Here is a 56,961-nt window from a genome sequence, read left to right on the forward strand (position 1 = left end):
ACCTCGGCCACCGTCAGCGGCGAGAAGAACTCGGACGGCGCGTACATCGCGCGGGCCGAGGTGAGGCTGTCGGCGACGGACGCCGGCTCGGGTGTGGAGCGGATCGAGTACTCGCTCGACAGCGGCCCCTACCTCGCGTACACCGCCCCCCTCGTCGTCGACCGGGTCGGCTACCACACGGTGCTGTACCGGGCGACGGACAAGGCGGGCAACACCTCCGAGGCCAAGAGCGTCGCGTTCTCGGTGGCCGAGGGCGGCGGTGTGCCGGCGCCCACCTGTCCCGAGCACGACGAGCGGCCGACAGTGATCGTCGGCACGGTGGACACCGGCATCCCCAACCGGATGACGGGCAGCCGCTGCACGATCAACGAGCTGATCGAGGACGAGAAGGACTGGTCCTCGCACGTCCTGTTCCTCAAGCACGTGGACGGAGTGATCGACCGGCTGCTCGCCGACGGCGTCATCGACGAGCGCGAACACCGGACGATCTACCGCGCGGCCAAGGAGTCGGGCATCGGCAGGCCGGGCCAGACCGCCGGCTACCGCGACCTCTTCGACGGCACCGAGGAGACGTTCTCGAAGTGGGAGCACGTCGGTGGCGGCAGGTTCGGGCTGAGCGACGACGGCGCCATGACCAGCAGCACCACCGTGCCGGGCATGGGCATGCTGTGGTTCCCGCAGCGGCAGTACGGCGACTTCTCGCTGAAGCTCCAGTGGCGGGACGACGCCCCGGGCCCGGGCAACGCCAACGCCGGTGTCTTCGTCCGCTTCCCGTACGTCCACGACAACCCGGAGGAGTCGCGTCCGGAGTGGGTCGCCATCAAGTACGGCCATGAGGTGCAGATCCTGGACCGGCCGGACGGCGACATGTACAAGTCGGGTTCGATCTACGGATTCGACCGCGTGGGCCTCGGCGGCGCCGGGGTCACCCCGAAGGGCACCTGGAACGACTACGAGATCAGGGTGGAGGGCCAGCACTACTCGGTGTTCCGCAACGGCAAGCTGATCAACGAGTTCGACAACACCGGCGGCCAGGTCTTCGAGCCGCCGCGCTCCGACGACCCGGGCACCGACGGCCGGCGCTACGCCTCCGGGTACGTCGGGCTCCAGGTCCACGGCACGACGGACGTCATCTCCTACCGCAACATCAGGATCAAGGAGCTGTAGTCCTCCTCGAGCGGTGAGCCGCGGCCCTCCTCCCGGCCGGGAGGAGGGCCGCGGTCGCCGGTGCGGCGGGGCGTGTCAGTCGGCCGGCTTCTTCGCCCGGCTCGGCTGGACGCGCTTCGGCTCCCCCGGCATCTTCGGGTACTCCGGCGGATAGGGCAGATCGCCGAGCCCGTGGTCGGCCTCGTCCTTGCGGGCGAGTTCCAGCAGGGTCTCCAGGCTGAACCGGTGGTCGTCCATGTCCGCGTGGACGTCACCGACCTCGGCGTAGCGGCCGGGCATCGTCTTGATGTCGAAGTCCTCGGGGCGCGCGACGTCGAGCTCCTCCCAGCGCAGCGGGGCGGAGACGGGGGCGTGGGGGCGGGGACGCACCGAGTAGGCGGAGGCGATGGTGCGGTCCCGGGCCGTCTGGTTGTAGTCGACGAAGATGCGCCGGCCGCGTTCCTCCTTCCACCACTTGATCGTCACCCGGTCCGGCATGCGGCGCTCCAGCTGCCGGCCGCAGGCGATCGCGGCGCGCCGCACCTGCGTGAAGGTCCAGCGGGGCTCGATCGGCACGAAGACGTGCACGCCGCGGCCTCCCGACGTCTTGGGCCAGCCCCGCAGACCGGCCTCGTCGAGGACGGCGCGCAGCTCGTGGGCGGCGCGTACGGCGTCGTCGTAGTCGGTGCCGGGCTGCGGGTCGAGGTCGATGCGCAGTTCGTCGGGGTGGTCGGTGTCGTCGCGGCGCACGGGCCACGGGTGGAAGGTGACGGCGCCCAGGTTGGCGGCCCAGATGACGGCGGCCGGTTCGTCCGGGCACATCTCGTCCGCGGAGCGCCCGGACGGGAAGGTGATGTGGGCGGTGGGGATCCAGTCGGGCAGGTACTTGGGCACACGCTTCTGGAAGAACGATTCGCCCGTCACCCCGTCGGGATAGCGCTCCAGCGTCGTGGGACGGCTGCGCAGGGCCCGGGTGATGCCCTCGCCGACGGCCAGGTAGTAGGTGACCATGTCCAGCTTGGTCCAGCCGCGCTCGGGGAAGTACACCTTGTCGGGATTGGACACCCGGACGGTGCGCTCCCCCACTTCGAGTTCCACCGCTCCAGCCATGCCCGCCAGCGTAGGCCGTGCCGAGTGGGGCTGCATGCCGGAGAATCGGGCCATGGACCTGCCCGTGATGCCGCCCGTGAAGCCGATGCTGGCCAAGTCCGTGAAGAAGATCCCGCCCGGAATGCACTACGAGGCGAAGTGGGACGGCTTCCGGGCGATCGTCCACCGTGACGGCGACGAGGTCGTCATCGGCTCGCGCACCGGAAAACCGCTGACGCGGTACTTCCCCGAGCTGGCCGCCCGGTTCCTCGACCTGCTGCCGGAGCGCTGCGTCGTCGACGGCGAGATTGTCATCGCCCACGAGGGCCGCCTCGACTTCGACCGTCTCACCGAGCGCATCCATCCGGCCGACTCCCGGGTCCGGATGCTCGCCGAGCGCACCCCCGCGAGCTTCGTCGCCTTCGACGTGCTCGCCCTCGGCGACGAGTCGCTGCTGGACGCACCGCTCAAGGCGCGCCGCGAGAAGCTGGAGGAGGCCCTCGCGGGGGTTCGGCCGCCCGTGCACCTGGCGCCGTCCACGACGGACGTGGCGCTGGCGCAGGAGTGGTTCGAGCAGTACGAGGGCGCCGGGCTCGACGGGATCGTCGCCAAGCCGCTGGATCTGCCGTACCGGCCGGACACCCGGCTGATGTACAAGATCAAGCACGAGCGGACCGCGGACGTGGTGGTGGCCGGCTACCGCTTCCACAAGAGCGGCCCGGTCGTCGGCTCGCTCCTGCTCGGGCTGTACGACGGCTCGGGGGCGCTCCAGCACGTCGGCGTGTGCGCCGCGTTCTCCATGAAGAAGCGCGAGGAGCTGGTCGAGGAGCTGGAGCCGCTGCGGATGGAGGACGTCTCGGAGCATCCGTGGGCACGCTGGGCGGAGGAGGCGGCGCACGAGAGCGCGCGGCTGCCCGGCGCGCCGAGCCGCTGGTCGGGCAAGAAGGACCTGTCCTGGGTGGCGCTGCGGCCCGAGCGGGTGGTGGAGGTGGCGTACGACCACATGGAGGGCGACCGTTTCCGCCACACGGCGCAGTTCCGGCGGTGGCGGCCCGACCGGGAGCCCTCCGGTTGCACGTACGAGCAGCTGGAGGAACCGGTGCGGTACGACCTGGACGAGGTGCTGTCAGCCCCCGGGCGGTGAGCAGGGTCCGCGCGCGGCAGGCAGCATCGGGCGGCGCCTCGCAGGACGTGTCGGCGGGCGTGGGCGCAGGACCACGATGCGTACGGCCCGCGCCCACGGCTCCGTGCCGTCAGGCGTAGAGCGAATCGATCTCGGCCGCGTACGCCGCCGCGACCGCGTGGCGCTTGATCTTCAGGGAGGGGGTCAGCAGGCCGTTCTCCTCCGTGAAGTCGCCCGGCACGAGGCGGAAGCGGCGGATCGACTCGGCGCGGGAGACCGCCGCGTTGGCGTGGTCGACGGCGCGCTGGACGTCCGCGATCAGCTCGGGGTCCTCGCACAGCCGCGCGAGCGGCGTGTCCTTCGGGCGTCCGCGTACGGCGAGCCAGTGCTCCACCGCCTCCGGCTCCAGGGTGATCAGGGCCGCGACGTAGGGCCGGTTGTCGCCGACCACGATGCACTGGCCGACGGGCGGGCGGCTGCGCAACCGGTCCTCGAGGACGGAGGGCGAGACGTTCTTGCCGCCGGAGGTGACGAGGATGTCCTTCTTGCGGCCGGTGATCGTCAGGTAGCCGTCCTCGTCCAGTGAGCCGAGGTCTCCGGTGGCGAACCAGCCGTCGTCGAGGGCCTCGTCGGTCGCCGCCGCGTTGTTCCAGTACGCGCCGAAGACGATGCCGCCCTTGATCAGTACCTCGCCGTCCTCGGCGATGCGGATCGCCGTGCCGGGCACGGGCTGCCCCACGGTCCCCGGGCGCGGTGCCAGCGGCGGGGTGATCGTCGCGGCGGCCGTGGTCTCGGTGAGGCCGTATCCCTCGTAGATCACGATGCCGGCCGCGCAGAAGAAGAGGTTCAGCTCGCGCTCGAGCGGGGAGCCGCCGCTGATCGCGTACCGCAGCCTGCCGCCGAGCTCCTTGCGGATGCGCCGGTAGACCAGCAGGTCGTACAGCGCCCAGGCCAGGGTGAGGCCGGCTCCCGGTCCCTTGCCGGTGCCGAGGAACGCGGCGAGATACGCCTCTGCGAACCGCACGCCGATGCGGTGCGCGCGGTCGAAGGAGGCGCCGCGGCCGATCTTCTCGGCCGTGGCCCGGCCGGTGTCGTGGATCTTCTCGAAGAGGTAGGGGACGCCGACGAGGAAGGTGGGCCGGAAACTCCGCAGCTCCGGCCGGAGCTCGTCGGGCTTGATGCCCGGGCAGTGGCCGAGCTCGATACGGGCCGTCAGACAGGCGATCTGGAGAGTCCGGCCCAGGATGTGGGCGAGTGGCAGGAAGAGGAGCGTGGAGGCCGTCTGCCCGGTCACCGCCCGAAAGACCGGGTGCAGCAGTTCCACGGTGTTGGTGACCTCGGCGTGCAGGTTCGCGTGGGTCAGGACGCAGCCCTTGGGCTTGCCGGTGGTGCCGGAGGTGTAGCAGAGGGTGGCGATGCTGTCCGGTGTCAGGGCGGCCCGCCTCTTGGTGATCTCCTCGTCGGGGACGTCCCGCCCAAGTGTGACGAGTGTCTCCATCGCGCCCTCGTCGATCGTCCACACCCGGGGTTCGACGCCGAGCCCGCGCGCCGCGTCGGCCACCGTCCCGGCGTGCTCGGCGGACTCGGTGACCACGTGCAGCGCGCCGCTGTCGCGGAGGATCCAGGCGACCTGTTCGGCCGAGGAGGTGGCGTAGACAGGCACGCTCTGGCCACCGGCGGCCCAGATCGCGAAGTCGATCACGGTCCACTCGTAGCGGGTGCGGGACATCACGGCCACCCGTCCGCCCGGCTCGAGCCCGGCGGCGATCAATCCCCTGGCCGCTTCGGTGACTTGGCGGGCGAAGTCGGCGGCGGTCACGGGACGCCATCGGCCGTCGTCGTCCTTGCGTCGCAGGACCACCGATGCGGGTGCTTCCGCCGCGTTCGCGTAAGGTATGTCGGCGGTGCTGCCGGAGACGGACGGCCGGGCGAGCGGTGCGGTGCGCGCCTCTCGTACGACGCCGTCCTCCCTGACCAGTTCGACCGGGACGCGACCGGCGAGATCGCTTCGCTTTTTCGCCCTCTTCAGATCCTTGTGTACGCCCATGGTCGGCTCCTGTTCGCGGTTCGCGCGTGACGCGGGCGGGGAGTTGACGGGACCTCGGCACTGACTCGGGGGTCAACTTACTCCCGCGTATCCAGAAAGCAACGGGTGTGATCGACAACCGTTGCCGCACAAAGACACCCCCGCCACGGAACCCGGAAACCGCTCCGGTAGTCATGGAGGGGTGGGAGGCCGACCGACCGACGGCTTCCCGACGGAAAAGCAGACAAGGACTTGACGTGACCGCCTCCAACATCGTCCCGGTACCGATCCCCGACCGCGTGGCAGTGATGATCGGCTCCTGCATGCCGGCCCATGTCCTGCACGCCGAGATCGAGGCCGAGTGCGCCGCGCGCGAGGTGTACCGCTTCCGCGGCCCGCTGTGCGCCGACGACCGGGCCGACCGCGAGCACGCGCTGTCCGCGCTGGCACGGGCGAACAAGGTGCTGGCCGCGTACGATCCGAGGCTCACCGTCAGGCCGTCCCGCGCCCACTGACGCTCCCCGCTCCGAGCAGAGGCCGTCCCCCTTCCCGGGGACGGCCTCTGCTTCTCCCCGGGAGCACGCCACTCGGGAGGAGAAACAGCGGCCGCACGGAAGGTCTCGGGCCGGTTCGTCCTCGGCCTCGGGCCACGTCCCCCGACGGGCCAGGGGCGGCTCACTCGATGAAGGTGCCGTCCACGTACACCCACGCGCCGTTCTGCCGGGCGAAGTTGCTGCGCTCGTGCAGTTCGCCGCGCTTGCCGTGATGGCGGTAGCGGGCCCGGAAGGTGACCGTTCCCTCGGTGTGGAAGGCGCTGCCGTCGGTGACGTCGGTGATCTCCAGACTGGACCACTGCATGCCGGGATCGAGTTCCAGGTGCCGGGGCCTGGTCGAGGAGTGCCAGGTGCGCAGCAGGTACTGCGCGTCGTGTGCGGCGAAGGCGCTGTAGCGGGAGCGCATCAGCAGCTCGGCGGTGGGCGCCGTCTCCTCACCGCTGTGGAAGCGGCCGCAGCACTCCGCGTACGTGGCCGGCAGGCCGCAGGGGCAGGGTGATGCGCCGGTGAGGGCAGGCTGTGCGGTGCGCCCGGGGCGTTTGATGCGTCGTGCCATGGCTCCATTTTCCAGCCATTGCGGGAATGGGCCCGCGGGTGGCTTCCGGGTCACGTGCGTACTCCGTATGCTCCTGCGCCGGACGCCGTAGTTACCGTCGGTAAAGGGGGATCGGATGGACCGGTCGGGCACCTCACGAGGCACCTCACGGCGCACGTTCATGGCGGGGGCCGCCGCCGTCGGCGGCACCGCGGCACTCGCCTCGGCCGCCGGCATCACCTCCGCCGCCGCGGCCCCGGCGCCCGGATCGGTCGCCGTGCTCGGCGGCGGGGTCGCGGGGCTGACCGCCGCGCACGAACTCGCCGAGCGCGGCTTCGCGGTCACCGTCTACGAGCGCCGGGCGCTCGGCGGCAAGGCCCGCAGCATGGACGTGCCCGGCAGTGGCCGGGGCGGGCGCAGACCGTTACCGGCGGAGCACGGCTTCCGCTTCATCCCCGGCATCTACCACAACCTCCCCGACACCATGCGGCGCATCCCCTTCCCCGGGAACGCGAACGGGGTGTGGGACAACCTGGTCGCACCGCCCGAGATGTCCTTCGCCCGTACCGGCCGCGAGGACCTGCGCATCCCGCTCCCCTGGCCGGGCCACCGGCCCGCCGAGCTCACGCTCGACGAGATCCGCCGCGCGCTCACGGCCATGCTGGACACCGCGCTCGGCATCCCCGCCCATGAGACGGCCTACTTCCAGAACCGCGTGCTCGTCTTCCTCACCAGCTGCGACGAGCGGCGCGACGAGGTCTGGGAGCGCACGCCCTGGTGGGACTTCATTCGGGCGGAGCGGATGAGCTACGACTACCAGCGCATGCTCGCCATCGGGCTCACCCGCAACATCGTGGCCACCAAGGCCGAGGAGGCGAGTACCCGCACGGTCGCCACACTGCTGGAGGCGTTCGTCTTCAACGCGCTGGGCCGCGGCGCCGACGGCCCGCTCGACCGCATCCTCGACGCGCCCACCAACGAGGCGTGGATCGACCCCTGGGTGGCGCACCTGACGTCGCTCGGCGTCCGGTTCCGCGTCGGCTGGAGCGTACGGGAGATGGCGTACGGCGACGGAAGGATCACGGCCGCCGTCGTCGAGGACCCGCAGGGGGCGCGCCGGGCGGTGACCGCCGACCACTACGTCTCCGCGATGCCCGTCGAGCATGCGCGGCGCACCTGGGGACCGGCCCTGCGGGCCGCCGACCCTCAGCTCGCCCGCTGCGACAGGCTGCACACCGACTGGATGACGGGCATCCAGTTCTATCTGACCGAGCGGGCGCCCCTGCTGCACGGCCATCTCAACTGCGTCGATTCCCCCTGGGCGCTGACGGCCATTCAGCAAGCGGGGCACTGGCCGGACCGCGACTTCCCCGCCGACTACGGCGACGGGACGGTGGTCGACTGCCTGTCCGTCGACGTCTCCGAGTGGGACCGGCCGGGAATCCTGTACGGCAGGACCGCCAAGCAGTGCACCCGGGCCGAGGTGGCCAAGGAGGTCTGGGCGCAGCTGAAGGCCGCGCTCAACGACACGGGACGGACGGTCCTCAAGGACAGCGCCCTGCACTCCTGGTTCCTCGACCCGGGCGTCGACGGCCTCGGCACCCCGAACCCCACCAACGAGGACGAGCTCCTCATCCACCCCGTCGGCACCTTCCACCTCCGCCCCACGGCCGCCACCGCGATCCCCAACTTCTACCTCGCCGGCGACTACGTCAGCGTCGACATCGACCTGGCGACGATGGAGGGCGCCAACGCCTCGGCCCGCCAGGCCGTCAACGCCCTGCTGAACCGGACCGGTTCGGCCGCGCCCCGGTGCACGGTGACACCGCTGTTCCGGGCCCCCGAGTTCGAGGCGCTCAAACGGCACGACCGCGCCCGTTTACGGTGGGGCCTGCCGAACGCCTTCGACCTGGGGTAGAGCTCAGACCGCCAGGCCCGCCAAGGTGCGCAGGTGCTGGGGTGCGATGAGCCGGTTGTTGGGGTTGTCGCCGAGCGGTTCGCCGTTGACGACGGTCCGCCGGCGGGCGTCCAGCAGCACCTCGTGCAGCTCCTCCGGGGACGCGGCCGTCACGACGAACATGACGACGGTGTCCAGCTGGTCCGAGCGTCCGGTGAGCCGCTGCCCCAGTTCCTTGGTCGGGCGCACGAACCTCGCGGTCTCGGGGACGGACAGGTCGCGCAGTTCGGTGGTGCCGGGTCGCGGCAGCGTCAGGCACTCCGCGGCCCATCCCCGGGTGGGGCTCAGGGCGTCGAGGTCGGGGGCCGCTCCGCAGCCGAGGTCCGTCAGCAGCTCCTCGTACGGCGTCCCGAGGACCAGCCCGAAGAGCAGTACGGCGCCCGCGCCCGCCACCCGCAGGTTGAAGTCGATCAGCTCCACCGGACCGTCGTCCGGGACCATCACCTCCAGGTGCGTGGGCCCGTGCGTGATGCCGAGGCACCGGTGGAAGGCCACCGCCGCTTCGGCGATCTCGGCGTGGCGCGGGTGCTGGTACGGGAAGACGGCGGCCTGCTCGACCACCGGGTCGCCGGCCAGCAGATACCGGCCCAGCAGCCCGACGACCTTCACCTCGCCGTCGTGCACGAGCGATTCGACGGACAGCAGCTCGCCCTGGGCCTTCTGCTCCAGCACGAACCCGCCGCTCAGGACGTAGTCGCGGGTCATCCCCGCGGCCAGCGGTGTGCGCTCGATCTCGTCGGCCGCCGCGCGGAGTTCGTCCAGGGAGCCGACGGTGAAGCACATGGCGCTGCCCGTGCCGTGCGCCGGCTTGAGGATCGCCGGGCCGTCGAATCCCCAGGTGTCCCAGCGCAGCGCGCCGGCCAGGGTCGTCGAACGCAGACGGGACAGGCCCTCGGCCCGCAGCCGGTCGCGCACCTCGCCCTTGTCGAGCGCCGCCCGCAGGGCGTCCGCGCCGCTGGTGGGCAGGCCCGCGCGGGCGCGCAGCTCCGCGTCGTACGGCAGGGCCGCCTCGAACGCCGCGTACGTGCCGGCTATCTCGTACCGCTCGTACAGGTCGTCGAGCACGGCCCGTACGGCGTCCGCGTCCGACCAGGAGGCGAGGGGGATCAGCTCGTCGACCACGCCGTCAGGAACGGCGAACGGGCCCTGCCGCGGCAGCGGGTTCTGCCCCACGACCACGACCGTCAGGCCGCGGGCCTTCGCCGCCTTGGCCACCAGTGCCACGTGGTTGACGAGTTCGAGCAGGACGAATGCTTTTCGCATGGCGACTCCCAAGTCGGTGTGCGCGCGCTTCCCAGCCGGTGACCAGCAGGGCGATGAGGACGAGATCGAGGGTGACGGCCCACTCGGCGCCGAGGGTGTCCATCACCCAGGAGAAGACGAACCCGAAGACGGCCATCAGGCTGTAGCCCAGGGCCGACAGCAGACCCACCACGGCCGAGACCTTCGCCTCGGGGGTGTGGGCGATCAGCCGCTTGTACTGGTGGGCCCAGACCATCTCCACCGCGAGGACCATCGCGACGAACGCGGCCAGCGCCAGGACCAGGCTGGAGCGCGCCGCGGGCAGCGCCGCGTACATGCAGACGGCGAAGCCGGTCACGGCGGCGTTCAGGCGCCGCTGGCGCGTCTCGGGCACCAGCTCCCGGCGGCTGAGGTACTGGTACAGGAACAGACCGGCGATCACGGCCAGGGATTCGGCGGTGAAGAACATCGCGGTGCCCGGCTCGCCGAGCGAGAACCAGAGGTCGGGAACGGCCGTGATCAGCACCAGGTACGTCGCCTGGAAGGCCGTCACCGTCAGCACGATGTAGAACACGGCGGTGGAGACCACCGGGGTGCGCACGATGATCCGGGCCGCCGAACGGACGTGCGCCGCGACGCCCTCCCGCACGTCGCCCGCCGCTCGGCGCGCCTCCTCGATCCGGGCCCTGTTGGGCCGCACGAGCGCGAACAGCGCGGCGGACACCAGGAAGGTCGCGACGTCGATGAGGACGACCGTGCTCATCCCGACGAACCGGAGGATGACCGTGCCGGCCGCACCGGCGACGGCTATCGCGATGAAGAGGCTGGAGTTGAGCACGGCGGAGTACAGGTCGGTCTGCCGCTTGTCGAAGAACTGCACCAGCGCCTTGACCCGGGCCGCGTTCACCGCGCTGTTGAGCAGGGCGCGGACGAAGATCACCGCCACGGCCACGGGGAACTGGTCCGGTGACAGGCAGGCCAGGAACAGCAGCGTGACGGCGGCGGCCGCCAGGTTGAGCCGCAGCAGCAGCCTCCTGGCGTCCGCGCGGTCGATGTAGTGCGTGGTGAACAGTCCCACGAAGAGATTGGCCACCCAGTCCGCGGCGAACACGGCGGAGGCCAGGGTGGCACTGCCGGTCTCGCCGTAGACGAAGGCCACGTAGGAGATCATCAGCAGCTTCGAGCCGAACAGCGAGATGAACGACGCCGCGTACGTCAGCAGGAAGTTGCGGTCGAGGTAGACGCGCATAGGGGCGCTCCTTGATGGGGGCCTCGTGACGGGGCCGGGGACGCGCACGACCGTAAGCAGCGCCCGGCGGGCCGGAGAACGGGCGGCGCGGGACTTCATCAGTTCCCGCGCGCGGATCCGTCAGGTCGCGCGCGCCCGCACCGGGCGGCCCCGCGCCCCTGCGGTGGCTTCGCCGCGGCGGGCGGCGCGCGACGTACCGTACGGGCATGAAGCTCACGATTCTCGGCGGCGGCGGATTCCGGGTGCCTCTCGTGTACGGGGCGCTCCTCGGCGATCACGCCGAGGGTCGGGTCACCGCCGTCACGTTGTACGACGTGGACGGCGACCGGCTGGACGCCGTCGCGCGGGTGCTCGCGGAGCAGGCGGCCGGGCAGCCGGACGCCCCTCGCGTCTCGGTGACCCGCGACCTCGACGAGGCCGTGCGCGGGGCGGACTTCGTCTTCTCCGCGATCCGCGTCGGCGGCCTCGAAGGGCGCGCGGCCGACGAGCGGATCGCGCTGGCCGAAGGGGTGCTCGGGCAGGAGACGGTGGGCGCGGGCGGGATCGCGTACGGGCTGCGCACGGTACCGGTGGCGACCGGCATCGCCCGGCGGATCGCGGAGCTGGCCCCCGACGCCTGGGTCATCAACTTCACCAACCCGGCCGGTCTGGTCACGGAGGCGATGAGCCGGATCCTCGGCGACCGGGTCATCGGCATCTGCGACTCACCGGTCGGACTCGGCCGCCGGGTCGCGAAGGTCCTCGGCGCCGACCCCGCGACCGCGTGGACCGACTACGTCGGGCTCAACCACCTCGGCTGGCTGCGCGGGCTGCGCGTCGGCGGGCGCGACCGGCTGCCGGAACTCCTCGCCGACAGCGAGGCCTTGGGCTCCTTCGAGGAGGGCAGGCTCTTCGGCCCCGACTGGCTCCGCTCGCTCGGCGCGATCCCGAACGAGTACCTGCACTACTACTACTTCAACCGGGAGACCGTGCGCGCCTACCGGGAGGCGAAGCAGACGCGGGGCGCGTTCCTGCGGGCTCAGCAGGCCGGTTTCTACGAGGAGATGAAGCGGCCCGGCACGCCGGCGCTCGCCACCTGGCGGCGCACCCTCGCCGAGCGCGAGGCGACCTACATGGCGGCCAACCGGGAGGCGGCCGGGGCGGGCGAGCGGGACGCAAAGGACGCTGAGGACACGGAGCCCGGCGGCTACGAGCAGGTCGCCCTCGCGCTGATGCGGGCCGTCGCGCGCGACGAGCGGACCACACTGATCCTCAACGTCCGCAATCGGGGCACCCTCTCCGTCCTCGACGCGGACGCCGTCGTCGAGGTCCCCTGCTTCGTGGACGCGAACGGGGCGCATCCGGTCGCCGTCGACCCGCTGCCCCACCACGCGACCGGTCTGGTGACCGCCGTGAAAGCGGTCGAGCGCGAGGTGCTGGCCGCGGCCGGCAGCGGATCGCGGTCGCATGCGGTCACGGCGTTCGCCCTGCATCCGCTCGTCGACTCGGTGGGCGTCGCGCGCCGCCTCGTCGAAGGCTACCGCGCCGAACACGCCGGGCTCGCGTATCTGCGCCTGCCGTGACGGCCCCGCCCGAGCAGCCCGTCCCACAAGGAGCGTCCCGGCGGTCGGCGGCACCGGCCCCTGCCCGGGGCGGCGCCCCACAGGTGCCCCCGCACCGCGGCCTTACGCGCCGGTGGGGAGTGCTCGCAGGGCGCCCGGGCGGCGGCCCGTCAGGGTGTCGAGGGCGCGCGCCGTCGCCTCGTCCGCCGGCAGGTGGACCAGCAGGCGCTGGTCGTCGTCCGCGGGCAGTTCCAGCGTCTCGTAGGACAGCCGCAGCGCACCTGCCCCGGGATGCGTCATACGTGTGATGCCGTTGGCGCGTGGCAGACCCGGCACCGTCCCGAGCCGGTCCGCGAAACCGGGCCCCGCCGTCACCGTCAACTCGTCCACCATCGCCGCCACATGGCGGTCCGCCCGGAACGGCCCCTGCTTCAGCGCCGCCACCTGCTCGTCGGCCACCCGGTCCCAGTCCGGGTACGCCTCCTTCGCCCGCGGATCGGTGAACACCCACTGCGCCAGGTTCGGCGGGGAGCCGTCCAGCAGGCCGAGCGGGCGGACGAGCCGCTCGTAGCCCTCGGTCCAGGCGAGCAGTTCGCTCAGGCGGTTGAGCACGACGGCCGGGGCCGGTTCGAGGCGGTCGAGCAGGGCGCGGACCGGTGGGCGCACCTCCCGGTCGGGCAGGGCGCCCCCCATGCAGGTGAAGTTCCCGTCCGCGCCCTTGGAGAGCCGGTGCAGATGGATCCGCTCGACGGGGGTGAGGCGCAGTGCGTCGGCCAGTGCGGACAGCACCGCCGGGGACGGCCTGCGGTCGCGCCCCTGCTCCAGGCGGGTCACGTACTCGACGCTGACCCCGGCGAGGGTCGCCAGCTCCGAGCGGCGCAGGCCCGGGGTGCGGCGGCGGGGGCCCGCGGGGAGCCCGGCGTCGGCCGGTGCCAGGGCCTCTCGGCGGTTGCGCAGGAACAGTCCCAGCTCGTTGTCGCTCACCTCTCGAACGTAACAGCCGGGCGGCCGCGGATCGTGGCCCTGCCACTACCAGTCTCGGCCCGGCCTTCCTGCTCCCCCGCCGGCCCGGCAGCGTGGTGTCCGCGCCGATTCCGGCGCCGATTCCGATCCCGTGAGGAGCATCACCATGTCCGAGAACACCCTGCGTCTCGCCGTGCTCGTCGGCAGCGTCCGGGAGGGCCGCTTCGGCCCGGTGGTCGCCAAGTGGTTCGCCGAACAGGCCGAACAGCACGGCCGGTTCACCGTGGACGTCGTCGACCTGGCGGACACCCCGCTGCCGTTGGAGCTGCCGCCCGTGCCGCCCGCCCTGGATCCCGGGATGGACCGGCCGGCCGGGATGGCGGAGCTGACGAGGCGGCTGGAGGCGGCCGACGCGGTCGTCGTCGTGACGCCGGACTACAACCGCAGCTTCCCCGCGTCGCTGAAGGCGGCCATCGACTGGCACTACACGGAGTGGCAGGCCAAGGCGATCGGCTTCGTCGGGTACAGCGGCGCGAGCGGCGGGCTGTTGGCCATCGAGCAGCTGCGACAGGTGTTCAACGAGCTGCACGCACACACGGTCCGCGACTACGTCAGCTTCCCGCGCTACTACGAGCTCTTCGCCCCCGACGGCACGCTGCGCGAGCCCGAGGGCCCGGGCGTAGCGGCGAAGGTGCTGCTGGACCAGCTGGAGTGGTGGGCGACTGCCCTGAACGAGGCGCGGCGGGTGCGGCCGCTGGTCACCGCCTGAGACGGGCGGTCGCCCGTCGGCGGTCCGGCGCGCACGTCGTCCCGGCTCGACGATCGGGCCGGGTCGACGGACCGGGCCAGGGCGGCGGCGCGTTCGGGCGGGTCGCGGCGGGCAGAGAAAGGGAATGACAACCTCCGCCGAACAGACCGTCCCGCCCGTCCGTTCCCGCCGCGCGCTGCTGGCCGGTTCGGTCGGCAACTTCGTCGAGTGGTACGAGTTCGGGGTCTACGGCTACTTCGCGACGATCATCGCCGCGAACTTCTTCACGCCCGAGGGCGGCAGCGACGTCGAGGCCCTCGTGAAGACCTACGCGTCGTTCGCCCTGGCCTTCTTCTTCCGTCCGGTCGGCGCCGCGCTGTTCGGCCGGATCGGCGACCGGATCGGCCGTCGCCCGACGCTGATCCTCGTCATCACGCTCATGACGCTGGCGACGACGGCGATCGGGCTGCTGCCGACGTACGCGACGGCCGGGGCGGCCGCACCGTGGCTGCTGACCCTGCTGCGGATCCTGCAAGGGCTGTCCGCCGGCGGGGAGTTCGGCGGAGCGGTGTCGCTGATGACCGAGTTCGCACCCGCGGGCAGGCGCGGCCTGTACGGGTCGTGGCAGTCGTTCACGGTGGCGCTGGGGCTGCTGGGCGGCGCCGGCGCCGCGGCGCTGCTGGCGACGGTGCTGTCCGAGGGGGCGCTGAACGACTGGGGCTGGCGGCTTCCGTTCCTGCTGACGCTGCCGCTCGGGGCGGTCGCGCTGTGGCTGCGGCTGCGGCTGGAGGAGACGCCGAGTTTCCGGCGTGTGGACGCGGAACCGGTGGCCGCACCTCCCGCCGCGGAGGTGGTGCGCGCGATCCTGCTGGGCGCGGGGCGGATCATGGGGTGGGCCGCCGCCGGTTACACGTTCCTGGTGGTGCTGCCCGCCTATCTGCAGTCCGCGCTGAACGCCTCGTTCCAGGAGGCGCTGGTCGCGACCGTGCTCGCCAATCTCGGGTTCGCCGCCTCCATCGTCCCGGCGGGCGCGCTCAGCGACCGGATCGGGCGCAGGGCGGTGATGCTGACCGGCGCCGTGCTCGTCGTGGTGCTGGCACTGCCGCTGATCAACCTGCTGCAGGACCTGGTCACGGCGACGCCGCTGAAGGGCCTCGCGGTGTTCGCGGCGGGCGCGGTGGTCGGGCTGCTGGCGGGCCCGGGGCCCGCGATGCTCGCCGAGATGTTCCCGACCCGGGTCCGCTGCACGGGCCTCGGTCTCGCGTACGCGCTGTCCAACGCCGTGTTCTCGGGTTGCGCGGGGCTCGTCATCACCGAATTGATCAAGAGGACGGGCAACGTGGACATCCCCGCCTACTACGCGGCCGCCACGTGTGCGGTCAGTGTGTTCGCGCTGCTGAGCCTGCGCGGCGACGACCACCGCGGACCGCTGCGGTGAGGGTCGTCGGTCTGATGTCGGGCACGTCCCACGACGCCGTCGACGCCGCCGCGGCCGACATCGGCTTCGACGGGGACGCCCTGACCGTGACGCCGCTCGGCATGGTGAGCGGCGGCTACGACGACGGCCTGCGGGCGTCGCTCGCGGGTGCGCTGCCTCCGGCGACGACGACGCTCGGGGACGTCTGCCGCCTCGACACCCGCATCGGGCAGGTCTTCGCGGCGGTCGCCGAGCGGGCGGACCGCGAACTGTGCGGCGGGGGCGCCGAGCTGTTCGCCTCGCACGGCCAGACCGTGCACCACTGGGTGGAGAACGGCCGGGCCCTGGGCACGCTGCAGCTGGGACAGCCCGCCTGGATCGCGGAGGCGACGGGCCGTCCGGTCGTCTCCGACCTCCGGCCCCGGGACATCGCGGCCGGAGGGCAGGGCGCCCCACTTGTGAGCCTGGTGGACGTGCTGTGGCTGCGGGGACGGCCGGGGGTCCCCGTCGCGCTCAACCTGGGCGGGATCGCCAACGCGACCGTGGTTCCGCGTTCGGGCGATCCGGTCGCTTTCGACACCGGTCCGGCGAACGCCCTCCTGGACGCGGCCGTCGCCGAACTGACCGGCGGCCGGGAGGCGTACGACGCGGGCGGTGCGCTCGCGGCGGCGGGCCGGGTCCACCGCCCGCTGCTGGAGCGGCTGCTGGCGGAGCCGTACTACCGGCTGCCGGCACCGAAGACCACTGGCAAGGAGCTGTTCCACCCCGGTCATCTGCGGGCCGCGCTGGCCGGGCTGGGCGCACTCGCGCCCGAGGACGTCCTCGCGACGCTCACCCTCCTCACCGCGCGCACGGTCGCGGACGCGGTCCGCCCGCTGGGCGCGACCGAGGTGATCGCCTCGGGCGGCGGCACCCGCAATCCCGCGCTGATGGGGATGCTCCGCGCCGAACTGGCGGGTATCCGCCTGTGCACCTCCGACGACCTCGGGCTGCCGTCGGCGGCGAAGGAGGCGTACGCCTTCGCCGTACTGGGGTTCCTGACGGCGCACGGGCTGCCCGGAAGCCTGCCCTCGTGCACCGGAGCGCGGGCGGCCCGGGTGCTCGGCTCGATCACACCGGGGATCGGGCCGCTGCGTCTCCCGCCGCCCGCGAAGGAATTCGTCAACTCCCTCGTATTTACTGTCCGTTGATCCCGCGCGTACGCTGCATCACCATGACCACATCCGCCACACGGGTGCGCGGGGCGGCGCTGTTCGCGACCGCGGGCGCCGTCCTCGCCGCGTTGTTGTTCGGTACGGGTGCCCCCTCGGCCGCGGCGGACACCGCGGCGACGGATGAGGTGACGGACGCGGCGAAGGTCGTGCCGGTGCAGACGACGGGCCCCGCCGACAAGCGCTTCAATCTCGTGGTGCTCGGCGACGGCTACACGGCGGCGCAGCTGCCGGAGTTCCGCGCGCACGTCGAGACCCACCTCAACGTGCTGTGGTCGACGGAACCGTTCGCCTCCTACCGTTCGTACATCAACGTGTGGGCCGTGGAGAGCGCATCCGCCGAGTCCGGCGTCGACTGCGACCCCGGCCTCGACGCCGCTCGCCGGGACACGGCGCTCGGCATGGGCTTCTGGGGCGGCTGCAACCCGAACAGCGTGCAGCGGCTGCTCACCGTGGACACCGGCGCCGCGACGGCGCTGGCCGATCTCGTACCGGGCACGTCGGGCGCCAACCGGCAGATCGTGGCCCTGGCCAACAGCGACACCTACGGCGGCGCGGGCGGTGCCTACGCCACCGCGTCCGGCGGCAACGCCCTGTCCTCGCTGATCACCCCGCATGAGCTCGGCCACTCGCTCGGCAAGCTCCAGGACGAGTACGACTACTACGCGCGCGGGGTGCCGGGCGGCGCCTACAGCGGCGGCGAACCGGCGTCGGCGCACCACACCTTGCTGACCGAGGACCAGATGCGCGAACAGCGCGCGAAGTGGTGGCGCTGGCTCGGCGAGGAGAGCGAGTCGGGCGGGGTCATCGGACGCCACGAAGGCGGGATGTACAGCACGAAGGGCGTGTGGCGGCCCAGCAAGCACTCGATCATGAAGACCCTCGGGTACGCCTTCGACCAGGTCGAGCGCGAGGTGATGGTGCAGAAGATCTCGGCCAAGGTGAACCTCGTGCAGGGCCACACGCCCGACACGGCCCCGATCGGCGACGACCGGACTGTGTGGGTGGACACCCTGCACCCGGTCGGCGGTGAACTCGATGTCGTATGGCGGCTGGACGGCGACCGGCTGCGGGCGGTGGGCGACGCACGCACGGTCGATCTGCGCCGTCTGCGCCTCACGCCCGGCACGCATACGCTCACGGCGACCGTCACGGATCCCACACCGTTCGTACGGGACCCGGCCGTGCGCGCGTCGACGGCGCTGACGCGCACGGTGACCTGGACGGTGGACACGTCGGTGGGCACCGCGCCGGACGAGGTGGCGGCGGCGTTCACCGACCACACCTCGACCGGGGCGCCCGTCGGTGCCGCTTCGGTGGTGTACGCCGAGACCACGCACCCCGCCGGCCGCCCGCTCGCGGTCCGCTGGACGCTCGACGGCCGTCCCGTGGCCAACCCGGGCAACGACCGCGACCTGGACCTGGGCGCCCTGCGGCTGCGGCCGGGCGCCCACGAGCTGACGGCCCGCATCGCGGGCACCGACGAGGAACTGACCTGGGCCGTGGACGCGTCGCCGGCCACGGCCGCCTACGAACTGTCCGAGCCGCTGCGGACGGTCCACCGGCCCGGCAAGCCGGTGGAGTACGTCTACGACGGCCCGTTCACGATGGGGCTGACCGCCCGGGACGACCAGGACGGGTATGTGGTGCGGCAGTTCAGGGTCGACGGCGACGGCTGGCAGACGTACTACGGCTGGCCCACCGACGCCGGCGCCCCTTACCGGTTCACCCCGCAGGGCACCGTGATCGACGATCTCGTGTACGGGAAGCTGGGCACGCCGCGCGTGGTGCCCTGGGACGACGCCACACCCGACTACGGCACCCACACCATCGAGTACCGCACGGTCGACGCGGCCGGGAACGTCTCGTCCGCGAGGCGGTTCCTGGTGACGCTGCTGCCCCCGCGGCAGCAGGTCAGCTGACCAGGAAGTCGGCCTTGCCGGACTTCGCGCCCTGGATGAAGGCGGCGATCTCGTTGGTGGTGTAGATGAGTGCGGGACCGTCGGGATCGGCGGACTGGCGGATCGCGACCCGGCCGTCGGACAGCTTCATGGTCTCGACGCAGTTGCCGCCGTTCCCCCCGCTCCAGGGTTTGTGCCAGCCGTCCTCGCCCAGCTCGGCGGCGGGCATGCCGTTGTATATGCGCTTCATTCACAGCTCCTTGCGCAGAGCATTCAGAATCTCCTTCGTGCGTTGTGCCGTCGCGGCCTGCGCCGCCATGCGGTCCATGACCTCCAGATGCGTGGCGACCTCGGGGCGCGCGTCGAGATAGACGGCACCGGTCAGGTATTCGCTGTAGACCATGTCCGGGAGCTCGGGCATGGCGAACCGGAAGAGGACGAAGGGCCCGTAGGTGCCCGGGTGGTGGCCGCTCGCGAACTCGGCGATCTGCAGCGTCACATGGGGCAGCCGGGTGCTGTCGAGCAGCTTGTCGATCTGCTCCTTCATCACGCCGGGGCCGCCGACGGGCCTGCGCAGCACCGTCTCGTCCATGATCACCCACAGTCGGGGCGCGTCGGGACGGGTGAGCAGCGCCTGACGCTCCATCCGCAGCGCCACGTGCCTCTCGATGTCCTCCGGATCGGTGTGCCCGATGGCTCCGCCGAGCATGATCGCCCGTGCGTAGTCCTCCGTTTGCAGCAGTCCGGGCACGAACTGCGGTTCATACGCACGGATGAGACTCGCGGCGCCCTCCAGGCTGACGTACATGCTGAACCAGCCCGGCAGGACGTCGTGGAAACGCTGCCACCAGCCCGGTTTGTTGGCCTCCTCGGCCAACTCCACGAATCCGCGGGCCTCCTCGTCGCCGATCCCGTACGCGCCGAGGAGCAGCTGCACATAAGGAATCTTCAGCGCCACCTCGGCGGTCTCCATCCTGCGGATGGTGCCGGCGGCGACGCGGAGGATCTTCGCCGCTTCCTCGCGTTTGAGACCGGCGCGCTCCCGCAGGTCCTGCAGGCGCTTGCCGAGGACGACCTGGCCCACGGTGGGGGCGGACCGCGGTTCACTCACTTCGAGACCTCCCCACGTGCTGTGTTGCGAGCAGTGTGCCATGGCGGTTCAGCGATGAACACGCCCAGTCTGCATTTTTCAGAGTGACTCTTGCCAACGTGACGGTTGCAGCGGGAGACTGGCCGTGTGAACCGTGACGCGCTCACCACCCCCTTTCCGGACGCGAGTTCGGACACCGCCACCTCCCGCTACGGCTTCGAGGTGCCGGCGCGCGTCGAATCCGTCTCCCGTACAAGACGGCTGGTGAGCGAGCGGCTCGACCTCTGGGGCATCGGCGGCGACACGCGCGACACAGCCCTGCTGATCGTCTCCGAACTGGTCACCAACGCGGTGGTGCACACCGGCGGCCACCTCGTCTCCTGTCAACTGCACTGCGGCGAGGGCCGGTTGCGCGTCACCGTGCAGGACCAGGGCTCGACGGCGACCGGCCCCCGGGTCTGCCACGGCCTCGAGGAGGAACGCGGCCGCGGCCTGCTGCTCGTCGAAGCGGTCAGCACCGCGTGGGGGACGCACGACTGCGAGCGCGGCACGGGTCGTGCCGTATGGGCCGAACTGCCCTGCGCGGCAACGCCGTTCGCGTCCGGCTGGCAGTGCTGAGGAGCCTGGCTGCGCTCCTCGCCCGGGGCGTACGCCACGAACAGGCCCCGCCGACGCCGCAGCGGGTCCTGCCACCGCGGCTCGTGGACCGCTGCCGTCACCAGGAGGCCGGGCTGACCCGCCTCGTCCTGCCCGATTCGCTGCCGGCCGAGCTCGGCTGCGACGCCGTGGGCGTCCCCGCCCGCTTCGGGTTCCGCCTCCTCGGCCGCATGCCGCGCAGCGGGTGTGTCTTCGCCGACAGCCAGTGGTGGTGGTGGATCGTTCCGGCGGGATCAGATCTCGACCTGCTGTGGCCGCTGCCCGCGCACTACGCCAGGGGCGCCCGGGTGCCGGGCGACAGACCCCGGCTGATCCGCGGCCCGAACGGCCCAAGTCCCTACACACCGCCCATCCCCCTGTACCTGACGGCCTGCCAGCTGACCGGCGCCGCACCGAAGTGGCCGACCGCTGTCGGCAGCGCACGAGGTGCGTGATCCGGCGGACGGCGCCCGTGCCACTGCGGATAGGCTTTCCGGCATGTCAGAAGCCAATACGAGCCCGGAACGGCAGGGGCTCACACCGCGCCAGGCCCGCCATGTCCGCATAGCCCTCTCCGCGGGCATTATGATCGCTGTCGGCGCCGTCCTGGTCCTGCGGCTCGGCAGTACGCACTCGGTGCTGACGCTCGGCTTCTACGGCATGGCGCTGATCCTCTCCGGCAGCGCGCTCGTCCTCAGCCGCGCGGGACGCACCCGCTGGGCCACACTGGTCCTGGGCATCGGAGTGGCGGTGGCGGTCGTCGCGGAGTGGGCCGTGGCCGCGATGCGCTGAGGCCCGCCGGAGAGCGGCGACAGGCCCCGTGCGCACGAGGCCGTTCGCCGCTCAGCCCCCGGAGACCGCGCGCAGGTGCGCCCTGCCGCGGGGCACTCCCGGTGCCGCCGAGCGGCTCTCGCGGAGCACAAGCGTGAGGCGGGTGTACCCCTTGTCCTGCAGGGAGGCGGGGGTCTCGTCCACGACCCGGCAGTCGGTGCGCCCCCACCGGGGATCGGGGTGGTTCACCGGCCGCACCGCTCCGTCGTGGTGGACCGCCGCCGCGCCCACCGCCCTCATCCAGTGCGGCAGTCCGCACCGGTAGGCCGCGTCCATGATCGGGTCGAGCGCGATGTCGTCACGAATGGCCGAAAGGCCGTCGTCCTCGCCGTCGCCCTCCAACGCGTCCGCGAGCTGGGCCATCAGCGGCAGGCACCAGCTGGTCTCGTGCTCGGCGAGCACCGTGGGCGCGTCGGGGTGGAAGAGCGCGAAGCGCAGGAAGTTCTGGTGGGGCATGGCCGTGGGGTGCGGGCCCATGTTGCGGAACAGGGCGTCGAAGGCGGGGTTCGTGTGGACCACGTCCCAGCGCCGGTCGAACAGCAGGGAGGGCAGCGGCACCGCGTCCATCAGGGACGCGTAGTCGCGCAGGTACGCCTGGGTGGCCCGGTCTGCCGGGTCTGCCGGCTCCGCGGGCCGTATGGGCGACGAGGGCACCGGAGCGTGTACGGGGACGGGCGGGTGGAGCGGCCCGGAGGGGCGTGCGGGGACGGGCCTGCGGACCGGTCCGGAGGGCGGAACGGGACCGGACGGCCGCAGCGGGGCGCCCGACTCGCGGAAGCTGTCGCGGTCGCCGCCGATCCGGCGCAGCCGGCCGCGCTGCGTGGTGTCCATGTCCGGGGTGTCATCGATGCGCTTCGTACGGGCGCTGCCGCGGGCGGCCTTGACGCGGCCGGGTCGCCCCTGAGCTCCGGGGCGACCGACGCCCGCCTCGTACGTCATCGAGAACGCCGCCCTTCCGAAGCTTCTCGAAGTCCTGCCAAGTCCAGCTGTGGCAGCCCCCTTTGGATCTTCATCCTGCCTGCGATCCTCTTACCGCCGAGGCGACTATGTCAACTATCGTGGCATTCAGCGCCGTTGAACGCACGATTTCCGCCACAGCTGTGGCAAGACCTGGTTGCATTCACTCGAAGCGGTTAATCTCCCGGCAGCCCCTTGAGTGCGGGGCTGCCTCGCGTGATCTAGGAGACCTACTGGTGACGGACGGCTTCTCGGTTCCGGGTCCGGCCGCGGACGACCCTCTGGCGGCATCTGTCGCCCGGGTGGCCGACCTCGCGGACAAACTCGGAATCAGCCACGACGAGGTCTTCGACGTCGACACGCTCTCCGAAGCCTCGGGCGTGCCGGCGGACGTGGTCGGCGCCCTGCTCGACGGGCGCCCGGCCGGCGAGACGGACCTCCAGGCGCGCTTCCTGCAGCGCTTCGACCTGCTGCGCAGGACCCGGCTCAAGCCCAACGGCCGCCGGTACACGCAGCAGGAGATCGCCGACGGCGCGGGGATGTCGCGCCAGCAGGCCGGGGCGCTGATCAACGGCGACCGCCGGCCCACCATGGAACACTGTGACGCGATCCAGCGGTTCTTCAAGGTCCACGCGGGCTTCCTGACCGCTGACGACCCCGACGCTCTCGTCGGCGCCCTGCACCGCACCGAGCAGAGTCTGCTTCAGGACTTCGTGGGCGAAAGCGACCCGCTGGAGCGGCTGTTGCAGGACCATGGTGTGCGGGGCATCGCCTGGCGGGCTGCCCAGCTGCCCACCGACAAGCACCGGGACAAGGTCACTGAGTGGCTCGACATGCTCCTCGAGAGCGTCAAGCCGACGGACCACCCCTGATTTCCGGACAGGCTGGAAGTCAGGACGTGTCCCGACGGGTGCGCGCGGGGAGAGGAGAGCGGTGAGCATAGGCAAGGACATGCGCCGGCTGTGCGGCGAGCTGATCGCCGGAATCGACCTGCCGGCGCCCGCCGCCCCCGCCGATCTCTACCGTGCGCTGTGCGACGGAATGAGCAGACACCGCGGCAGGCCGGTCCGTTACCGCATGGCCTCGTTCCCGCCCGGCACCGCGAGCGGTCTGTGGCTCGACATGGCGGAGCAGGACCTGATCGTCATCGAGGAACGCACCGCACCCGACCACCAACTGGTCATCCTCGGCCATGAGCTGTGGCACATGAAGGCCGGGCACTGCAGCCACCACGTCGAGGGCGCCGCCGTGGCGGCGCGCCTGCTCACCGACGAGGCCGATCTGCAGGCGACCGTGCTGAAGGTCGCCGCACGGTCCCGGTCCGACCAGGCCGAGGAGCGCGAGGCGGAGAGCTTCGGCCTGCTGCTCGGCAGCAAGTGCCGTGCGTGGCTCACCGGTTCGGCTGGGCGCGGCCCGGTGCAGCGGGAATGTGTCGCCGGACGTATCGAGGCCTCGCTGGGATACCGCGGGCCCCAGGGCTGATGCGTGGACGGACCCGACTACTACATACCCGCCGCCGCCCTGGGCGTCGCACTGGCGTTCAAGCTGCCCGGGACGCTGCGCGACTGGCGTGATCCGCTGCTCCGCTCGGTGTGCGCGCTGCTGGTCCTCGCGGCCTGCACCTTCTTCTTCGCCGCGCCGCCCACCATCGCGGCGGTCAACCGCCTCACCGGCGTCGCCAACTTCTCGGCCCCGCTGGTCTACTGCATCCTGACCGCGTTCAGCGCCTCCTGCCTGGTCCTGCTGGTCAACTGGCGCGGCGGCCCGCCGCAGGAGACACGGCGCGTCTCCGTCCGCTGGGTCGTCGGCTACGGCGTCGTCGTCGTGCTCCTGATCGTCCTGTTCCTGCTCGGGGAGGCGCCCGAGGAGCGGCTGCGGGACCTCGACACGCACTACGCCACGACTCCGTACATCCGCGAGATGATCGTCCTGTACCTGATCGCGCACAGTGTGGCGGCCGTCGGTATGACGGCGCTGTGCTGGCGGTGGTCGCTCCAGGTGCGCGGCTGGCTGCGCGGCGGCCTGGTGGTCATCGTGTTCGGGTCGTTGTTCAACCTGGCGTACGGCGTGAGCAAGTTCACCGCCGTCTTCGCCCGCTGGGCCGGTCACGACTGGGACGCGCTGAGCACCCTGGCCGCGCCGCCCCTCGCCTCCGTCGGGGCCCTGCTCAGCGCGATCGGCTTCGTCCTGCCGCTCGTCGGGCAGCGGCTGTCCGACACCTGGCACGACTGGGCGGCCTACCGGCAGCTCGGGACGCTGTGGCGGGAGCTGCGCGCCGCGTCGGCGCCCGGCACGCCCACGGTACGCATCTCCTTCTTCTCGCCCGTCGAACTGCGGGTCACCCAGCGCGAGTCCGACATCCACGACGGCCTGCTGCAGCTCGACCCGTACTTCGACCACGGGCTGCGGGCGAGCGCGTACGAGGAGGCGGTCGCGGACGGCGCCGAGCCGCGCGAGGCGCAGGCCGTCGCCGACGCCGCGATGGTCGCCGCCGCGCTGCGCTCCCGCGCCGCCGACCCGGAGGGCGAGATCATCAGCTCGGCCCAGGCCTACACGTCCGAGGCCGCGCAGGGACCGCGCGATCTGGTGCGCATGTCCCTGGCGCTGCGTCATTCACCCGTCGTCGCGGCAGTGCGCGTGCGCGCGGCCCGGTCAGAGAGCGGCATCCGATGAGCGATCCCTTGAGAACCGTCCGGAGCACGCCGCGTACAGCGGTCGTGATCGGCGGCGGCCTGGCCGGCATGCTGGCGGCCGGCGTCCTGCGTCCCCACGTCGACGAGGTCACCGTCGTCGACCGGGACGCCCTGCCCGACGGGCCGCACGCCCGCAGGAGCCTGCCGCAGGCCCACCACGCCCATCTGCTGTGGTCGGGCGGCGCCCGGGCCGTCGAGACCCTGATGCCGGGGACCACCGAGCGCTGGCTCGCGGCGGGGGCCCGGCGCATCCCGCTGCCGACGGGACTGGTGTCCATGTCGGCGCTGGGCTGGTTCCGCCGCTGGCCGGAGATGCAGTTCCTCATCGCCTGCAGCCGTGACCTGCTCGACTGGGTGGTCCGCGAACAGGTCACCGCCGGTCCGGGGGTCACCGTGCTGCAACGCACCGAGATGCTGGGCCTGGAGGGCGGTGCGACGCGCGTCACGGGCGTACGGGTGCGCGGAGCCGACGGGAACGAGCGGGTGCTCCGGGCCGACCTGGTCGTGGACACGAGCGGCCGCGGCTCGCGGGCGCCCGACTGGCTGAGGGCGCTCGGCGCCGGCGAGGTGCGGGAGGAGAAGGTCGACTCGGGCCTCGCCTACGCCAGCCGCCTATTCCGCGCGCCCGCGGGCTCCGGCGACTTCCCCGTCGTCAACGTGCAGGCGGACGCGCGGGAGCCGCGGCCGGGGCAGACAGCAACCGTCGTGCCCATCGAGGGCGGGCGCTGGATGGTGACCCTGTCCGGTACCCGCGGGGGTCAACCCACCAGCGCCGCCGACGAGTTCGAGAACTTCGCCCGCTCGGTTCGCCACCCCGTCGTCGGCGAACTGATCGCCGACGCCGAGCCGCTCACCGACGTCTTCGTCAACCGCAGCACCGTCAACCGGCGCCGGTACTACGAGAAGGTCGCCGACCTGCCGGAGGGCTTCGTCGCGATCGGCGACGCGGTCGCCACGTACAACCCGGTCTACGGGCACGGCATGTCGGTGGCCGCACAGGGCGTGCTGGCCCTGCGCGAGGCGGTCGCGGCCCGGGGCGTGACCGCTCCGGGGCTCTCCCGCTCCGTGCAGCGTGCGGTGGCCGGCCCGGTCTCCATGGCCTGGGACCTGGCCACCGGGCAGGACATCCTCTATCCGGGCGCGATCGGAAGGGAGCCGGGCGCGAGCTCGAGGGTGCTGCGGCACTACGTCGACCGCCTGATGCTGACCGCGACCGGGCGGCCTCTCGTCGCCAAGGCCCTGTTCGACGTCATGACCCTGTCCTCGCCGATCACCTCGCTGCTGCGACCGGAGATCGCGCTGGCCGTGCTCCGCGGTCCCAAGCTGCCCCGGCTGCCGGGCCCGCCGCTGACGGCCGAGGAACTGCGGATCGCGAAGGAGCCCCGGGGCGAACGGGAGCCGGACGCGGCGGACGCGTGACACCCGCGGGCGGGCGTTCAGCAGGCCCGGCAGGCACGCGGGACGCGGGCGCCGGCCGGTGGAAGGTCCACCTGACGGCGACGGTGCCATGCGCCCCAGCGGACCGGGCGCCGACTCCGGGTACGCGCTCGGGGCAAGGGCGGGTCGCGGCCGGGTCCTCACCCCACTGCGGCAGCGCGGCATCGCCTAGGCTCGGCCGCACGATGAACGCCAATCACACAGACGCGGCACCGGCCCCGGGCGGAGGCACGCGTGGCCGGCCGGGGCGTCACGCCCCCACGCCGCTGGAACCGAAGGCCGACAGGGAGACGGTCAGGCGGCACAACCTGAGCCTCGTCCTGCGTGCCGTGCGCGACGCGGGCGAGACGACCCGCGCCGGTGTCGCGGCACGGGTCGGGCTCACGCGCGCCGCGGTGTCGTCCCTGGTCGAACAGCTGCTGGAGAGCGGCTTCCTGTCCGAGTCCGGCAAGACGTTCAGCGGACAGGCGGGCCGGCCGGGCACCGTGCTGAAGCTCGCCCGCACAGGGGTCGCGGGACTCGGCGTCGAGATCAACGTCGACTACGTGTCCGTCTGCGTGGTCGACCTCGCGGGCACCGACCGCGTACGGCTCGTGGAACACCTCGACAACCGGGGCACCCCGCCCGAGCGCGTCTTCGGCCGCGCGGCGGGGATCGCGGCGCGGGCGCTGGCCTTTGCCGCCGAGCAGGACCTCAGGCCCGTGGGCGCGGCGCTGGCGTTGCCGGGCCTCGTGGCGGCCGGGTCCGTCCGCCAGGCCCCCAACCTGGGCTGGACGTCGGTCCCGGCCGAGACGCCGTTCGCCGAGGCGCTCGCCGCACTGCGGCCCGGTCCGGCCGCGCTGCCGGTGCGTTCGGAGAACGAGGCGAACCTCGCGGCGCTGGCCGAGCTGTGGTTCGGCGGCCTCGGTGACGTGCGCAGCTTCCTCTACCTCACGGGCGAGATCGGAGTGGGCGGCGCACTGGTCCTGAACGGCGAACTGCTGCGGGGCGCGCACGGTTTCGCGGGCGAGATCGGGCATGTGTCGGTCGCGGACGACGGGCCCTTGTGCCGCTGCGGCTCACGCGGCTGCCTGGAGCAGTACGCGGGCCAGTCCGCGCTGCTGAGGGCGGCGGGCATCGACGAACGCGCCGGCGCGTCGGGCGTGGCCGAACTGGAGCGGCGCGCCCGCGCGGAGGAGCCGCGTGCGGTGGCGGCGCTGACGCAGGCGGGCGTGATGCTGGGGCGGGTGCTGTCCGCAGCGGTGAACCTCTTCGACCCGGACGCGGTGGTCCTGGGCGGGATCTACCGCCCGCTGCTGCGGTGGCTCGGGCCGCCGGCGGGCACGGAGCTGTCGACGCGGGTGGTGTCGGGCCTCTGGCCCCCGGGCAGCACACGCCTGCGCGCCTCCTCCCCGGCGGCGGACGCGGCGCGGGGTGCGGCGGCGCTGACGGTCGACGACGCGCTGGCGGATCCGATGGGATACGGGGGGCGGGGGAGCTGATGCCGCCGATCCTGCCTTCCCGGAACCGTGGCAGGACCCGGCCCCCGCACCGCGCTCCGCGCGGTGTCGTCGATCAAGCACCCCCTACGGCCTGGCCGTAGGGGGTGCTTGGTCGAGACACGCAGCGCCGCGGCGCCGGCCGGGCTGCCGGTCACGGCTCCGGGTCGAGCACGACCGGCAGTTCCGCGAGGCCGCGGAAGGCGGGGAAGGGAACCTCCATCCACTTCGCCTCGGCAGCGGGGTCGGCCAGAGCGACCTGCGGGAACCGGCCGAACAGGCTGGTGAGGGCCAGCTGCGTCTCCAGCCGCGCCAGCGGTGCGCCCAGGCAGTAGTGGCTGCCGTGGCCGAACCCCAGATGGCCGCTCTGCTCGTTTCTCGGCCGCCTCACGTCGAGCTCGTCCGGGGAGTCGAACTTCAGCGGATCGCGATTCGCCGACATGAGCGAGATCTGCACCAGGGCACCCTTGGGGACGCGCGTTCCGCCGATCTCCACGTCCTCGGTCGCGAACCGGAACGTCGCGCTCTCCACCGAGCCGTCGTAGCGCAGCAGCTCTTCCACGGCGGCGCCGACCAGTTCCGGGTCCTTCTGCACGGCACGCAGCTGTGCGGGGTTGGCCAGGAGGTGGTACACGGCATTTCCGATGAGGTACGCGGTCGTCTTGTGGCCCGCGAACATCAGCAGGAACGCCGTCGAGACCAGCTCGTTCTGTGTGAGGCCGCCGTCGTTGTCCTGGGCCTCGGTGAGCGCGCTGAGCAGGTCCTCACCGGGGTGCCGGCGCTTGCGCGCGATGAGATCGGTGAAGTAGGCGTGGAGGTCCTCCTCCGCCTTCTGCTGGGCCAGCTTGGACTCCTTGCTGAAGCCCGTCTGCGCCACCGTGGCGGACAGCCGGTGCATGTCGGCCCGCTCCTCGAGCGGCACGCCGAGCAGTTCGCAGATCACGGTGATCGGCAGCGGGAACGCGAACGCGGGCAGCAGATCCACCGGCTCACGGGTGGGACATGCGTCGAGCAGCTGGTCGACGATGCCCTGGATCTTCGGCCGCATCGCCTCGACGCGGCGCGGGGTGAACTCGGAGTTGACGAGTCTGCGCAGCCGCGTGTGCTTGGGCGCGTCGGCGTTGAGCATGTTGTCGTCGAGCGAGACCGACGAGTCTCCGAAGATCCTCCGGTACGCGTCCATGGCCCCGTACATGTCCTTGCTCAGCCGAGGGTCGGACAGGGCGGCCCGGGCGTCCTCGTACCGTGTGATCAGGTACGTTTCGATGCCGTGCGGGGGAGTCATCGGGCAGACGGGCGCCGTGTCCCGGAGGGCGGCGTACACCGGGTGCGGGTTGCGCCGGAAGTCGGCGGTGCACTGTTCGGCACTGGTGACGGGGTCGCGCGTAGTGGTCACGGACGGCTCCTGAGGTCGAAGAGGGCCTCGGCGTTGCCGCCGAGGATGAGCTGCTGGGACGCCTTGTCCAGGGGCAGCTTCTCGATCATGCGGATGAGGTCCTCCAGCGGCGCGGACAACGGCGGCGAGTCGCTGCCGAACAGCATCCGTTCGGGCCCGAGCACCTCCGCGTTGAGGCTCAGGTGTGCTGGGCTGAACGGGCTGGTGTCTACGTACATGCGCCGCAGGGCCGCGGCCGGGTCGGCCGACACCGCCTCGGGTGCCGGCCGGCCCGATGCCTGCTGGTCGGACGCGGGGGCGGGGGACGGCGCGCCCCCGCCCCAGTGCCGGGGGCGCGCCGCCGTCTGCAGGCGCTCCGGCAGCAGCGCCATCGCGCCGCCGCCGGTCGCGCCGATCAGCCGCAGACCGGGGTACTTGTCCAGCCATCCCGCGAACGCGATCATGGCCATGCCCGCCGTGACATCGCCGAACCGGCCGACCTGCTCGACGAAGCCCATGTTGTCCACGTGCTCCGTGCCGATGGGTTCGGCCGGGGCGTGCACCAGGACCGGGACTCCCGCCTCCGCGGCCAGCGCGAAGAAGGAGTCCGCCCGCGGCGAGCCGAGCAGCTCGCCGCGGACGCTGGAGGTGGTGATCAGGCCGACGAAGGCGGGGTCCGCCAGCGTCTCCCGCACCCCTTCCAGGTGATCGTCGTCACCGAACGGGTTGGCGTAGACGTACCCGCGGAGCTGGTCCGGGAAGGAGGAGACCAGACCCGACATCCAGGCGTGGAAGCCACGCAGCCGGTCGCGCGGCTGCTTGTAGTTGTCCACGCCCGGGACCCGAGCCATCGCGCCGGCGCCCACCGGGCTGCCGATGATGGTGAGGTCGATCCCGGCCTCGGCGCGCGCCGCGAGCATTCCGTCGACGTCGGTCAGGCTGGGGGGCATCGGGAAGCGTCTGGCCGCCTCCGGTGGGGACAGATGTCCGTGGATGTCGATGATCATGTGTGGGTTCCCGGTTCCGGTGTGACTGCGCGGGTGACCGCGGCACAGTCCTCGTCGCCGAGCCCTTGCTCGGTGGCGCGGACGTGGGTCTCCGCGGCTGCGGCGGTGAGCGGAAGGCTCAGGCCCTCCGCGGCCGCCTGCTCCACAGCGAGCATGAGGTCCTTCGCCATGAGGCGCAGCCGGAAGTCCGGTTCGTCGAAGCGCCCGGTTGCAAGGCGCCGCGACTTGAACGTCATGACCGGCGAGGCGAAGCCGCTGCCCGCGATCGTCTTGAGGACCAGCTGCTTGTCGAGGCCGGTGGCGGCCGCCAGTTCGGCGGCCTCGGCCATCGCCTGCACCTCTATTCCCATGAGGAGATTGAGGAGCAGCTTCATCCGCATGCCGGAACCGAGTGCGCCCAGATGGACGACCTCCTTGCCCAGCATGTCCAGCAGGGGCCGGCCGGCGGTGAAGACCCGCTCCTCGCCGCCGACGAACAGGCGCAGTTCGCCGTCGCGGGCGTGGTCGCGATTGCCGAGCATGCCGACGTCCATGACGGACGGCACGTCACCGGCGAGCCGGACGACCTCCTCGGGTGCGACGGTGCTGGCGCATATCAGGGAGCCGGGGTAGGCCCCCCTGGCCAGGACGCCGTCCGGGCCGTGCAGCACGGTTTTGAGGGCGTCGCCGTCGGCGACCGTGCAGATGGCGGCGGTCGTCCCCTCGACGGCTTCGCTGGGGCGGCCGGCGGCGAAGGCGCCGGCCCGGGTGAGCGGCTGTGTCCGCTCCGGGGTGCGGTTCCACACCCGCACCTCTACTCCTTGCGCGAGCAGGCGTGTGGCCAGGCCCGTGCCCATCGTGCCGAGACCGAGGACGGCGACGGGACCGGCGCCGGCGTCGGGGGTGCTGACGTTGCGCGTCATGACTTCTCCTCCACGGTCTCCTTGACGACCCGGAACCGCAGCGACTGCGTCGAGTCGACCCACTGGCGCAGCGGAGCCACCAGAGCGCGGTGCTCGTCGCTCTGCTGCCAGGCGAAGAAGTGTTCGGGAGTCTCCCACTCGCTGGTGATCACCCACTGACGGGAGTCGTCCACCGGTCGTCCGAGTCTTTCGACGATGTGGCCGGGGGTACGAGCAACGGATCGACGCATCTGCTCGTACATCTCCAGGAATCCCTGTTCGCCGCCCTCGATCACACGGACCGCGAAGACCACGGAAAGCCGTTCGGCCGTTTGGCCGTTCTGCACAGTGCCCATGTCTCCTCCTGATGGTGAGATCCGCCAGGACACGCTTCCCAAGGACTCATGGGCTCCGTGGCGACGCAACTCCAAATGGGGGACTCCCCAGGCGGGACAAGGGCTTTCCCGTCTCGGCTAGCCCGACCGGGTGATCCCGAAAGAGCTCGCCGAGGCGGGTTCGACCACCCCGCCGGACGGCCGCGAACAGGTGACTCCTGGAGGGCCTCGACAAGCGCGTCGCGCGCTCCGCCTCAGACGTCGCGGCGCAGCAGGTCCTCGTACGTCTCGCGGCGGACCACCTCCCGCGACGTGCCGTCCGCGCAGAAGACCACCGGCGGGCGGCGCGCGCCGTTGTAGTTGTTCGCGAGCGAGAGGCAGTACGCGCCCGTGACCGGCACCGCGATGACGTCGCCCACGCGCGGGTCCCGCAACGGCACGTCGCGGATCAGGGTGTCCCCCGACTCGCAGTGCCGCCCCATCAGGTCGCAGCCGACGCCTCCGCCGACCCGCGTGCCGACCGTCGCCTCGAACCGCTGTCCGTACAGCATCGGTTCCAGGTTGTCGCCCATGCCCCCGTCCACGGCCACGAGCGTGCGCGGCCCGTGTTTGACGGTCACCGCGCGGTAGAGCGTGGTGGCCGCCCCGGCGACCAGGGAGCGGCCGGGCTCGATGAGCAGGCGGGCCGTCGCCGGGAGGTGCTTGCGGGCGGCGTCGGTGAGGGTGCGGACGTACTCCTCGATCGTCGGCGGACGGTCGGCGTACGTGTAGCGGACGCCGAGACCGCCCCCGAGGTCGTACACCGCGTGCTCGCCGAGTTCACCGATCGCCGCGATCGCCTCGACGGCGCGGGCGAACGGCGCCGTGTCCAGCAGCTGGGAGCCCACGTGCACGTGGAGTCCCTCCAGCAGCAGCCGCTCGTCGCCCCGCAGCCGGGCGGCCGCGCGGACGGCGTCGGGCACCGCGAGGCCGAACTTGGAGTGGCGGTGCCCGGTCGCCATCGCCTCGTGGGTGTCGGCGTCGACGTCGGGGATGACCCGTATCAGCACGCGCTGCGGGGCCCTCGCACGGGCCTCGCGGTCGTGCTCCAAGAGGTGTTCGAGGCGGTCGATGTCGTCGAAGTTGTCCACGACGACGGTCCCCGCGCCCGCGCGCAGGGCCATCGCGAGCTCCTCGTCGGTCTTGGCGTTGCCGTGCACGACGATGCGCCGCGGCCGGCGGCGCTGCGCGCGGAGGCGGACGACGTCCTGCGCGCCGTGTCCCGCCGCGAGGACGCCGACGGCGGCGGGTACCTCGGCCGGCTTCCGGCCGGCTGCCGGGGCCGACGCCTGGCCGCGCGACGGCCAAGGACGTACGCCATCTCGTCCTGCTCGACCGGCTGGGCGGTGAGTTGCGGCGTGAGCCCTGGCTGCGGCTGCCCGCCGTGGCCCTGTTGCTGGCGCACGACGCCGAGCACGGGACGGACTACGCGGCCTCCCTCAGGGCCTGGCTGGCGGCGGTCGGCGACATCGGGAAGGCGGCGGCCGCCCTGACGGTGCATCCCAACACCCTGCGCTATCGGCTGCGCCGGGCCCGCGAGCTGTTCGGTCTCGACCTCGACGACCCGGACGTGGTGCTGGCCGCCTGGCTGGAACTGGCGTCGGCAGCCGGCGAACCGGGCCCGAGCGGCCGGACCGGACAGACGCCGCGGGCGCCCCGCCGGGGGTGACCGGCAGGGCGCCCGCGGCACCGGGCGGGACGGTTCAGACGCGCGGCCGGTCGGCGGCCGCCGTCTCCAGGCCGGTCTCGGCGTGCCGCGCCGGAGCGGCGCCCTTGCGCCCTTCGTCGGCCCGCAGGGCCGAGTGCCGCCGTCCGAAGCCGAGGTAGAGCGCGGCGGCGAGGAGCAGCCAGGCGCCGAACAGGGTCCAGGTGATGCCCGGCAGGAGGTACGCCAGGTACAGACAGGACCCCGCCGCGAGTACGGGGACGACGGGGTACAGCGGCACCCAGTAGGAGCGCGGGGCGTCGGGGGCGATGCGCCGCAGGACGACGACCGCGGCCGCGACGGCGACGAACGCGACGAGGGTGCCCATGGACGTGAGGTCCGCCAGGTACTGCAGCGGCACGAGCGCGGCGAGCCCGCCGACGAGCACGCCGACGATCCAGGTGTTGTGCACGGGCGTGTGGCGCTTGCGGTCGACGCGGCGGAAGACCTGCGGCACCAGACCGTCGCGGGCCATCGAGAACAGGATGCGGGTCTGTCCGAAGAGGGTGACCAGCACGACGCTGAAGATGGACACGACCGCGCCGGCGGACAGCAGCACGGCGGGCCAGCCGGCCCCGGTGACGTCCCGCAGGATCTGCGCGAGGACGGCCTCGCCGGCGTCGGCCTGCTCGCCGAACCGGCCGGTGGGCTGGGCGCCGACGGCCGCGACGGAGACCAGGATGTACAGCAGCGTGACCGCGCCCAGGGTGAGGAGCAGGGCCAGCGGGATCGTGCGGCGCGGGTTGCGGACCTCCTCGCCCGCGGTGGCGACGGTGTCGAATCCGACGTACGAGAAGAACACGCCGGAGGCGGCGACGCCGATGCCCGCGATGCCGTGCGGCGCGAAGTCGCTGAAATTCTCGGCGCGGAAGGCGGTGAGGGCGACGAAGACGACGAGGACGCCGATCTTGACGGCGACCATGACCGCGTTGACGGCGGCGGACTCGCGGGTGCCGCGGGCGAGGAGCAGCGAGCAGAGCAGGACGACGACGAGGGCGGGGACGTTCACGTAGCCGCCGGCCCCGGGCGGCTGGCTGATCGCGTCGGGGAGGGTGAACCCGAAGAGCGCGTCGGTGAGTTCGTTGAGGTACTGGGCCCAGCTGACGGCGACGGTCGAGACCGCCACCCCGTACTCGAGGATCAGGCACCAGGCGACGAGATAGGCGGCGCCCTCGCCGAGGGAGGCGTACGCGTAGGAGTAGGTGCTGCCCGCCACCGGCAGCACACCGGCCAGCTCCACGTAGCACAGCGCGGCGAGGCCGGCGACGACGGCGGCGACGACGAAGGACAGGACGACACCGGGGCCGGCCTTGTTCGTCCTCGGGTGTCAGCGGGCCCCCAGCAGATGGTCCATCGCCAACTGGTCCAGGCGCTCGAACGCCATCCCCCGCCCGGCGGCCGCGTCGACGTCGAACTCCTCGTAGGCGCCCCGGTCCGCCAGCAGTCCCGCGAGGCCGTCGTCCGCCGTGGGACGGGCCAGCTCGTCCAGGCGCGCCGCGCGCAGCGCCTCCACGACCTCCGGATCGGCGCGGAAGGCAGCGGCACGCTCCTTGAGGATCAGGTAGTTGCGCATGCAGCCGGCCGCCGACGCCCACACCCCGTCGCCGTCCTCGGTCCTCGGCGGCTTGAAGTCGAAGTGGCGCGGGCCGTCGTAGCCGGCCGTCTCCAGCAGGTCGACCAGCCAGAACGCCGACCGCAGGTCACCGGCGCCGAAGCGCAGGTCCTGGTCGTACTTGATGCCGTTCTGGCCGTTCAGGTCGATGTGGAAGAGCTTGCCCGCCCACAGGGCCTGCGCGATGGAGTGCGGGAAGTTCAGACCCGCCATCTGCTCGTGGCCGACCTCCGGGTTCACGCCGTACAGCTCGGGCCGCTCCAGGCGTTCGATGAACGCGAGCGCGTGACCGACCGTCGGCAGCAGGATGTCGCCGCGGGGCTCGTTGGGCTTGGGCTCGATGGCGAAGCGCAGGTCGTAGCCCTGCTCGGTGACGTACTGGCCGAGCAGGTCGAAGGCTTCCTTCATCCGGTCCAGAGCGACGCGCACGTCCTTGGCCGCACCCGACTCCGCGCCCTCGCGACCGCCCCAAGCCACGTACGTCCGCGCGCCGAGCTCGGCCGCGAGGTCGATGTTGCGGAGGGTCTTGCGCAGCGCGTACCGGCGCACGTCGCGGTCGTTCGCCGTGAAGCCGCCGTCCTTGAAGACGGGGTGTGTGAACAGGTTCGTCGTGGCCATCGGCACGACCATGCCCGTCTCGTCCAGGGCCTGCCGGAAGCGCTTGACGTGCTCGGCGCGCTCGCTGTCACTCGCGCCGAAGGGGATCAGGTCGTCGTCGTGGAAGGTCACACCGTAGGCGCCGAGTCCGGCGAGACTGCGGACCGACTCGGCGGGGTCGAGCGGGGGCCGCGTCGCGTCGCCGAAGGGGTCCCGGCCCTGCCAGCCGACGGTCCACAGTCCGAAGCTGAACCTGTCGCCGGGGGTGGGTGTGAAGCGTTCCGTCATGGCCGTGCCCGCCTTCGCGTCGAGGTTTGTTTTCTTGCCTTACTAATAATGCACACCTGGCCCCGAGCAATGAAGACCCGCGACATCTGGTGCACCCGACCGGCCGTGGCGTAATTTGTTCGGAGCTCGGCCAAATACGCGGCCGCGACAGAACGAGAGGTGGATGCCATGCCGGCGAACGCGGTCGTCATCGGGGTGGACAGCTCGACCCAGTCCACCAAGGCGGTGTTCACCGACGCCGCCACGGGCCGGCCGCTCGCCATCGGGCGCGCGCCCCATCGCGTCGACGGAGAGGGCGGCGCACGCGAGACCGATCCGGAGGTCTGGTGGCGGGCGCTGCGCGAGGCGGTCGCGACCGGCCTCAAGGAGCTGGCGGCCGTGGGCGTCGACGCCTCCGCCGTCACCGGCATCGCCGTCGCCGGACAGCAGCACGGCCTCGTCGTCCTCGACCGGACCGGAGCCCCGCTGCGCCCCGCGCTGCTGTGGAACGACACCCGTTCGGCACCCCAGGCGGCCGCCCTGACCGAGGCCCTCGGCGGCCCGGACGCCTGGACGGCGCGCACCGGATCGGTGCCGGTCGCGTCCATGACCGCGGCGAAGTGGCAGTGGCTGCGGGAGAACGAGCCCGCCTGCGCCGAGGCCGCGGCGGCCGTACGACTCCCCCACGACTTCCTGACCGAGCGCCTGGCGGGCGTCGCGGCCACCGACCCGGGCGACGCGTCGGGCACCTGCTGGTACTCCACGGCCACGGGCGCCTACGACCCCGGACTGCTCGGCCTCGTCGGCCTCGACGCCGCCCTGCTGCCGCAGGTGGCGGCGACGGGCGGCACCCGCGTCGGCGCGCTCACCACCGCGTCCGCGTCCGCGCTCGGCCTCCAGGCCGGTACCGCCGTGGCCGCCGGCACCGGCGACAACATGGCCGCGGCGGTCGGTCTCGGACTCGGCGGGGAGGGGCTGTTGAACCACCCGGTGCTGAGTCTGGGGACGTCGGGCACGGTGTTCGCCGCGAGCCGCACCCGCCCCGCGTCGCCCCTGCTGGCGGGGTTCGCCGCGGCCGACGGCACGTACCTCCCGCTCGCCTGCACGCTCAACTGCACACTGGCGGTGGACAAGGTCGCGGCCCTGCTCGGCCTGGACCGCGACGCGGCCGAGGCAGGCGGCGAACTGGTGGTCCTGCCCTATCTGGACGGGGAACGCACCCCGGACCTGCCCGCCGCCGCCGGCCTGCTCACCGGCCTGCGCCACACCACCACCCGTCAGCAGATCCTCGGCGCGGCCTACGAGGGAGCGGTGGTCACGGTGCTGCGCGCCCTCGACGAAGTGCTGCGCGCCTGCGGCGAGGACCCGGCCGCGCCGGAGGCGGCGTCCCGCCCGCTGCGTCTGGTCGGCGGCGGCGCGCAGGGCCGCCACTGGGTCGAGACGGTCCGCCGCCTGTCGGGCCGCCCCCTGCTGATCCCGGACAACACCGAACTGGTGGCTCTGGGGGCCGCTGCGCTGGCGGCGTCGGCGGCGACCGGCGAGGACGCGGTGTCGGTCGCGACGACCTGGGGAACGGAGGGCAGGGAACTGCCGCCGCTGGAACGCGACATGGAGACGTGGGAGCGGGTCACCTCGGTCCTGGACCGTGCGACGCCCTCACTGCTGACCTGACCGCGCGGGCCGCCCGGCCCGACGCCACGGTCACGGCCGCAGATCGAGGTCCCTGTCCAGGTCCTCCAGCTCCAGCTCCGCGTCGACGTCCAGGTCGAGGTCCTCGTCCCCCAGCCCGAGGTCCTGGTCCAGACCCAGGCCCTCGTCCAGGTCGAGCTCGTCGACCGGGTCGAGGTCCAGTGCGGGCTCGGTGCCGGCCGGGGGGCGGGGGCCGCCGCTCAGGGCGATCTCCGCCCGGACCATGCTGCCCGTCTCGGTGCGGTGCGCGACTGTGCGGGTCGCGTACGCGTCGACGAGGCGCAGGCCGCGCCCGCAGGGCACATCGGCGTCCAGCGGCTCCTGGCGCGGGTTGGGGCGGTGCTTCCAGCAGCCGGCGTCCATCACCTCGACCAACAGCAGCTCACCGCGGACACTGATCGCCGTGGACACCCACGGACTGCCGCTGTGCATCACCACATTCGTGACGAGCTCGGTGACGATCACCGACAGCGCCTCGTCGAAGTGCTCGGCCAGCCGCCATCGACGTGCGACCGCCCGGACGAAGCGCCGCAGTGCCCGCGCCGCCTGTGGTGAGGACGGCATCGCGCAGTGGGCGAGGCTTCGCAGAGCAGAGGTGGGTCCGGCCCGTTGCGGGGCCGGGTCCGATGCACGTTCTATGGCGATCACTTGGGCTCCTGTTCGGTCGGGCAGCACTGCCCTGACCAAGGTCCAGCGGCCGGGAGGTCGGATCACGCCTCACCGGGCCGTCGACAGCCATGCAGACCTTCTGCGGCAGCCCAACACTCGTGGCCGTGCGCGGACGGCGCAATCAGGGACACTGAAACCCGTATACGTAAAGAATCGAATTGCCCGGAATCTCCCAGGAGAGTGATGCGGTGGACACGCCCAGTGACGCCGCGGCGGACCGCTGGCTGACGCGTGTGCTCGCGCACGGCGGCAGCGAGACCGACGACCCCGGCGAGCCGGCCCTGCTGCTGATCGAGGGCGCGGCCGGGACCGGCAAGTCACGGCTCGCGCGGCGGCTCACCGAAGCCGCGCAGGCACGGACGGTCACCATGGCGTTCTCCTCCTTCGGCGTCCTGGTGACGGAGGTGTCCGTGACCGAGCGCCCCGCCGGCCCCGCCTGCTCCGCACCCCGCACACCCGCCGCCGCGGCCCGGCCCGGCCGTCCCCCCGGACCGGAGGGCACCGCAGACCTGTCGGCCGCCCTGACCCCGCTGCTCGACGCGGCCGGCCGCGCACCGGACGGCAGCCCCGCCACCGCGGCCGCACCCGGCCGGAAACCCGTTCCCGCCCTCGTCGTCGCCGAGGACGTCCACCTCGCCGACCGCTCCTCCCTCGACCTGCTGCGCCGTCTCGTCGCGCGCCCTCCCCGCGGTCTGGCGCTCGCCGTGACCTACCGGCCCGAGGAACTGCGCGACGCCGGTCTCCCCCTGGGGCGCGGCGCCTCCTACGCCGCCGAACTCGCCGTGCAGCACATACGTCTGACGCCGCTCGACGCGGATCAGGTACGCCGCCTCGTGGAGGAGGGGCTCGGGGCGGACTGCGGGCCGGCCGAGCTGTTCGCACGGATCCGGCAGCGTTCCGGCGGCGTCCCCCAGGTCGTCGCGGATCTGGTGCGTCTGCTGCGCGAGACCGGCGAGCCGCGCGAACGGTACTCGCCCAGGGACCTGGACGCCGCCGGGGTCCCGCCCCGCCTCGCGGCGCTCGCCCTCAGCCGGACCGCGGCGCTGAAACCCCGGATGCGCCCCGTCGCCTGGGCCGCCGCCGTGCTCGGCGAGCCGGCCGGGGCCGATGAGCTCACAGCGGTGGCCGGGCTCGGGGGTGACCAGGGCACCGAGGCGCTGGTGGGCGCTCTGCGTGCGGCGGTACTGACCGAGGACGAACTCGGCCGGTACGGCTTCTTCGTTCCGCTGGCCGGGACGGCCGTGTACGCCGAGGTGCCGGGCCCGGTCCGGCGCCGGATGCACCGCCGGGCGGCCGCTGTTCTCGCCCGCCGCCAGCCGGTTCCCTGGGTCCCGCTGGCCCGTCACCGGCGCCACGCAGGCGAGGCCGGCGGCTGGCTGCGCGCGGTGGAACGGGCGGCGCAGGAGCGCGTGGCGGCGGGCGATCACCAGGCGGCGGTCGATCTGCTGGAGGAAGCGCTGTCGCTGCCGACGGTTCCGCCGCAGGCCCGTGCCCGGCTCGCGCCGCTGCTCGCGCACAGTGCCGTGCTCGGGCTGCGTTCCGAGCAGACGGTGACCGTGCTGCGGCAGATCCTCGACGAGCAGACGCTGCCGCCCGCGGTCCGCGGCGAGATCCGCCTCGACCTCGGACTGCTGCTGTGCAACCAGGCGGTGGCCGGGACACAGGGCTGGCTGGAACTCCAGAAGGCGGTGGAGGAGTTGCGGGAGCGGCCGGTGCCGGCGGCCAGGGCGATGGCGGCGCTGGCCATGCCCCTGCTTTCGACGGTCCCGCTGGAACAGAACATGTACTGGCTGGAGCGGGCGGAGAAGGCGGGCGCGGAGAGCGGCGACGAGGAGGCGCGTACGGCGGTGGCCGCCAACCGCGTGGGCACGTTGATGTACGTGGGCGACCCGTCGGCATGGCAGGCGCTGGAGCTGCTGCCGAGGGACACCGACGACGCGGCGTACCAGCAGCATGTGGCCCGCGGCCTGTGCAACGCGGCTGACGGCGCGCTGTGGCTCGGCCAGCTCTCCCCCGCCCGCGCCCTGCTCGCCGAGGGCGTCGAGCTGGCCGCACGCAGCGGCGCGGCGTACGTCGAACAGGGCGCGCGCGGCACGTCACTGCTGATCGACTGGGCTGCGGGCGACTGGTCCGACCTCACCGCCCGAGCCCGCGCGTGCGTGGCCGAGGCCGACACCATGCCGGGCATGGCCGTGGACGGGCGCACGGTGCTGGGGCTGCTCGCGCTGGCGAAGGGCGAGTGGCAGCAGGCGACGGCGTGGCTGGCGGACGAGGGGCCGCGGGCGGGCGACGCGACGGCGGTGCCGCACGTGGCGACCGCCTCCGGTGCCCTGATCCGTATGGCCCTGGTGCGCGACGACGTCGACACCGCGGTGGAGCAGGCGTCGATGGCGTGGGACCGGCTGCGGGACAAGGGTGTGTGGGTGTGGGGCGCGGAGCTGGCTCCGTGGGCCGTGGAGGCGACCCTGCGCGCGGGCCGGCAGGCGACGGCCCGGAGCATGGTCGCCGAGTACGCCGAGGGTCTCGAAGGGCGCCAGGCGCCCGCGTCCGACGCGGCGTTGCAGTGGTGCCGTGCGCTGCTCGCCGAGGCGGAGGGCGAACACAGCACTGCGGCGGAGCTGTTCCACCAGGCGGCGCTCGTGTACGCGGGGCTCCCCCGTCCCTACTCCGCGATCCTCGCCACCGAGGGCGCCGCACGCTGCATGCTGGCCTCGGGCCGGGACACGGAGACGGCGGTCGCCGAACTGACGTCCTGTGTCGAGCGGTTGACCGAGCTCGGGGCGGTGTGGGACGCCGCCCGCATCCGGGCGGCGCTGCGCGCGCACCAGCCCGCCGACGGGCAGCGTCCGCGGGGGCGCCCCAGCTACGGCGACCAGTTGTCCCCGCGCGAGCAGGAGGTCGCCGACCTGGCGGCGACCGGGCTGACGAACCGGGAGATCGCGGCGACACTGCACCTGTCGCCGCGCACGGTCGAGCAGCATGTGGCCCGCGCCCGCCGCAAGCTGGAGTCGCAGTCCCGGCAGACGCTGTCGCGGGCGCGGTCCCAGCGCCCGGAGTGACGCGGGGCCGGTGCGCCGGTGTTTCTTTGCGTATCCGTGAATCGGCGGTACGGACAGGAAAGGCCCGTGCCGCCCCCATAGCGTCGTGCCGGTGCCCGGGACGGCCGGGTGTCGAACAGCCGTGCCGACCCCACCGACGGCGGCGCGGACGTACGGCCATGGGGGCCCGGCCCCGGCACGACAGCCGCGCATCCGCGCTTCGCGCGGTGGTGACGGGGGGACGGGCCCGGACGCGGTGGGCCGTTCCGGGCGGCCGCGCGCCCGGGCGTCGGCGGTGGAGGTGCGCCGGGCACGCGGCAGCGGTGCGGCGGACCGTCTGACGTGAGGCGTGGCCGCCTCCCATACGGTCGGCGGGCCGCCCGACGCGACGGCCCCGCGCGCGAACAACGGTCGGCCGACGGGCCGTTCCTGGGCCGCCCTGCGCCGGGCCGGTCAGCCGCGACCGTCACGTGCGGGCGAACGCCGCGGTGCTCGGCCTCGAGGCCGCAGGGTCGTCGAGCTCGCGGGTCGCGGCAGCGTGCGGCGGGCCATGTGACGCAGGCGTGACCGCGGCCCACACGGTCGCAACCGGTGGACCGCCCGACGCGACGGGCGCCGCGCGCAAACAACCGTCGGCCGGCGGGCCGTTCGCCGCGGCACCGCGCCGGACGGATCGGGGGGCAGCCATTCCGCGCGGCGTCGCGATGCGTGGGCGGTCAGCGGTCGGTCGGCAGGCGTAGCCGGCGGGCGCCGCACGCGAACGACAGCGGGCCGGCAGGCCGTTCGGCGGCGGCTTCGCGGTGCGCCGAGCGGTCAGCGGTCGGCCGGCAGGTCGTAGACGCGGCGGACGCTGGTGCCGAGGCGGGAGATGTCCGCACCGTAGACGTGGAGGGACATCGCGGTCGCCGAACCCGCGTTCCGTACGCGGTGGATGTCCCCGGGCGGCGCGAAACCGCAGACCTCGCCCTGCCGGGCCACCGCGTCGGCGGTGGCGACGAGCCGCGCCGTGGAGCCGTGGCCGTCGGCGGGGACCAGCCGGTAACGCCGCTCGTGTTCCTCGCCCCGATGTACACCGGTGGTGCACCAGGCCACGTGGTCGTGCACCACCGTGCCCTGCCCCGGCAGCCAGACGAGGGCGACGAGGGAGAAGCTGCCGTCGTGTTCGGCGTGCAGCAGGTGCTGCCGGTAGCGCTCCGGATCGCTCTCACACTGCTCGGGGGTCAGCAGGTCGTCCGCTCCCAGGTGCGGCGCGAGGCGCTCGCCGACGAGATGCGCCGTCAGGTCCGGCGGCAGCCCGCGCCCGACCGCCTCGCGCACGCCATCGATCAGCGCGTCGAGACGGGCGGTGGTCCGGGCCGCGGTGAAGGCGGTGGGTGATGTCGTCATGCGGGCAGCGTCCGGCCGCGCTCAGCTTCACGTCCAACGACGATTTCCTGGGCTCTCCCAAGCGGTGCTTATGAGCGGCGCGTCGGCGCTCAGCAGCCGACCTTGTTGGCCGCCACCGTCCTCAGTTCCTCCAGGACGAGCGAGGTGGCCGGAACCCTCAGGTGCTCCCGCAGCACGTACGCGAAGATCTTGCGGCGCGAGAAGGGCTGCAGGGGCCGGCCGGCGACCTTCTCGTGGCGCATGAAGTTCAGGACGAGCGCGGGGATCATCGCCACGCCGAGCCCTTCCGCGACCAGGCTCTGCACCGCGAGGTTGTCGTCGGTCATGAAGGCGATGTCGGGCACGAAGCCCACTTCGGCGCACTCGTGCAGCAGGTTGGCACGGCAGCGCGGGCACCCGGCGATCCACCGCTCCCCCGCGAGGTCGGCGAGGCGCACCATGCGCCGCCGCGCCAGGGCGTGGGCGCGCGGCAGAAGAACGGTCAACTGGTCCTCCAGCAGCGGGATCTCGACCAGTTCGCCGGGCACGTGCTGACGCAGTCCGGGGTAGGTGAAGGCGAGGGAGACGTCGCACTCGCCGCGCGCCAGCCGCCGCAGCGACTCGGGCGGCTCGTCCTCCAGCAGGTCGACGCGGATGCCCGGGTGGGAGGCGGCCAGCCGGGCCAGGGTCTCGGGCACGAGGGTGGAGTTGGCGCTGGGGAAGGCGCAGAGGCGGACCCGGCCGGAACGCAGCCGGGTCAGGGCGTTCATCTGCTCCTGCGCGGCCGACATGGAGTCCAGGATGCCGCTCGCGTGCCGGGACAGCGCCTGTCCGGCCTCGGTGAGCCGCATGCCGCGCCCGACCCGCACGAACAGCGCGGAGCCGACGTCCCGTTCGAGGGCCTTCATCTGCTGGGTGACGGCGGGCTGGGTGTAGCCGAGGGCACGGGCCGCGGCCGAGTACGAGCCGGTCCTGACGACTTCGTGGAACGTCCTGATGTGCCGGGAATCGAACACCGGCGCATCATAGGCGAGAGCGCGCCATAAGAGATTTTTGGGGTGCGCGGAAACCGGGGGCGGCGCCGGACCGCCCCCTGTGGCCGCGTCCTCTCAGGGTTTGCGGGCCACCGCGCCGTAGAGGGAGATCACCGCGTCCTCGTCGACGGTCTCGTCCACGGCCAGCTCGGGATGCCACCGCGTCAGCTGGACGACACCGGGCTCGACGAGCTCCAGCCCGTCGAAGAAGCGGGACACCTCGGCGTGCGTCCGCGGGACGAGGGTGACGCCGCCCGCGGAGTACATCTGCACGCCGCGCAGCACGGCGGCCGGGTCGAGGTCGGCCGTCAGCTGGGACAGGACGAGGTGACTTCCCGGGGGCAGCGCCGCCACGAGCCGCTCCACCAGGTCGTACGGGCGGTCCTCGTCACCGAGGAAGTGCGTGAGCGCGACCAGCGAGAGGGACACGGGCCGCGTGAAGTCGAGGGTCTTGCGCGCCTGTTCCAGGATGCGCTCCGGTTCGCGCACATCGGCCTGGATGTAGTCCGTGACGCCTTCGGGAGTGCTGCGCAGCAGGGCCTCGGCATGGGTGAGGACGATGGGGTCGTTGTCGGCGTAGACGACGCGGGACTCGGGGGCCGCGGCCTGGGCGATCTGGTGCAGGTTGGGCTCGGTCGGGATGCCGGTGCCGATGTCGAGGTACTGGCGGACACCGGCCTGGCGCGCCATCCAGCGCGTGACGCGCTGCATGAACCAGCGGTTGGTCCGGGCGACGTGCCGGGCGGTGCCGTCGACGCCCATGATCTGCCGGCCGAGTTCCTCGTCGACCGGGTAGTTGTCCTTGCCGCCGAGGAACCAGTCGTACACCCGGGCCGGGTGCGGCCTGCTGGTGTCGATCCTGTCGGTCCGTGCGTCGGTGCTGTCGGTTCCGGCCATACGAGGCTCCCCCGGTCGGTCGAGGCCCGGCTCCCGCGGGCAGATCGACCAGCGATCCTCCCAGCCTGTACGGGAGGCGACAACTACGGCCTTGTGCGGGCTGTGCGGATGGCGGGCGGCGAGGCCGTACCAGGAGGTGAACGCGTTCGTGCGCGCGGCGGGGCGCTACGGACGCCGGATGGAAACCGCGTCCCGGGGTGCTGTCCCGGTGCCTCAAGCTCCCGTGAGGCGGTGGCGATAGGCTCGTGACGCACTGCCGCAACCCTGGATTCCTGGAGCGTACGAGCCCGTGAACGAGTCAATCGATCCCGCGAACCCGGTCGTCGAGCACTTCGGTGTCGACGGACTGCGCCGCTACTCGACCGCTTCCCTGGCCGGTGTCGTTCTCCCCGACGAGGACGCACGAGCCGAGCTCGCGTCGACGGGTGTGCCGGTGGTCGTGGGCCCGTACTTCCGCGTGGCGTCCCGCGACGAGCCCGTGGAGCTCGGCTCCTACGCCGCACGTCATGGACAGCCGGCGCCTCCACGGCAGATGGAGCACTGGCTGCGTCTCGGTGACGACCGGGGCGCGGAGCTCTGTGTACGGCCTGACGGCGCCATTCAGGCGGTCGTGCTGTCGGAGGTGATTCCCGACATGTACGTGAGCTCCTCCGTCGCACTGTTGAACCGTTCGCTTCTCGCCCTGGACCGGGCCGTACCCCGCATCGCGGCCGCGGACGGCATGGAGCAGGCCGCAGTGGTCTTCGCCGAACTCAACGCGGAACTCAGGGCGCTTGACCCGGCCGCGTTCGCGGAGCGCGAGAACTGGTGGCCGCGTGTCCTGGACGATGTGCGACACACGCTCAACTTCCCCTTCCACGCCGCCTTCGAGTTCCGGATGGACGACGGACGGCAGGAAATCGTGACCGACGCGACGGGGCCTGGACGCGCGCACCCGGAGGAGCGGATCTGGCAGCGCCTGTCAGCCTCCGGCATTCGCCCCGAGCAGGTCACTCGTGTGTACTGCGAGTTGGAGCCGTGCCTGATGCCCGGCCACTACTGCGCCGTATGGATGCGCACCGCACTCCCGAACGCCGAATTCACCCACAGCTTCGACTACGGCGAGACGGCGGAGTCGCGCGAGGCCGGCTTCAAGGAGCTCATCGTCGAGGCGGCCAGGCGGGCGCAGGAGGGGCAGTGACCGGCAACGTCTCCACACGGGGAGGAACTGAGGCCTCAGGTGTACGGCTGCGCAAGCCCGGGGCCGGCCGTGAGCCCGCGGCGGGTGCGCTGATCAGCTGGCTGGCCGACCCCCGGGCTCCGCGCCTCTGCGCGGTCACAGGCCCGACAGGCGCCGGGAAGTCGCACCTGCTGGCCTGGCTCGTGGAGCACGGTGGCACGCGAACCGAGGACAGCGCCCCGGAGCGCAGAGTGCACACGGTGGCACCGCTGCTCGAACGGAGCCTGCGAACGGCGACCTGGATGTTCGCCGACGACCTGGGCATCGTTGCCCGGGCGCCGCACGAATTGGTCGCGGCCGTGGCTGCGGATCCCCGCCGTACCGTCTTCGTTGTGCCTGAACTGCACGGCGCGTACGAGCCGGTGGACATCGTCGAGCACTTGCTGCTGCCGCTCCTGGCACTGCCTCAGGTGCGCATGGTGATCGAGACGCGAACCGATGTTCCGTGCACGGAGGTGCTGATCGGCTCCGTAGCCGCTCCCGCTGTCATGGATCTGGCCGACCCACGCTGGACCGACCGGGCCGGATTCGACCGGTGGGCCGCCTCGATCCGGCCGACCACTGCTGAGGCGAATCCGAACCTTGTCGACGTGATCGACTGCTACCCGTCGCCGGGGCGGGCTCTGGGCTGGGCACCCGTCCCGACAGCGGCCCCCGTTTTGCCGTCGTTCGACGTCGACACACTCCTGGCCGCCGAGCCGCACCGGGTCGCGGCGTGGCTGGAGGAAGCCGAACGGACAGGGGGGCACGTAGGCGAACTGGGTCGCGCCTGGATACGCGCCGGACAGTCCCTCCACCTCGCTCAGCCGCGCGCTTCGCGCGCCCTGGTCCTCCTCGCCGCACTGGGAAGCGGCGGCGCCGCGGCCGCCGGCGAAGCCTTGGACGTACGGGCTCGGCTCGCCGAGCATGCAGCATCCGGCCCGTGGCAGGTCGTGTGGTCGACCACTCGGGACGACGACGGCCCCGGCTGGCCTGGGCCGGTCGCCGCCCTGGCACCGGGGACGGCACAGCGCAGGGGACAGGTTCTGATTGCCGGGGTGTCAGGCGACTTGAGGGTCATCCCTGCTCAGGGAGGGGTTCCGCAGGCGAGGCTGGCTGCGGACACGACAGGCACCCCCTTGGCCGTGTTCGGGCTGCCGGACGGAACCGTGGTCGTGCTCGACGAGTGGGGCCGGGACCACACGGTGGGTGAGGCCTCGTATCCGGTCGGCGGAGGACTTCGCGGGCTGCTCGACGCGGCAGTGGACGAATGGAAGCCACTGCGGGACGCCCTTCTGGAGTTCCCCGGCAGCGTGCCGGGAGACGCGCGCCTGACTGCTGCCTGTGCGGTACAGGGAGGCGCCGCATTCGGGGATGAGACAGGTCGGGTGCATGTACTCATCCGACAGCCATCAGAGCACCCCGGACCGCCGGACGTGCTCACGCGGCAGGTTCACGAGGGCCCCGTCACGGCCCTTGCATCGCTCACCCTGGCTGCCGACGACGGTGCGGAGGGGCCGTGTCTCGTCTATTCCGGCGGGACGGATGGGAATGTCCACGTGTGGGGCCTGGGCTCCGAACCGCTTGAAGTCCCTGTCCAGGCCCGACCGTACCCCGTGACCGCCCTGTCAGCCGACGACGGCGCGGTGCTCGGCGCCGCCATCGCCGTGGCCTGGGCGGACGGTCTCGTGCGGCACGAAGTGCTGGATCCGGGATCCGACCACGCCGAATTCCACACCGCCGTACGGGAGCTCCGTCCCGGACCACCGGTTCGTGCGCTGTGTTGCCTCGACCGCTACGTGGTGATCGGCACCGACGAGATGACCGTGGTGATGGAACCCCGCTGAGCTTCTCGGCCTCGGTGACGAGGAGAAGGTGTGAGGACTCTGTCTCACCTGTGTCACCGTCAGGAGGCTTGGGGCGTAAGTCCGTTGGTTCTCACACCCATACCCATACACTCGTTGGAGTGATTCTGAGTTCACGCATTGACGACGGGGGTCGGGTATGGGTGTGCAGCTGCCTGAGGATCTGCGGGACGTCCTCGAACTCGTAGGCATCGACTGGCCGGACATCGACGAGGACGAACTCCGCGACACGGCGCGGGAGTACCGCGAGTTCTCCCAGGAGCTGCTGGACACCGTCCGCGACAGCAACAAGGCCTGCAGTAACGTCACAGCGGGGAAGAGCAAGGGCGCCGCAGTGGACGCCTTCAAGACTCGCTGGGGCAAGGTGTCCGGGCAGGACATGAAGAACCTGGCCACAGCAGTTGACGTGCTCGCCGACGCCATGGACAGCGGGGCAGGGTACGTCACGACCTGCAAGTACGTGATCATCGGCGACCTGACAGCCGCGGCGGCGACCATCACGGGCAGTGTCATCGCCGCGTTCTTCACCGGCGGACTCACCGCGCTCCTCGGGGCGGCTGCTGCGGCGGCACTCAAGGTGGCCGTCAGGGAAGCCATTGACCTCTTGGTCCAGCAACTCGTCGACCTCGCCGTCGAGAAGATCGAGGCCGAGGTCCTCTCCAAGCTGGAAGGCCTGTTCGACGACAAGGTCGAATCGGGTGGACACGACGAGAACGGCAAGCTGCTGCCCAAGGGTTCGGATGCCGTGGGCCAGGACCTGTGGATCGAGTTCGCGGAGTTCGCCGACGCGATCGAGCAACTGGGCAAGGAGCACGGCCGGTTTCAGGACAAGAAGACCAAGTTCGACGGCCGGCGGGAGAAGCGCAGCATCGTCTCGAAGAAGGACGACCGCTTCTCCAAATTCGGCCAGGCCATCGACAAGGCTGAGGACAAGGTCGAGTCGACGACGCTCAAGATGTCGAAGGAGATCGAGAAGAACGTCGACGGTCTCGACAAGACGAAGAAGAGCAACGACAGCACTGACAAAGACGTCAAGGACAAGATCGACAAGTGCGACTACAAGAAACTGCGCCACGACGACGACGTCCCCATGTACCTGCTGTCGAAGGACGGCACGGTGCAGGAGCTGCTGCCCAACGGAAAACTGAAGCCGCTCTCCGCGACTGACGATTCAGGCATTCACGACCTGCTCCAGCCGAATGGAAAGGCGTGGCGCCCGAACAAAAAGGAGCAGAGTGAACAGACTTCCATCACGGCGAAGCACCCGGGCAAGGTGACGTCGACGAAAATCAACGCCTACAACGACAGGCTGGGCCACGCCACCCAGCTCGCACGGAAGGCGCAGGACAACTACTCGTACGGGAAGAACTACGCCTCGGGCTACTATGTGGACCCCAACACGGGCAAGCGGCTGATTCTCGTGGGCTACAGTGACGGCATGCATTCGGAGCGCTCCATCGGCTACCCGCTCATCAAAAAGAAGAAGGAAGCGGGTCTGCAAGCCGTCTTCACGGAGCGGGCACCCTGCCAAAAACTTTCGAACTGTGAGCGCTGGCTCGACAAGTACTTCGCTTCCAAGAATCCTTCCCTGGAGGTGCACCATGCTGCCGACTACGACTCCTCGGAAACCGATTCGAAGAAGAGGAACCAGCCCCACAAGGACTATATCGATGCACTGAAGAAGAATCACGGACGTTAATCAGGAACGAAAGCGAGTTGAAGGTCTTGCGCACTGTGGATTTGAGCGACCTGGTGGAGTCCTTCGGTCTCGACGGCTTCACGATCTACCCCCGCATCGGCGAGCATTCCACGCTGCCCGCCGAAGCTGCCGGGTTCCTCTCCCGTGTCGGTCTACCGAATGACGATGTGTTCCTTTCGCAGACCGATCCGGAGGACGAAGGGGCTACCTGTTCGCACCACGTCGGCGCCTGGGCGGACCGCACCGAGAAGGACGTGCCGACCGAGTGCCGGGGGTGGCTCCTGCTCGGATACTTTCCGTACGCCGTCGCCGCCCTCGACCCGTCCGACGGGAAGGTCTACTCTTTTTCCGATGACGGCGAAGGGAATCCTGTCGCGATTCATCGCGACGTCGAGTCGCTCGTCCGCTCCTTGCTGATTCTGAAGAAATTCATGCGGGAGAGGGAGGACGATGTCGACCTGTCACCTGACCGGATGAAGGCCGAAGTCGAGGCCGTCGAGCCTCTCGCCTTCCTCGATGAGGACTCCCCTTGGAGCCACATGCACTTCGAGATGTCCGACGGCATCTTCTGAGGCGATGACGGGCCGCCGGGACAAGCCCCGGCGGCCCACGTCCGGTTCACTCTCGGTCAGCAGCAGCGGCTCTGCGGATTCTCCTCGCGGTGGCGGGCGCGCAGCCGCTCGTACGTCCGCCGGGTCGGGACCGGGGCACCGGGGTGGTTCTCCCGGTGTCGCCGGCAGAAGCGGTCGTAGTCCGCCGCCCCCGAGATCTCCCTCAGGTACCACCGGACGCCCCGCAGCAGGCGCGTAAGAGGTTCGGTCAGCGGGCCGGTTCTCATCCCCGCTCCCGCGCCCCGGCCAGCGCCTCGGACCGCGGCGCGGGCACCTCGATCGCGGACTCCACGTAAGGCGTTTCGGTGGTCGGCAGGGGCTCGGGGGACCGTACGGCGCGGACGCAGATCACGGCCGCGTGGCCGATGACCAGGGTCACGAGCACCAGGAAGACGGCCATGATGACGCCGTCGACGGTGGAGTTGAGCACCACCGTGTGCATGTCGTCGAGCGACTTGGCGGGGGCCAGCACCTTTCCGGCGTCGAGTGCGTCCGCGTACAGCTCGCGCTGGGCGAAGAAGCCGATCTTCGGGTTGCTGTCGAAGATCTTCTGCCAGCCGGCGGTGTAGGTGACGGCCACGTCCCAGGCCAGTGGGATTCCGGTGACCCAGGCCCAACGCAGCTTGCCGGCCTTGACGAGCAGCGTCGTGGCGACGGTGAGGGCGATCGCCGCGAGCAGCTGGTTGGCGATGCCGAACAGCGGGAAGAGCTGGTTGATCCCGCCGAGCGGGTCGGTGGCGCCGACGTAGAGGAAGTAGCCCCACAGTCCGACGATGACGGCGCTGGTGATCCAGATGCCCGGCTTCCAGGTGACCCGGCCGATCGGCTTCCAGACGTTGCCGAGCATGTCCTGGAGCATGAAGCGGCCGACCCGCGTGCCCGCGTCCACCGTGGTGAGGATGAACAGCGCTTCGAACATGATCGCGAAGTGGTACCAGAACGCCTTCATGCCCTGGCCCCCGAACACCCCGGAGAAGATCTCCGCCATGCCGAAGGCGAGGGTGGGCGCCCCGCCCGTGCGGGAGATGAGCGTCTGTTCCTCGACGGACTTCGCGGCCGCCGCCAGGTCGCCCGGCGAGATGGAGAAGCCGAGTCCCGCCACCGCCTGGGACGCGCTGTCCACGGTGGTGCCCAGCAGACCGGCCGGGGCGTTCATCGCGTAGTACAGGCCGGGGTCGAGCACGGAGGCCGCGACGAGGGCCATGACGGCCACGAACGACTCCATGAGCATCGCGCCGTAGCCGATCAGCCGGACCTGCGACTCCTTCTGGATCAGCTTGGGTGTGGTGCCGGAGGACACGAGGGCGTGGAAGCCGGAGAGCGCGCCGCAGGCGATGGTGATGAACAGGAACGGGAACAGCGCCCCGGCGAAGACCGGGCCGGCGCCCGAGGCGGCGAAGGGGCTGACGGCGTCGTTCCTGAGCAGCGGTGCGCTCACCACGACGCCCACGGCCAGCAGCACGATCGTGCCGATCTTCATGAAGGTGGACAGGTAGTCCCGGGGAGCCAGCAGCATCCACACGGGCAGCACGGAGGCTACGAATCCGTATCCGACCAGGCAGAACACGAGCGTCGTCGGCGCCCAGGTGAAGGCGCCGGCCAGCGAGGAGTTCTCGACCCAGCCGCCGCCGACGATGGCGAGAAGCAGCAGGACGACGCCGATGACGCTGGTCTCGACGACCCGGCCGGGGCGCAGGTAGCGCAGGTAGAACCCCATGAACAGGGCGATGGGGATCGTCATCGCCACCGAGAACGTGCCCCAGGGCGAGTCGGCCAGCGCGTTGACGACGACGAGGGCGAGCACCGCCAGCAGGATGATCATGATGGCGAGGACGGCGATCAGCGCCGCCGCGCCGCCGGTCCTGCCGAGTTCGTCGCGCGCCATCTGGCCGAGGCTCTTGCCGTCGCGGCGCATGGAGAGGAAGAGGACCACCATGTCCTGCACCGCACCGGCGAAGATGACGCCGACGACGATCCAGATCGTGCCGGGAAGATAACCCATCTGCGCGGCCATGACGGGACCGACGAGCGGTCCGGCGCCGGCGATGGCGGCGAAGTGGTGACCGAACAGGACGCGTCGGTCGGTGGGTTGGTAGTCGATGCCGTCGTCCAGCCGCTCGGCCGGGGTGGCGCGGTGGTCGTCGAGCTCGAGGACGCGTCGGGCGATGAAGCGGGAGTAGAAGCGGTAGGCGATCGCGTACGAACCGAGGGCTGCCACGACCAGCCAGACGGCGGAGATCTCCTCGCCCCTGGCCAGTGCGACCATGCCCCAGGCGAGGGCGCCGACGAGGGCGACGCCCGTCCAGGTCAGGATCGTTGTCGGAGTGGGTCTCGCGCTGCGGGCGCCGTTACGTAGCACAGTTGCTCCAGTTGCCGGGGTCTCCTGCACGGAGGCACGGAGAACACGCGAAGCGGATCGGATACGCGCGACGAGGATCACGACGCGCGGCGGATCCGCGGAACGGATTCACGGAGGAGTTGCGGTCGGCCGTGCATCGGTTGACAGCGGGTTTCCGGAAGTTTTCGGCCACCGTTGTCAATGGTGGCCGCCAGGCACGGTGTTCGGGCGTCTCCCGCGGCGTGCCCGCTACTGACGGGATTTCGGGCAGGTGGAGGCGTCACTCCGCACGCGGTCCTTCCCCACGTCGCGGGTCTAGCACTTGGCTGAATTCAGTGGTTCACTCCTCAACTGTCGGTGGCCGGCTCTGGGGGCCGGCTTCCTCCGTGCTGGTGACTCGTTCGGCCTCGCGACGGCCTCCTGGCATGGCTTCCTCGTCCGTTCAGTTGCGTTCGGTCCCGCCGGGGTTTACCGCGACGTGGCCGGATTTCCACCGCCGACGGCCGGTGCGCCGTCGCCCCCTGGCGGTGAATCCGACGGCCGTGAACGGACATCAGGCCACAACGAGCGTGGAGGAGCCATGAGTAACCTCGCCCCTGTGATCACCTGTACGGCTGTCGTACTGGTGGCCTCGGCGACCGCGCTGAGGGGTGCCCGCCTCACCTCGGGCGGCACCAGGGTCAGGGCGGACCTCGAGGACTGGGCACTGGCCGACCGCCGCCAGGGCGGTGGTCTCATCTGGTGCCTGCTGGGCGGCACCGTCTACACCGCGTACACGTTCACCGCGGTGCCTGGCGCCGTCCTCACCTCCGGTGGCATCGGGTTCTACGCCCTGCCCTACACAGTGATCATCTGCACGATCGCCTTCGTCCTGCTGCCGCGGCTGGCATCGGCGGCCCGTGCCCACGGGCACGTCACCGTCGCCGACTTCGTGCGGGAGCGGTACGGCTCGCCGCTGCTCGCGCTCGCGGTCTCGCTCACCGGGATCTTCGCCACGATGCCGTACATCGCCCTCCAGCTGCTCGGGCTACGGGCAGTCCTCAGCGTGCTCGGGCTGCGGCCCGACGGACTGCCGGGCGACGCCGCGCTCACGGCCGTCTTCGCCGTACTGGCCGTCTCCACCTACCGGTACGGGCTGCGGGCGCCCACCCTGGTGTCGCTGGTGAAAGCCGTGCTCGTCGTGGGCGCCACGATCACCATCGGCGCGCTCGTCCTGACCGAACTGGGCTCGCCCTCGTCCTTGTTCGCCCGCGCAGACGCGGCGCTCGTGGCACGCGACGGCGTCTCCACCCTCGTCCCCGACCCTTCCCTGGCGCCGGCCTACGCGTCGTTGGCCCTGGGCTCGGCGCTCGCGCTGTTCGCCTTCCCGCACGTGCTCCTGGTGGCCTTCTCCGCCCGCTCGACGGACGTCCTGCGGCGCTCGTCCGTCGGTCTGATGGGCTGGACGACGATGCTCGGCCTGTTCGCCCTGTTCGGGATCGCGGCACTCGCGGCGGGCGTCCGGCCGCCGCCCGGCCGCTCGGAACTGGCGATCCCCCTGCTCGTCCTCGACCTCGCACCCGGCTGGGCGGCCGGACTCCTCCTGGGCGCCATCGTCGTGGCGGCGCTCGTGCCGGCCGCCGTGATGTCCATCGGCGCGGCGACGCTCTTCGCGCGCAACGTCTACCTGGAGTTCGTCAACCCCACGGCCACGGATGCCCAGGTGACCCGGATGGCCCGGCTGATGTCGCTGGTCGTCAAGGTCGGCGCGCTGGCCTTCGCGCTCGGGCTGCGCGATCAGGCCGCGATCAACCTCCATCTGCTGGGCGCGGTATGGGTACTGCAGATCCTGCCGACGATCGCGCTGGGCCTGCTGCACCGCACCCCGCACCGCGTCTCCCTGCTCGCCGGATGGCTGCTCGGCATGGTCGTCGGCACGGCCCTGGTGAACGCGAGCGGCTTCTCCTCCCTGGTGTCGCTCGCCCTCGGCCCCGTACAGGTCCAGGTGTACGCCGGCGTCGTCGGCCTCGCCGTCAACCTCGGCGTCGTCGCGCTGACGAGCCCGCTGCTGGACCGGCTCGGCGTGCCGCGCGGCCTGGCCGGAGTGCTGAGACCGGCCCGCTCGACGCACGACGGGGAGGTGGCGTGATGAGGCGTACCGAGCGCACGGAGGGTACGGAGCGCATGGAGCGCACGGACACGCCGTGGCGCCGTGGCCGCACCGCCACGGAGCGCGGCGCCGCAGTCGCCTCCCCCCGTCCCGTCTCCTCCTCCGAGGACGCGCCGGCGCCGATGCCCGCGGGCACCGAGCCCGGTGTGGACCTGCGGGACGTGGAGCGGGAGACGGCGATGATCCGGCTCTTCGACGGCTACCATGCCCAACTCGTCCGCCTGGCCGTGCTGTTGGGTGCCGAGCAGGACGCCGAGGACGTGGTCGCGGAGGCGTTCTGCGTGCTGCACCACCGGTGGTACCGACTCCGTGCGCCGGAGGCCGCGCCCGCGTACCTTCGTTCTGTGGTGTGCAACCTCGTGCGGATGCGGATACGGCGCCTTCAGGTGTCCCGTCGCCATGCCGACATGGAGGTCTCCGAGATCGCCTCCGCGGAGGCCACGGCGATGCTCCACGAGGACCAGCGGCAGGTCGTCGACGCGCTGAAGAACCTGCCCACCCGGCAGCGTGAGGCACTGGTCCTCCGCTACTGGATGGACCTCAAGGAGAGGGAGATCGCCGAGTCGATGGGGATCAGCACGGGTGCGGTGAAGTCGCACATCTCCCGCGGGATGCACGCGTTGTCGCGGGCCATGGAGACCCATCGATGAGTGTGGACGACCCCGAGGCCCGGCTGCGCGACACCCTCGACTCGCTGGCGTCGACGGTGGTGCCGTCGCCCGACGCCTACGCCAGGGCCCGCTCGGAGTGGCAGCGGCGGGACCGGCGGCGCCGGCTCGTCATGCTGGTGCTCGCGGTGCTGATCGTCGCCGTCGCCGACCTGGTGGGACTGTGGGCACTGCACTCCTTCGCCGCCCCCGACCGGCCGCCGGGCCAGGAACGGATCGACGTGATCGTCCAGCCGTGACGTGCACACAGGGGAACGGGGCCGCGGAGCGAACTCCGCGGCCCCGTTCCCAGTGCGGCGTCAGCCCATGTCGCCCGACAGCTCCCACACGGCGTCGACGACGCGCTCCACGTCCTCCTTCTGGTGGAACAGGTGGGTGGACACCCGGACGGCCTGGTGGGACCGGGCCGAGCCGATCACGGGGAAGTCACTGGTGCGGATCACGATGCCGTGCTCGTCCTTGAGCCGGGCGACCAGTGTCGCGGTCTTCTGCCCGTCGTGGACGTCACGCGGGTCACGGAAGGGCGCGAAGGAGGTGAGAGCGCACACCAGACGGGGGTCGTCCTTGGGCGAGTACAGGGAGTCCACGCCCCACCGCTCGACGATCAGCTCCTTGAGGTACGCCGACAGGCCGAGCACATGGTCCTGGATGCGCTGCCGCCCGATGCGGTCCCACACCTCGCAGACATGGCGCACGCCGGCCATGACCGCGAGGCTGCTGTTGCCGACGGTCTGGAGGTCGGAGGCGATGTCGTAGCTCTCGGTGGGGCCGTCGGAACGGGGCGGCACTCCGCCTTCGGCGGGGTAGCCGCTGGACACCACGGGCCAGAACTCGGGCAGCGGGTTGGGGTTGTAGCGGGCCAGCACCTTGTTGCGGATGTAGAGGATGCCCGTACCGCCGGGCCCGCACTGCCACTTCGCCGCCGACCCGGCGAGGAAGTCGACGCCCAGTTCGTGGAAGTCGTACGCCATCATGCCGGGGATGTGCGCACCGTCGACGACGCTGATCAGTCCGTGGTCCTGCGCGAGCTTCGCCAGCATGGCGATCGGCAGCATGGTGCCGGTCTTGTAGGTGGGGGCGGAGAACACGAGCGCCTTGGTGCGCGAGGTGATGGCCCGCCGGAACAACTCGACGTAGTCCTCGGCGCGTTGCCTGTTCCCCACGGGCAGGGCGACCCGCTTGATCACAACGCCGTGGCGGTCCCGGGCTACGGCCATGGGCACGTTGCCGCCGGAGTGCTCGTGATTGGTGGTGAGGATCTCGTCGCCCTCCTCGAGGGCGAGACCGGCGAGGATCTTCGACATGCCGTCGCTGGTGTTGTGGGAGATCACGAGCTCGTCGGGATCGCACCCGTAGCCGCGGGCCGCGACGGCACGGACGTCGGGGAAGTCGCTGTAGGCCGATATCGCCCCGGCGGCGACCTCGCGGTGGACCCGGTCCACGGTCTCGACGACCTCGCGCGGCGGCGAGCCGACGGTGCCGACGTTCATGAAGAGGATGTCCTTGTCCAGCATGAACAGGCGCTCGACCTCGCGCCAGTAGCCGGGGGACGACGGGGCCGGGAGCGTGGCGGCCGTCGCGCCGGGCGCGGCGGCGTGCGCGGCCGGGGCGGCGCCGACCGTCCCGATACCGACGCTCGCCGCGCCGGCTCCCAGGAATCCGACGAAGCCGCGCCGGGAGACCCCGGAGCGGGTGCGTGTGTGTCTCGACATGACATGTCCCTTCAGCTGTGACTCGACGGACTGCGATGCGACCGAGCGCTGCTCGGCGGACGGCGACTCAACGGACGGCGATGGCGGAGATCTCGACCTTGGCGTCCCGCGGCACGCGGGCGACCTCGACGGTGGCGCGCGCAGGCGGCGCGGCGGACCCGAAGAACTCGGCGTAGGCGGCGTTGAAGCGGGCGAAGTCGTCGAGATCTGCGAGGTACACAGTGGTGCTCACCACGTGCGACAGCGACATCCCGTCGGCCTTGAGCACGGCCTCGACGTTGCGCAGCACCTGCCGCGTCTGCTCCTCGACGGAGGCGCCGGCGGGGATGGCCCCGGTGCTGGGATCGATGGGCAGCTGCCCGGAGACGAAGGTGAGGTTCCCGGCGG

Annotated in this window: 50 protein-coding genes and 2 pseudogenes (1 of these 52 only partly in view); 27 read left to right on the forward strand and 25 right to left on the reverse strand. The window is 71.8% G+C overall.

What is annotated here, in order from left to right; translation table 11 throughout:
• The coding region (locus HW130_RS24440; RefSeq protein WP_177151843.1) for a DUF1080 domain-containing protein at positions 1–1,167 on the forward strand (1,167 nt) is incomplete at its 5' end.
• Between the two features lie 75 nt (positions 1,168–1,242).
• Here the strand turns inward: HW130_RS24440 and ligD are convergent.
• Positions 1,243–2,256: a non-homologous end-joining DNA ligase gene (gene ligD, locus HW130_RS24445; protein ID WP_177151844.1), complete on the reverse strand. Its 1,014-nt coding sequence runs from the start codon at positions 2,254–2,256 to the stop codon at positions 1,243–1,245.
• A 52-nt stretch (positions 2,257–2,308) separates the two neighbouring features.
• On the opposite strand from ligD, the gene HW130_RS24450 reads away from it, so the two are divergent.
• On the forward strand, positions 2,309–3,379 hold the full coding sequence (locus HW130_RS24450) for an ATP-dependent DNA ligase (protein ID WP_177151845.1): 1,071 nt from the start codon (positions 2,309–2,311) through the stop codon (positions 3,377–3,379).
• Positions 3,380–3,488: 109 nt separating this feature from the next.
• Here the strand turns inward: HW130_RS24450 and HW130_RS24455 are convergent, their stop codons facing one another.
• The gene (locus HW130_RS24455) at positions 3,489–5,405 is read right to left on the reverse strand and encodes a long-chain fatty acid--CoA ligase (protein WP_177151846.1); all 1,917 of its coding nucleotides are present in this window, start codon (positions 5,403–5,405) and stop codon (positions 3,489–3,491) included.
• Positions 5,406–5,641: 236 nt separating this feature from the next.
• Here HW130_RS24455 and HW130_RS24460 point away from each other — a divergent pair, with 236 nt between their 5' ends.
• Positions 5,642–5,899: a hypothetical protein gene (locus HW130_RS24460; RefSeq protein ID WP_177151847.1), complete on the forward strand. Its 258-nt coding sequence runs from the start codon at positions 5,642–5,644 to the stop codon at positions 5,897–5,899.
• 160 nt (positions 5,900–6,059) lie between these two features.
• Here HW130_RS24460 and HW130_RS24465 read toward each other — a convergent pair whose 3' ends face one another.
• On the reverse strand, positions 6,060–6,494 hold the full coding sequence (locus HW130_RS24465) for a YchJ family protein (RefSeq protein WP_177151848.1): 435 nt from the start codon (positions 6,492–6,494) through the stop codon (positions 6,060–6,062).
• Positions 6,495–6,609: 115 nt separating this feature from the next.
• Between HW130_RS24465 and HW130_RS24470 the strand changes: the two genes are divergently transcribed.
• Positions 6,610–8,391 (forward strand): FAD-dependent oxidoreductase, encoded by a 1,782-nt coding sequence (locus HW130_RS24470; RefSeq protein ID WP_256356306.1) that lies wholly within the window; start codon positions 6,610–6,612, stop codon positions 8,389–8,391.
• A 3-nt stretch (positions 8,392–8,394) separates the two neighbouring features.
• Here the strand turns inward: HW130_RS24470 and HW130_RS36585 are convergent, their stop codons facing one another.
• A complete protein-coding gene (locus tag HW130_RS36585) occupies positions 8,395–9,654 on the reverse strand; it encodes an ATP-grasp domain-containing protein (RefSeq protein ID WP_309140563.1) in 1,260 nt (419 codons plus the stop codon).
• Entirely contained in the window at positions 9,557–10,921 is a 1,365-nt protein-coding gene (locus tag HW130_RS24475) for an MFS transporter (protein WP_177151849.1), read from the reverse strand. The genes HW130_RS36585 and HW130_RS24475 overlap by 98 nt, the downstream gene beginning before the upstream one ends.
• A gap of 206 nt (positions 10,922–11,127) precedes the next feature.
• Between HW130_RS24475 and HW130_RS24480 the strand changes: the two genes are divergently transcribed.
• Positions 11,128–12,483, forward strand: coding sequence for a 6-phospho-beta-glucosidase (locus HW130_RS24480; protein WP_177151850.1), 1,356 nt, complete (start codon positions 11,128–11,130; stop codon positions 12,481–12,483).
• 102 nt (positions 12,484–12,585) lie between these two features.
• Here the strand turns inward: HW130_RS24480 and HW130_RS24485 are convergent, their stop codons facing one another.
• Complete coding sequence (locus HW130_RS24485; RefSeq protein ID WP_177151851.1) at positions 12,586–13,446, reverse strand: helix-turn-helix domain-containing protein; 861 nt, start codon at positions 13,444–13,446, stop codon at positions 12,586–12,588.
• Between the two features lie 145 nt (positions 13,447–13,591).
• Between HW130_RS24485 and HW130_RS24490 the strand changes: the two genes are divergently transcribed.
• The 4 genes from HW130_RS24490 to HW130_RS24505 all read left to right on the forward strand — a co-directional run bounded on the left by HW130_RS24490 (position 13,592) and on the right by HW130_RS24505 (position 18,723).
• Entirely contained in the window at positions 13,592–14,194 is a 603-nt protein-coding gene (locus HW130_RS24490) for an NADPH-dependent FMN reductase (protein WP_177151852.1), read from the forward strand.
• A 124-nt stretch (positions 14,195–14,318) separates the two neighbouring features.
• Complete coding sequence (locus tag HW130_RS24495; RefSeq protein ID WP_177151853.1) at positions 14,319–15,611, forward strand: MFS transporter; 1,293 nt, start codon at positions 14,319–14,321, stop codon at positions 15,609–15,611.
• Positions 15,608–16,780: an anhydro-N-acetylmuramic acid kinase gene (locus HW130_RS24500; RefSeq protein WP_177151854.1), complete on the forward strand. Its 1,173-nt coding sequence runs from the start codon at positions 15,608–15,610 to the stop codon at positions 16,778–16,780. The genes HW130_RS24495 and HW130_RS24500 overlap by 4 nt, the downstream gene beginning before the upstream one ends.
• Positions 16,781–16,803: 23 nt before the next feature.
• Positions 16,804–18,723 (forward strand): M64 family metallopeptidase, encoded by a 1,920-nt coding sequence (locus tag HW130_RS24505; RefSeq protein WP_177151855.1) that lies wholly within the window; start codon positions 16,804–16,806, stop codon positions 18,721–18,723.
• Here HW130_RS24505 and HW130_RS24510 read toward each other — a convergent pair.
• Complete coding sequence (locus tag HW130_RS24510; RefSeq protein WP_177151856.1) at positions 18,716–18,952, reverse strand: DUF397 domain-containing protein; 237 nt, start codon at positions 18,950–18,952, stop codon at positions 18,716–18,718. The two genes, HW130_RS24505 and HW130_RS24510, sit on opposite strands and share 8 nt — an antisense overlap.
• Entirely contained in the window at positions 18,953–19,813 is an 861-nt protein-coding gene (locus HW130_RS24515; protein ID WP_177151857.1) for a helix-turn-helix transcriptional regulator, read from the reverse strand. It lies immediately after the preceding gene.
• A gap of 126 nt (positions 19,814–19,939) precedes the next feature.
• Between HW130_RS24515 and HW130_RS24520 the strand changes: the two genes are divergently transcribed.
• From HW130_RS24520 to HW130_RS24530, 3 genes are read left to right on the forward strand one after another with little or no spacing between them, the layout of a single operon-like run.
• Positions 19,940–20,410 carry an ATP-binding protein gene (locus HW130_RS24520; RefSeq protein ID WP_177151858.1) on the forward strand — a complete coding sequence of 157 codons (471 nt, stop codon included), beginning with the start codon at positions 19,940–19,942 and terminating at the stop codon, positions 20,408–20,410.
• The gene (locus tag HW130_RS24525; RefSeq protein WP_309140554.1) at positions 20,356–20,883 is read left to right on the forward strand and encodes a hypothetical protein; all 528 of its coding nucleotides are present in this window, start codon (positions 20,356–20,358) and stop codon (positions 20,881–20,883) included. Before HW130_RS24520 ends, HW130_RS24525 begins: the two co-directional genes overlap by 55 nt.
• A 43-nt stretch (positions 20,884–20,926) precedes the next feature.
• On the forward strand, positions 20,927–21,220 hold the full coding sequence (locus HW130_RS24530; protein WP_256356307.1) for a hypothetical protein: 294 nt from the start codon (positions 20,927–20,929) through the stop codon (positions 21,218–21,220).
• Between the two features lie 51 nt (positions 21,221–21,271).
• Here HW130_RS24530 and HW130_RS24535 read toward each other — a convergent pair whose 3' ends face one another.
• On the reverse strand, positions 21,272–22,198 hold the full coding sequence (locus tag HW130_RS24535) for a transcriptional regulator (protein WP_177151859.1): 927 nt from the start codon (positions 22,196–22,198) through the stop codon (positions 21,272–21,274).
• A gap of 254 nt (positions 22,199–22,452) precedes the next feature.
• Here HW130_RS24535 and HW130_RS24540 point away from each other — a divergent pair, with 254 nt between their 5' ends.
• From HW130_RS24540 to HW130_RS24560, 5 genes are all read left to right on the forward strand, one after another.
• On the forward strand, positions 22,453–23,088 hold the full coding sequence (locus HW130_RS24540) for a helix-turn-helix transcriptional regulator (protein WP_177151860.1): 636 nt from the start codon (positions 22,453–22,455) through the stop codon (positions 23,086–23,088).
• A 79-nt stretch (positions 23,089–23,167) separates the two neighbouring features.
• Entirely contained in the window at positions 23,168–23,698 is a 531-nt protein-coding gene (locus HW130_RS24545; RefSeq protein ID WP_177151913.1) for a toxin-antitoxin system, toxin component, read from the forward strand.
• A gap of 3 nt (positions 23,699–23,701) precedes the next feature.
• Positions 23,702–24,889 carry an MAB_1171c family putative transporter gene (locus tag HW130_RS24550; protein WP_177151861.1) on the forward strand — a complete coding sequence of 396 codons (1,188 nt, stop codon included), beginning with the start codon at positions 23,702–23,704 and terminating at the stop codon, positions 24,887–24,889.
• Positions 24,886–26,328, forward strand: a complete 1,443-nt coding sequence (locus tag HW130_RS24555; RefSeq protein WP_177151862.1) for an FAD-dependent monooxygenase — start codon at positions 24,886–24,888, stop codon at positions 26,326–26,328. The genes HW130_RS24550 and HW130_RS24555 overlap by 4 nt, the downstream gene beginning before the upstream one ends.
• A 203-nt stretch (positions 26,329–26,531) precedes the next feature.
• Positions 26,532–27,827 carry an ROK family protein gene (locus tag HW130_RS24560; protein WP_177151863.1) on the forward strand — a complete coding sequence of 432 codons (1,296 nt, stop codon included), beginning with the start codon at positions 26,532–26,534 and terminating at the stop codon, positions 27,825–27,827.
• 151 nt (positions 27,828–27,978) lie between these two features.
• Here HW130_RS24560 and HW130_RS24565 read toward each other — a convergent pair whose 3' ends face one another.
• From HW130_RS24565 to HW130_RS36165, 6 genes and pseudogenes are all read right to left on the reverse strand, one after another.
• Positions 27,979–29,220: a cytochrome P450 gene (locus HW130_RS24565; RefSeq protein ID WP_177151864.1), complete on the reverse strand. Its 1,242-nt coding sequence runs from the start codon at positions 29,218–29,220 to the stop codon at positions 27,979–27,981.
• Positions 29,217–30,206, reverse strand: coding sequence for an amidohydrolase family protein (locus tag HW130_RS24570; protein ID WP_177151865.1), 990 nt, complete (start codon positions 30,204–30,206; stop codon positions 29,217–29,219). Before HW130_RS24570 ends, HW130_RS24565 begins: the two co-directional genes overlap by 4 nt.
• Positions 30,203–31,108: an NAD(P)-dependent oxidoreductase gene (locus tag HW130_RS24575; protein WP_177151866.1), complete on the reverse strand. Its 906-nt coding sequence runs from the start codon at positions 31,106–31,108 to the stop codon at positions 30,203–30,205. Before HW130_RS24575 ends, HW130_RS24570 begins: the two co-directional genes overlap by 4 nt.
• Positions 31,105–31,443, reverse strand: a complete 339-nt coding sequence (locus tag HW130_RS24580) for an antibiotic biosynthesis monooxygenase (RefSeq protein ID WP_177151867.1) — start codon at positions 31,441–31,443, stop codon at positions 31,105–31,107. The genes HW130_RS24575 and HW130_RS24580 overlap by 4 nt, the downstream gene beginning before the upstream one ends.
• A 233-nt stretch (positions 31,444–31,676) precedes the next feature.
• On the reverse strand, positions 31,677–32,102 hold the full coding sequence (locus tag HW130_RS36160) for a hypothetical protein (protein ID WP_256356317.1): 426 nt from the start codon (positions 32,100–32,102) through the stop codon (positions 31,677–31,679).
• A pseudogene (locus HW130_RS36165) lies at positions 32,082–32,639 on the reverse strand (diaminopimelate decarboxylase family protein); the annotation flags it as partial. The gene HW130_RS36160 and the pseudogene HW130_RS36165, both read right to left, overlap by 21 nt.
• Before the next feature lie 173 nt (positions 32,640–32,812).
• Here HW130_RS36165 and HW130_RS24590 point away from each other — a divergent pair.
• Complete coding sequence (locus HW130_RS24590) at positions 32,813–33,130, forward strand: helix-turn-helix domain-containing protein (RefSeq protein ID WP_256356308.1); 318 nt, start codon at positions 32,813–32,815, stop codon at positions 33,128–33,130.
• A 34-nt stretch (positions 33,131–33,164) separates the two neighbouring features.
• On the opposite strand, the pseudogene HW130_RS24595 reads toward HW130_RS24590, so the two are convergent.
• Together HW130_RS24595 and xylA are read right to left on the reverse strand one after the other, a co-directional pair.
• Positions 33,165–34,472: pseudogene (locus tag HW130_RS24595) on the reverse strand (APC family permease); the annotation flags it as partial.
• Positions 34,473–34,493: 21 nt separating this feature from the next.
• A complete protein-coding gene (xylA, locus tag HW130_RS24600; protein WP_177151868.1) occupies positions 34,494–35,663 on the reverse strand; it encodes a xylose isomerase in 1,170 nt (389 codons plus the stop codon).
• Between the two features lie 168 nt (positions 35,664–35,831).
• Here xylA and xylB point away from each other — a divergent pair, with 168 nt between their 5' ends.
• Positions 35,832–37,313: a xylulokinase gene (gene xylB, locus HW130_RS24605; protein ID WP_177151869.1), complete on the forward strand. Its 1,482-nt coding sequence runs from the start codon at positions 35,832–35,834 to the stop codon at positions 37,311–37,313.
• Between the two features lie 30 nt (positions 37,314–37,343).
• On the opposite strand, the gene HW130_RS24610 is transcribed toward xylB, so the two are convergent.
• Positions 37,344–37,979: an ATP-binding protein gene (locus HW130_RS24610; RefSeq protein WP_309140555.1), complete on the reverse strand. Its 636-nt coding sequence runs from the start codon at positions 37,977–37,979 to the stop codon at positions 37,344–37,346.
• A 209-nt stretch (positions 37,980–38,188) separates the two neighbouring features.
• Between HW130_RS24610 and HW130_RS24615 the strand changes: the two genes are divergently transcribed.
• Positions 38,189–41,059 (forward strand): LuxR C-terminal-related transcriptional regulator, encoded by a 2,871-nt coding sequence (locus HW130_RS24615; protein ID WP_177151870.1) that lies wholly within the window; start codon positions 38,189–38,191, stop codon positions 41,057–41,059.
• Positions 41,060–41,851: 792 nt separating this feature from the next.
• Here the strand turns inward: HW130_RS24615 and HW130_RS24620 are convergent.
• From HW130_RS24620 to HW130_RS24630, 3 genes are all read right to left on the reverse strand, one after another.
• A complete protein-coding gene (locus HW130_RS24620; protein WP_177151871.1) occupies positions 41,852–42,424 on the reverse strand; it encodes a cysteine dioxygenase family protein in 573 nt (190 codons plus the stop codon).
• A gap of 89 nt (positions 42,425–42,513) precedes the next feature.
• Positions 42,514–43,419: a LysR family transcriptional regulator gene (locus HW130_RS24625; RefSeq protein ID WP_177151872.1), complete on the reverse strand. Its 906-nt coding sequence runs from the start codon at positions 43,417–43,419 to the stop codon at positions 42,514–42,516.
• A gap of 93 nt (positions 43,420–43,512) precedes the next feature.
• Positions 43,513–44,334 carry an SAM-dependent methyltransferase gene (locus tag HW130_RS24630; RefSeq protein ID WP_177151873.1) on the reverse strand — a complete coding sequence of 274 codons (822 nt, stop codon included), beginning with the start codon at positions 44,332–44,334 and terminating at the stop codon, positions 43,513–43,515.
• Between the two features lie 289 nt (positions 44,335–44,623).
• Here HW130_RS24630 and HW130_RS24635 point away from each other — a divergent pair, with 289 nt between their 5' ends.
• The 4 genes from HW130_RS24635 to HW130_RS24650 all read left to right on the forward strand — a co-directional run bounded on the left by HW130_RS24635 (position 44,624) and on the right by HW130_RS24650 (position 49,668).
• Complete coding sequence (locus HW130_RS24635; protein ID WP_309140556.1) at positions 44,624–45,514, forward strand: nucleic acid/nucleotide deaminase domain-containing protein; 891 nt, start codon at positions 44,624–44,626, stop codon at positions 45,512–45,514.
• 239 nt (positions 45,515–45,753) lie between these two features.
• A complete protein-coding gene (locus HW130_RS24640; protein ID WP_177151874.1) occupies positions 45,754–47,379 on the forward strand; it encodes a hypothetical protein in 1,626 nt (541 codons plus the stop codon).
• A 157-nt stretch (positions 47,380–47,536) separates the two neighbouring features.
• Positions 47,537–49,096 (forward strand): nucleic acid/nucleotide deaminase domain-containing protein, encoded by a 1,560-nt coding sequence (locus HW130_RS24645; protein ID WP_177151875.1) that lies wholly within the window; start codon positions 47,537–47,539, stop codon positions 49,094–49,096.
• Between the two features lie 35 nt (positions 49,097–49,131).
• The gene (locus HW130_RS24650; protein ID WP_218183939.1) at positions 49,132–49,668 is read left to right on the forward strand and encodes an SUKH-4 family immunity protein; all 537 of its coding nucleotides are present in this window, start codon (positions 49,132–49,134) and stop codon (positions 49,666–49,668) included.
• 56 nt (positions 49,669–49,724) lie between these two features.
• Here HW130_RS24650 and HW130_RS24655 read toward each other — a convergent pair whose 3' ends face one another.
• On the reverse strand, positions 49,725–49,934 hold the full coding sequence (locus tag HW130_RS24655) for a YbdD/YjiX family protein (protein WP_177151877.1): 210 nt from the start codon (positions 49,932–49,934) through the stop codon (positions 49,725–49,727).
• Positions 49,931–51,973, reverse strand: a complete 2,043-nt coding sequence (locus tag HW130_RS24660; protein WP_177151918.1) for a carbon starvation CstA family protein — start codon at positions 51,971–51,973, stop codon at positions 49,931–49,933. Before HW130_RS24660 ends, HW130_RS24655 begins: the two co-directional genes overlap by 4 nt.
• Positions 51,974–52,625: 652 nt before the next feature.
• On the opposite strand from HW130_RS24660, the gene HW130_RS24665 reads away from it, so the two are divergent.
• The 3 genes from HW130_RS24665 to HW130_RS24675 are packed head-to-tail and all read left to right on the forward strand — an operon-like array spanning position 52,626 to position 55,101.
• Positions 52,626–54,173: a sodium:solute symporter gene (locus HW130_RS24665; RefSeq protein WP_177151878.1), complete on the forward strand. Its 1,548-nt coding sequence runs from the start codon at positions 52,626–52,628 to the stop codon at positions 54,171–54,173.
• Positions 54,173–54,844, forward strand: a complete 672-nt coding sequence (locus HW130_RS24670) for a sigma-70 family RNA polymerase sigma factor (RefSeq protein WP_309140557.1) — start codon at positions 54,173–54,175, stop codon at positions 54,842–54,844. Before HW130_RS24665 ends, HW130_RS24670 begins: the two co-directional genes overlap by 1 nt.
• Complete coding sequence (locus HW130_RS24675) at positions 54,841–55,101, forward strand: hypothetical protein (RefSeq protein WP_218183940.1); 261 nt, start codon at positions 54,841–54,843, stop codon at positions 55,099–55,101. The genes HW130_RS24670 and HW130_RS24675 overlap by 4 nt, the downstream gene beginning before the upstream one ends.
• A gap of 60 nt (positions 55,102–55,161) precedes the next feature.
• Here HW130_RS24675 and HW130_RS24680 read toward each other — a convergent pair whose 3' ends face one another.
• Together HW130_RS24680 and HW130_RS24685 are read right to left on the reverse strand one after the other, a co-directional pair.
• Entirely contained in the window at positions 55,162–56,574 is a 1,413-nt protein-coding gene (locus HW130_RS24680) for an aminotransferase class V-fold PLP-dependent enzyme (RefSeq protein WP_177151879.1), read from the reverse strand.
• A 67-nt stretch (positions 56,575–56,641) separates the two neighbouring features.
• Positions 56,642–56,961: the 3' portion of a RidA family protein gene (locus HW130_RS24685; RefSeq protein ID WP_177151880.1), read on the reverse strand. Its footprint extends 184 nt past the window's final position; the window shows 320 of its 504 coding nt (coding positions 185–504); its start codon lies beyond the right edge, outside the window — the gene reads right to left on this strand; it ends in the stop codon at positions 56,642–56,644.

This window comes from Streptomyces sp. PKU-EA00015, assembly GCF_013387495.1.
GTDB lineage: Bacteria > Actinomycetota > Actinomycetes > Streptomycetales > Streptomycetaceae > Streptomyces.

What these genes read in the sequence shown, in the direction of transcription:
- HW130_RS24655 (WP_177151877.1), bottom strand. Translation starts at nt 49,934, where the DNA reads ATGAGAACCGGCCCGCTGACCGAACCTCTTACGCGCCTGCTGCGGGGC.
- HW130_RS24620 (WP_177151871.1), bottom strand. Translation starts at nt 42,424, where the DNA reads ATGACGACATCACCCACCGCCTTCACCGCGGCCCGGACCACCGCCCGT.
- HW130_RS24490 (WP_177151852.1), top strand. Translation starts at nt 13,592, where the DNA reads ATGTCCGAGAACACCCTGCGTCTCGCCGTGCTCGTCGGCAGCGTCCGG.
- HW130_RS24555 (WP_177151862.1), top strand. Translation starts at nt 24,886, where the DNA reads ATGAGCGATCCCTTGAGAACCGTCCGGAGCACGCCGCGTACAGCGGTC.
- HW130_RS24530 (WP_256356307.1), top strand. Translation starts at nt 20,927, where the DNA reads ATGTCAGAAGCCAATACGAGCCCGGAACGGCAGGGGCTCACACCGCGC.
- xylB (WP_177151869.1), top strand. Translation starts at nt 35,832, where the DNA reads ATGCCGGCGAACGCGGTCGTCATCGGGGTGGACAGCTCGACCCAGTCC.
- HW130_RS24570 (WP_177151865.1), bottom strand. Translation starts at nt 30,206, where the DNA reads ATGATCATCGACATCCACGGACATCTGTCCCCACCGGAGGCGGCCAGA.
- HW130_RS24660 (WP_177151918.1), bottom strand. Translation starts at nt 51,973, where the DNA reads ATGGTCGCACTGGCCAGGGGCGAGGAGATCTCCGCCGTCTGGCTGGTC.
- HW130_RS24630 (WP_177151873.1), bottom strand. Translation starts at nt 44,334, where the DNA reads ATGGCCGGAACCGACAGCACCGACGCACGGACCGACAGGATCGACACC.
- HW130_RS24545 (WP_177151913.1), top strand. Translation starts at nt 23,168, where the DNA reads ATGCGCCGGCTGTGCGGCGAGCTGATCGCCGGAATCGACCTGCCGGCG.
- HW130_RS24450 (WP_177151845.1), top strand. Translation starts at nt 2,309, where the DNA reads ATGGACCTGCCCGTGATGCCGCCCGTGAAGCCGATGCTGGCCAAGTCC.
- ligD (WP_177151844.1), bottom strand. Translation starts at nt 2,256, where the DNA reads ATGGCTGGAGCGGTGGAACTCGAAGTGGGGGAGCGCACCGTCCGGGTG.
- HW130_RS24505 (WP_177151855.1), top strand. Translation starts at nt 16,804, where the DNA reads ATGACCACATCCGCCACACGGGTGCGCGGGGCGGCGCTGTTCGCGACC.
- HW130_RS24455 (WP_177151846.1), bottom strand. Translation starts at nt 5,405, where the DNA reads ATGGGCGTACACAAGGATCTGAAGAGGGCGAAAAAGCGAAGCGATCTC.
- HW130_RS24470 (WP_256356306.1), top strand. Translation starts at nt 6,610, where the DNA reads ATGGACCGGTCGGGCACCTCACGAGGCACCTCACGGCGCACGTTCATG.
- HW130_RS24665 (WP_177151878.1), top strand. Translation starts at nt 52,626, where the DNA reads ATGAGTAACCTCGCCCCTGTGATCACCTGTACGGCTGTCGTACTGGTG.
- HW130_RS24670 (WP_309140557.1), top strand. Translation starts at nt 54,173, where the DNA reads ATGAGGCGTACCGAGCGCACGGAGGGTACGGAGCGCATGGAGCGCACG.
- HW130_RS24580 (WP_177151867.1), bottom strand. Translation starts at nt 31,443, where the DNA reads ATGGGCACTGTGCAGAACGGCCAAACGGCCGAACGGCTTTCCGTGGTC.
- xylA (WP_177151868.1), bottom strand. Translation starts at nt 35,663, where the DNA reads ATGACGGAACGCTTCACACCCACCCCCGGCGACAGGTTCAGCTTCGGA.
- HW130_RS24480 (WP_177151850.1), top strand. Translation starts at nt 11,128, where the DNA reads ATGAAGCTCACGATTCTCGGCGGCGGCGGATTCCGGGTGCCTCTCGTG.
- HW130_RS24680 (WP_177151879.1), bottom strand. Translation starts at nt 56,574, where the DNA reads ATGTCGAGACACACACGCACCCGCTCCGGGGTCTCCCGGCGCGGCTTC.
- HW130_RS24575 (WP_177151866.1), bottom strand. Translation starts at nt 31,108, where the DNA reads ATGACGCGCAACGTCAGCACCCCCGACGCCGGCGCCGGTCCCGTCGCC.
- HW130_RS24475 (WP_177151849.1), bottom strand. Translation starts at nt 10,921, where the DNA reads ATGCGCGTCTACCTCGACCGCAACTTCCTGCTGACGTACGCGGCGTCG.
- HW130_RS24645 (WP_177151875.1), top strand. Translation starts at nt 47,537, where the DNA reads ATGGGTGTGCAGCTGCCTGAGGATCTGCGGGACGTCCTCGAACTCGTA.
- HW130_RS24535 (WP_177151859.1), bottom strand. Translation starts at nt 22,198, where the DNA reads ATGACGTACGAGGCGGGCGTCGGTCGCCCCGGAGCTCAGGGGCGACCC.
- HW130_RS24675 (WP_218183940.1), top strand. Translation starts at nt 54,841, where the DNA reads ATGAGTGTGGACGACCCCGAGGCCCGGCTGCGCGACACCCTCGACTCG.
- HW130_RS24495 (WP_177151853.1), top strand. Translation starts at nt 14,319, where the DNA reads ATGACAACCTCCGCCGAACAGACCGTCCCGCCCGTCCGTTCCCGCCGC.
- HW130_RS24525 (WP_309140554.1), top strand. Translation starts at nt 20,356, where the DNA reads ATGGGCCGAACTGCCCTGCGCGGCAACGCCGTTCGCGTCCGGCTGGCA.
- HW130_RS24465 (WP_177151848.1), bottom strand. Translation starts at nt 6,494, where the DNA reads ATGGCACGACGCATCAAACGCCCCGGGCGCACCGCACAGCCTGCCCTC.
- HW130_RS24560 (WP_177151863.1), top strand. Translation starts at nt 26,532, where the DNA reads ATGAACGCCAATCACACAGACGCGGCACCGGCCCCGGGCGGAGGCACG.
- HW130_RS24510 (WP_177151856.1), bottom strand. Translation starts at nt 18,952, where the DNA reads ATGAAGCGCATATACAACGGCATGCCCGCCGCCGAGCTGGGCGAGGAC.